A 57,671-nucleotide genomic window follows, 5' to 3' on the forward strand; every position below is an offset into this window, starting at 1 on the left:
CAGAAAGGGTTATGAAAGGCTTGAGCCGTATGCGGTGAAAGTCGCACGTACGGTTCTTAGAAGAGGGAGAGCGAGTAATCGCTCTTTCTTATTCGGCGTTATCCTGTCCATTTATTGGATGGGCTCATCCTGATCAGAGATAAAAAATCAGAATAATATTATTGCGCATAATTATTAATATAAAAGAAGTATAAGGGCTATTATGAATAATCAAAGTAGCTCAAATTTCTTTTCTGCTCCGGCTATCGGTTTGATAGTAGGCAATCTTGGAGGCGGAAAAGATAAAGAAAAAGGCGGCAGTGGACTTATTGCGCCATTTGGTATCGACCTGGCATTGATGCTTGGCTGGACTTTTGGCATCTTCAAGACTTTCGGATTTACTTTTACTCCCGGTATCGCAATTGGCAGGATGGGTTTTATAGTAGTCTCTGTAGGAATCCACTTTAACAGACGTATCGGGTTCGGAATTGTCATTCCGGTATTCCCTATCTGGGGTTAGACATGAGAAAAAGTGAAATTGTCATTATTGGAATTGTTTTACTATCTTTCGGGATCGGTATCTATGTTTACCCGGAGATGCCAGAAAAAATCGCATCCCACTGGAATGCTCAGGGAGAAGTTGATGGTTATATGTCAAAGTTCTGGGGAATTTTTTTGATGCCAATTATTTCAGTGGGACTGTTTTTGCTTTTCGTAATAATACCCGGGATAGATCCCTATAAGTCAAACATAGAAAAATTTAGAAAATATTATGATAATTTCATTATAGTTATAATTTTATTTTTATTTTATATTTATCTTCTAACTATATTTTGGAATATGGGTTTTAGATACAATATGATTACCCTCTTATCACCGGCTTTTGCAATTTTATTTTATTATTCTGGAGTTTTAATAGAAAATGCCAAAATGAACTGGTTCATTGGTATCAGAACTCCATGGACTTTAAGCAGTGAAAAAGTATGGGATAAAACTCATAAAATAGGTGGTAAGCTTTTTAAAATCGCCGGGATAATTGCCTTTGCAGGAATATTGTTCCAGAGCTATGCAATATTTTTTATCCTTGTTCCAATACTGTCAGCAGTTATTTATCTGGTCATATTTTCGTACATCGAATATCAAAAAGAAACAAAATAATATTTATTTATGCAGGCTTCAAATCATTAATAAATGAGAATCAGTTATCGCACAATATCCGGCTTCGTACAGACATCCAGTTTTTGACATATCTCGCAATCCGTCCTGCATGGCTCAACATGAATCAAAATAGAAAGGTTAGGAATTTTTTCCTTAATATCCTTTTCAAGATGATCGCAGAAATCATGTGCATCAATAACATGCTGGTTTTTAGGTACGACAAGATGCAGATCCACGAATCTTTCAGCACCCGACATTCGCGAGCGCAGGTCATGGTATTCCGCATACCGGGAATAATGCTCGTGGATTATTGATTTAATGATATCCTCCTCATTATCTGAAAGTTTAACATCCATGATCCCTGATACTGAGCGTTTTGTCAGGTCATAAGATGCTTTGAGAATAATGAGAGCCACAATTATGGCAAGTAATGGGTCAAAAATAGGGTTCTTTGTGATTTGAATTAGAACAAGACCTATGAAAACACCAATTGAAGTATAAACATCCGTAGTAAGATGATATGCATCTGCCTCAAGGGCAATTGATTCGGCTTTCTTGGCAACTTTCATGATCCTTGCTGAAACATAAAAATTCACAATTGCCGAGATACCCATGATCAAAATACCGATTCCGACCAGATCCGGATCAATTCCAATTTTTTCATTACCTATACCCATGATACCAAGGATTTTTCCACTTGATTCATAAAGTATGATGATTGCTGCTATGAAAATCAGAATCGCTTCTACCGTCCCGGATACATTTTCGAACTTGCCATGCCCGAACTTATGTTCATCATCAGCCGGTTGTCCTGCTTTCTTGACAGAATAATTGGCTATGACCGCAGCCAATAGGTCAATACCTGAATGGAGGGCTTCTGAGAGAATACTTATTGAACCTATAAAAATGCCAACTGCAAGCTTCATTATAAGCAATAGGGAATTGGAATAAATCGAAAGTCTTGCTACGGATCTTATCTGTTCATGGGCAGCAAAATATTTGTTGTTGTCTGGCATTTGCTTATTACTTATTTGAGATGAAAGTATAAAGGGATATTCCAGGAAAAAACAGGTAAAATTTCAACCAAACCTTTTAATATCGAATGAAACAAATCATAAATATCATAATACAATTGGAGGTTGAATTATGTGCAGCACATATACTGGATTCTCCATGATGCCTGATGATCTTGAAGAGATGAAGAGAGGAAGTTCCACGTTCTGGTGCATTTCATGCAAGAAGACCTTTATGAAAAAAGGAGCAGCAGAATGCCCGAACTGTGGCTCAAAGAATATCAAGGCTAGAGCGCCGTAGTTAAATAATAAAAATAAATATCTGGAATTATAACATAACCATAATGTATTTCATCCCGGTGACATATCCTTGAGTGTGTACCATATTAAAATAAATGATTTTAACCTCGATTATTCCCTTTCATGCGGCCAGGTATTCAGGTGGGAAAAAAAGGACTGGTGGAACGGGATAGTCAAGGGTACTATCGTCAGGGCTAAACAGGAAGACCGGGAACTGATAGTTGAATCATCTCTCGATAAGGACATGATTATCGATTATTTCAGGCTTGATGATGACCTCGAACAGATTTACGCTTCCATTAGCCGGGATGAAAAAATTAAATCATTGATCAATAAATACAGAGGCCTGCGCCTTATCAGGCAGGACCCCTGGGAATGTCTTGTATCGTATATGTGCTCAAGCAACAACACGATACGGAATATCACTAATTCCATCACGCGCATGAGTGAATGTTTCGGAAATGAGATCGAAAAAGGCTATTATTCCTTTCCCACACCTGATGCGCTTTCGGATGCCCGGCTTTGCGACATGTCGCAGTGCAAGCTTGGTTTTCGCGCTCCCCGGATATTGAAATTAGCAAATATTGTGGCAAATCGCGAATTTGACCTGTACGGGATAAAGGACTTATCCTACAGGAAAGGGCGGGAAGAACTTGTGAAAATAGAGGGCGTTGGAAATAAGATCGCGGATTGCGTGCTGCTTTTTGCATTCGGGAAGCTTGAATCTTTTCCGGTGGATACGCATATCGAACAGATAATGGAAAGATATTATGGATCAAATTTCAAAGGTCCGAAAAGCAAAAAGAGAGATGAAATAGCTGAATTTGCCAGGAGCTATTTCGGAAGATATTGCGGATACGCCCAGGAGTACCTATTTATGGAAGATATGGGTATACTTAAATTATAAGAAAATCAATTAAAGATTATGATACATATCCTTGAAAATATCGATAAGTGGAAGTGTGAATATAAAAAATGCGGTGCCAAATGCTGCTCTGAAGGTATCCAGCTTACATTAAAGGATATAAAAAGGATCAAAGGTCTGGGATATTCGCCTGAAGATTTCCTTGATTTTGATGAAAAGGAAAATATATTCAAGATAAGGGGAAAAGAAGGAAAGTGCTTTTTTAATGGTTCGAAACTTGAATGCACGATACGTGATAACGAGCCGCTTGTTTGCCGTTTGCTTCCATTCAGGATCACTGAGGTCTCATATTCGGATGAACCTTTAATGAAACTAAAACCCGTTGTGGATTGTCCGGGAGCAGGCAAGGGTAAGAAAATCGATAAGAAAAAAATCGAAGCTGATGCAACATCATTCCTGCGTGAGAACCAAGAACTCAAAAGGAACCTGAAGAAAAATGGACAGAAAGGTGTTATTGAAGGGCTGTAATAATATTTTTCTGCAACCAATCAGGTTATGTTATGGGATTAAACGCTTCGGAGCTTGTGCGAAACCTGCTTTCCCAGGTCCGTCAGGGCAAATTTGGCGCCTTCGCGTGATATGAGGTTTTTTCCGGTCAGTTCTTCTATTGTTTTTTCCGCTCCCACAATCCTCACAGTCTTTGCTATAGTTGCTCCATCCATTGCGCCTTTTGAATCCAGCACTGCAAGGATCTTGCTTGCTTTATGATTGCTTGCAACATAACCGATCAATTCTTCCATTAATATTTCATCTCCTTTTCTTCTGTATTGGACTTCTTTTGAGATAACTTTATTGCATTCAAGAAACATTACACCATCGGCGGGCTAGCCCGGGTAACTCGGCGTTACCTGTAACCCGAAACCGTCGATAGCGGGGGGCGAAGCCAAGGGAAGAAGTTTCGACTATTGCATGGCCCACAAATTCTACTGTGAAACCCCGTCCTATGGGGCTGGTGTTGGTACAGGGGCTTTCCTGAAGGAAGGTTTTTGTGCCTTGGTCGCGGAAAACGGTCTAGGCCCGGAAGGGAGCAAACCAGCCGTGAACAACTATCGCTCATGGGAGCGCGGGGCGGAGGCGAGTTTGTGGCCAACCATGTAGTAGAAGAGGCTGCGACCTGAGGCGTGCCCGCTACTTTATTAAATATAAAAATGAAGAAATGCATGACCAATTATCCTGTTTCAATATTTCTTCTGAATGCTTCACATTTCATGCAGTTGTGGATTTTCGCTTTTGTATCACCCTGCTTTACTCCTCCGCACCAGGTTCCTTCGATAAACCAGCAGCGAAGTTCTCTGGATTCGTATGCCGGGCATTTCTGTCTGATCTCGTTGCTGCAGTTCTTGATATCCCAGCAGCGCACGAAATTATCAACAGACCTTATCACAAACTGTGATGAAGCCATTTGCAGTTCCTCAGACAGTTCCGCAAGGTCCTGTGCAGTTGTCATGAGCTGCTCCATCGATGCTGAAAGTTCTTCAGTAGCGGCTGAAGCTTCCTGAGTACCTGCCGCAGATTCCTCACTGACTGATGAAACACTTTCTACCGAGGCTGTGACTTCTTCTACAGATGCTGACTGTTCCTGCGCTGAAGCCGCAATCTCCTGGATCATAGTGGCAACTTCATCTGCGCCAGTTACAATACTGTTAATAGCTGATGACGCAATTTCAATAGTAGCTGAACCTTCACTCACAGTTTTCGTTCCATTTTCCATGCTTTCAACCGCTTTCTTTGTTCCCAACTGGATCTCTTTTATCAGCTGGGTGATCTGGTTTGCTGCCATTCTTGACCCCTCAGCAAGTTTTCGGACTTCATCAGCCACAACCGCGAAACCTCTTCCATGATCCCCGGCCCGTGCCGCTTCAATAGCTGCATTAAGAGCAAGAAGGTTTGTCTGGTCTGCAATAGTAGTTATCACGCCGATGATTTCACCAATTTTCTGGGATTTACCTTCAAGCTCCTTTATTACAATAGCTGAACCATCGACAGTTGTTTTTATCTCGCCCATCTTCTGCGCGACATTTCCGGAAATCTTGCCCACTTCCTGTGCGGTTTTATTAGCTTCTCCTGCCCGCATCGATGCTTTCTGACAATTTGCCGCAATTTGTTGAACTGTTTGCGACATCTCTTGCATGGCTCTTGCCATCTGTGTCATATCTGTCGCTTGCTGGCTTACGCCTTTTGCGATATCCTGAGTTGTGCTGGCTACCTGCTCTGTGGACGCTTTAATTTCTTTGCTTGATTCTGAAAGCGTCTGGGATGCATTTGAGACTTTCATCGCAGATTTTTGTACATTTCCGATCACGGTCTTTAAATTACCTGCCATGTCCTGGATAGCCATGGAGAGCTGTCCTACTTCGTCCCTTTGGTCGCTTTGCACCTGCACAGTAAGGTCGCCTTTTGCGATCTTTTTTGATGCCTCAAGCATATTATCTACTGGCTTTGTAATTAAACGGGATATATAGATACTGGCGCCAACACCTGTTACAATTGCAATGAATGCAAGAATAATGACGGCCATTTTCGAAGAACTGTTTGAAGCAGTCATTGCAGCCATATTATTATTCAGGCTAGCCTGGGAATCATTTACTATGCCGGCAATAAGGACATCTATCTGCCGCGCGTTAACAGTGAGTTGCTCTTCTTTTTTATCCCTTTCAATGGAGATACTTACAAATTTATCAAAAGTGGCCGCATACAGGTCAAGTTTTGATATGGCCTGTTTTTTTTCAATATCAGATGCTTTTGAATTTGATATATTAATTTTTGCTATATCGATGGCACCATGCACCTTGGTCTGGTAGAGGACTTCCTTTCGGATCACATAGTTTTTCTCATGTCTTCTGGCTTCAAGTAACGACGCCAGAGCATCCGTGCTGCCGATCTTTTTAATATCCGCTTCTGCATCTCGTGCCTGGTTTATTAAATCTCCATTTAATCCTTCCATTTCCAGTAAACCAAGCTGTTTTTGCAGACCAACAAGTTCAAGAAATGTATTCTCACAACCGGTGATCAGAGACAAGATATTATTTGCATCATCCTTTTCTTTCTGTCCAACATCGAGTTTTGAGATATCGGCAACATCATTCTTGATGGCATTAACTGATGACTTGACTTTATCCACATACTGAAGATCATTACGCATCAAAAAATTTGTCTCATCACGTCGTACCTGGAGAAGATTAATGCTTATATTATCTGCTTTTTTTCCAAGGGTTATTTCATTATCAAATAAACTTTTTGTTGCTGTGTCTATTGAACTTAATTTTGCCACACTCAATGCGGCGACTATTATTAATAAGATAATTATAACCCCGAATCCGCCTATCAGTTTCTTGCTTAAGGATATATCTTTGAAATTGATCATTATCTGTTCCCTCAGTTTATCTCTAATTAAAAATTCATTTACTTCAATATAAACAGGGTTGTGAAAAAAGTGTGAAATAAATCTTTCTGATAAACAGATTATTGAGTTATCCCTGTCACCACGTCTTTTTTGAAATCAAATACTGTCGCGCATTTATCTTTATAACAAATATCAAGTTTTGATGTATCATTCACGACCCCGATATTCGCAACCGCATATCCTGCCTTTTCAAAAAGATCCATAACTTGTGCTTCATTCTCAGATAAAGCCGTAACTATAAAACCCGTTGCCGGATGAACCTTCAACCACTGTGTAAAATCAACGCCCTCTGGCGCGTGTATTTTCCCCAGGTCAACGCTTGCGCCTTTTTTGCTTGTTTCAAGGAGCATCCCGAGCGTTCCGATAAGCCCCGGATTGCTGATATCCTTTCCTGCGGTGACAAGCTTCTTCTCGCCTATTTCCTGCATCACCCTGTATTTCCTGCGCACTTCCTCAGGCTCTTTTGCAGTCGTTGTGTCAAAACTGTAAGGAGAATTTGGCCCGACTTTCCCGTCCATATCGTATGCGGCTATTACAACATCCCCTGCCTTCGCGGTTCCGCTTTTGATCTCGCATCCCTTTTTGACTGTGCCGATAATCGCCACAGATAATGAAGTATATGGAGTATCGGGATGAAGATGCCCGCCAACCATCGGGACCCCGAATTTCGCTATCCCGTCCCTGATGCCCCTGAGAAGTTCCTTGCAGGCGTTTTTATTATCCGAAGACAGGACATTGACCATCGCAACAGGTTTTCCGCCCATTGCGGCGATGTCGTTGACATTCACAAGCACGGAAGTATAGCCTGCCCACCACGGACTTGCATTTACGAGGCGACCCCAGATTCCGTCAGCAGCAAAAAGAATATAATCATCCCCGCCGATATCAATTACGGCAGCATCATCGCCAAAATCAACCACGGAACCGGAATATTCCGAGCGCACAGTCTGGAAAATATGTATGAGGTCTGCAATGGGTTTCTTGCGGGTTACGCCCTCGAATTCCCTGATTTCCTTTGCGATTTTCTGTATATCCATGCAGTTCTGAAAGAACTTTTTAGTATAAAAGGATGTTTTAATGAACAGGAAAGTATAGAAAAATGATTTTATTTTTGTTTCTTCGATCTTTTTCATATCAAGAATCAGGTTGAGCCATGAGAAGCTTTTCTAGCTCACTTAGAGGCGCACAGGAGCGTGACGTGATTTATAAGCAAATACGCCGTCAGGAATCTCTGCATACTAACCATTTAATTAGGTTAACCGAAATGTATATAGGTATATAATATTATTGAGTTAGGTATACCTAATAAAAACGGTGAGAACTATGTTGGCAAGCTTTTTAATAACATTCAGGGAAGCGCTTGAAGCAGCCCTGATAATCGGAATAATTGTAGCATATGTCGCAAAGCTGGGAAGAAAAGACCTCAACCGTTATATAAATATAGGGATCATAAGCGCCCTTATCGCAAGTCTGGCAGTGGCTTTTTTATTCAAAGTAGTTTACGGCGAACTCCAGGGCACAGCAGAGCAGCTTTTTGAGGGCGCAGCCTCTCTTACTGCGGCTATCGTACTTACATACATGATCTTCTGGATGGCGCAAAATTCAAAACAGATAAAAGGTGAAGTCCAGGAAAAAATAGACATGTCCATTTCAAAAGGGCAAATGCGGGGAATAGCAGTCCTGTCTTTTATCGCAGTATTCAGGGAGGGTGTCGAGACCGTATTATTCCTCGGAACACTTGCGATCCAGTCTCCGGCTGATACCATAATTGGTTTCATCACTGGTATGGCAGTTGTGACCTTCCTGTCATTTATAATGTTCAAAGGGATTTACAGTCTTGACGTGAGCAGGTTCTTCAGATATACAAGCATTCTGCTGATATTGTTCTCAGCGGGTCTTGTTGCCACATCGGTACATGAATTCAATGAAGCAGGCATAATACCGGAAATCGTAGAGCATGTATGGGATATAAACCCGCCGCTGAATCCTGATGGTTCGTATCCGCCACTTCATGAAAATGGGTTGATCGGAGGAAGCTTAAAATCCCTCGTAGGTTATAATGGAAATCCCTCACTTACAGAAGTTATGGCATACATTGGTTACTGGATAATAATAGGACTGTTTGTTTACAGAAGCTACCAAAAGAGGTAAAAAATGGAAGCAGACACACCAAGGATAGAAGAATATCTTGAATCGATATATAAATTGCAACTGGAACAGCATCCAGTAAGCACATCGCGCCTTGCAGAACACCTGAAATTATCTCCCCCATCCGTATCCGAGATGGTAAAAAAACTTGCGAATAAGGGTCTCATAAACCACACCGGAAAGGGCGTATGCCTTACAGAAGAAGGTGGAAGAATGGCCAAAAAAGTCGTTCGCAGACACCGCCTTTCCGAGCGGCTGCTTACCGATATCCTGGGCTTTAAATGGGACGAAGTGCATGATGAAGCATGCAGGCTTGAGCATGCAATAAGCCCTGAGATGGAAGACAGGATCGCCCAGAGCCTGGGAAATCCAAAAACCTGCCCTCACGGCCATCCCATCCCTGATAAGGACGGATCGTTCGTAAAAGAAAAGGTAAGGCCGCTTTCAGAATTAAAAGCCAATGAAAAAGCAATCATTGTTAATGTATTCGAAGAAGACCCGAAAATGCTCCAGTATCTTGCATCACTTGGATTGATCCCTGATATTTGCGTTCGTGTCGAGGAAGTGGCGCCGTTCGGAGGGCCATTGATTGTGTGTGTCTCAGGCTCACGGTACGCGCTGGGAAGAGAAGTAGCATCAAAAATAAAGGTAAAATAAGTTAGAACAGGATAAACAGGATAGGATAAAAATAATGGCTCTTTCATGTCATAGCGCCCTCAAGGAAATAAAGGGCAGCACTGATTTCACATTTGCACTTGCTGGAAATCCCAATGTGGGAAAATCAAGCATATTTAACCAACTGACCGGGATGGGTGTGGTCACTGCCAACTATCCCGGAAAAACCGTTGAACTCAATCTTGCAACCACGAATTTCAAAGACAAACGGATAGGTATAATCGACCTTCCCGGCAGCTACGCCCTTGGCGCGGTCTCTGAAGACCAGTGGGTAGCGCGAAGGGCGATCTTAGACTGTAAACCGGATGTGGCAATAATGATCCTTGATGCCACAAATCTTGCAAGGAATCTCTATATGCTGATCCAGTTCATCGATCTTGGCATACCGATAGTGGCTGCCCTGAACCTGATAGATGAGGCCGAAAAAAGGAATATCCTGATCGATTCCGGGGAATTGTCCCGGCTCCTTGGTATCCCTGTTGTGAAAACAATAGCCACGACAGGCAGCGGTCTTGATGAACTGATACAGCAGGCAGTGGATACTGCAAACGCTAAAAACAAAACCGGGATCAGTTATTCATTGCATTATGGCGATGATATTGAAACCAATATCAAAAAACTTGAAGAAATTCTCATGCCTTATAACTTCGGGATAAATCCAAGGGCTCTTTCGATCATGCTCCTTGAAAATGATCCTGAATTTATTGAACTTGTGGGGAAACATGAAAATGGCAAATCCATAATCGAAGAAGCAAACAGGATAAGCAGGGAGATAGAGGAATTACACAGAGAGAAAACCCCATTAAGGATCGCACGTGAGAGACATGGGCTTGCAGGTTCGATAGCATCCCAGGTACAGGGGGATGTAAAACCCATACCATCGGATAAAATATGGGCTTATACCACTTCACCGCTTACAGGCATACCCCTGCTTATCGGGGTCCTTGCCATAATTTTTTCCTTCCTCTTTTACGGCGGTAACTGGCTTTCCACTCTTTTCAGTAACCAATGGGCAGCATATGTTTCGCCTGTTATTGAGGATACTGTTAATTATATTTTTGGAAGCGGGATTATCGGTAAAATTTTATTGTGGGGTTTTGACGATGGTATCCTTGCAGCTCTTGCTGTGGGTATCCCGTATGTGCTTACATTCTATTTCATGCTCGCTTTCCTTGAAGATTCAGGATACCTGAACTCTGTGGCATTCCTTACAGACAGGCTGATGCATAAGTTCGGGCTTCACGGGCGTGCGATCATCCCGCTTGTTGCAGGTGCGGGCTGCAATGTTCCTGCAATAATCGGCACACGCGTTTTAACCACGATGCGGGAGCGAACGATTGCAAGTACCCTTATCACTCTCATCCCGTGCAGTGCGCGGACAGCCGTTATTCTTGGCGCCGTATCCCTGTTCGTGGGATGGAAACCGGCCGTTGCAATTTATCTTATAATATTTGCTCTTGTATTCCTGGTAGGAGCAGGACTTAACAAAATAATGCCTGGAAAATCAACAGGGCTTGTCATGGAAATGTTCCCATTCAGGATGCCGATGATTTCAAACATATTGAAAAAGACCTGGTCAAGGTTCAAAGGCTTTGTATTCGTGGCTTTTCCGATAGTGCTTGTAGGGTCTATAGTACTTGGAGGGCTTTACGAAACCGGATATCTCTGGAAACTTGCCTCACCGCTTTCTCCTGTAGTTGAGGGATGGCTGGGTCTTCCTGCTGTTGCCGGTCTTACTTTGATCTTTGCCGTGCTTAGAAAAGAACTTGCGCTCCAGTTGCTTGTTACTCTTGCAATAGTCATGTACGGAAGAAACGCAAATAATCTCCTGCTGTTCATGACGCCAGCGCAATTATTCGTTTATGCGCTTGTGAATACGATCTATATACCATGCGTTGCAACTATCGCCGTACTTGGGCGGGAGCTTGGCTGGAAAAGAGCATTTGGAATCATGGCATTCACCATTACACTTGCAATACTTATCGGCGGGATAGCTTCCAGGATCATAGGATATTACCACCTGCTATGAAAAAACTTTATGAAGACACATTGTCCTCTTTGCGGAGCCAGGTTTGATGATAAGGATAACCGGGGATGCAGGGCATGTCCGCGTTTCATGAAATGCAGCCTTGTATTGTGCCCTAATTGCGGTCATGAATTCCCGAAAGTATATCAGGGATAATTCTTAAAAGCGCTACATTTTTTCCACTATCCCGATTATCTCTTTGATATCCTTTATTACGATATCCGCTTCTTCGCAAAGAAGAGGGGGACACTCCCCTGTCTGCTGTATTGAGAGTACGCTTAAATCAGCAGCGCGAAATGCAAGGATATCATTGATACCATCACCCACCATTGCTACTTTATCATATTGTTCTTTCAATCTTTTCACGATCCCCTCTTTTTTCTTTGGGGTTGATATCTCATACACACATTCAAGAGGTACACAGACGTTTTTTGCAAGAGGCTGGAGGTTTCGCATACTGTCACCTGATGCGATATATACGGCTATGCCCCTGTCTGTAAGGGTCTGTATCACAGAACAGCTGTTGGAATAGATTTTTCCGCCTGTGCAGATGACATACTGGATGCTCCTTGTTTCCACATCGATAATAAGACCAACGCCCATATAAAAAATATTCTTGCATCTTTGTTTGACAGCAGCCATCACATCCTGGAGATCAGACATTGTTGCCTTCATATCGTTTTTCACAACCGATAGGGCCGTATTGTTATCCACCTGGGCCCTTGAACAGCCAACATCAATGCCTATGTTGTATTTATCTATGAAATCGGAAACCAGCATATCCGGAGGGCATTTTGTGAGCTTATTTGAATCTATCTGCATTACAAGAAGCGCACAATAAGGCTTTTTACCAACAAGTTCTGTTGAAACGACCTCATTTAGAATATCTCCGGTATTTACGTTCTTTGCCACGCGGTGCATGCGAAGCAGTGTTCCAGCACTGTCAAAGACTACAGCAATTTTCATAGCATACACATGTTTTTATGAATTATTATCTTTTCTAAGAAAATAAAGTATTTAAAAATTCTCTTCAAAAAGAATGTCAGATAGTTTTGCCAGTTCCTCAGGAGAAATGGTTTCAGCCCTCCTGTCAATCATATCAGGTGGCAGTTTTTCCAGCGCTTTATCGCTGATCCCAAGAAATGCTGCATTATTTAATATGGCGTTCTTAATTTTCTTTCTTCTCTGTGAAAAAGCTGCTGTTATAAATTTCATGAAAAAATCCACGTCATTTACTTCATAAGGCGGCAATCGCGGTATAAGCCTGACTATCGCTGAATCGACCTGCGGAGGAGCACTGAAAGCCAGCCGTGGCACGATTTCCATGATATCAACGTTTGCCCGGTACTGGACTGCTATCGAAAGCCGGCCATAATCCTTACTGCCTGGTATAGCAACCATTCTTTTTGCAAATTCATGCTGGTACATAAGAATACCCATATCGAATTTATTTTCCAGCAGTTTGAAGGTCACAGGTGATGAGATAGAATAAGGCAAATTAGAGATCACTTTATTAAAATGGGGAAAATCCTGTTTCATCGCATCCCCTATGATAACTTCAACATTATCAAACCTGTTCAGGGAAGATGCGAGTTCCGGATCAACTTCAATGGCGATGACTTTTCCTGCCCTGCGTGCAAGTTTTTCTGTCAGGTTACCAGGGCCTGCGCCTATTTCAAGAACAATATCCAGACTATTTAAATGTCCGTACTCGATGATCCTGCCAAGAACCTGTTCATCAATTAAGAAATGCTGGTCCTTTTTATACCATTTCATCTTTTAGGGGGCATAGGGGTTGTAAAAACACGATATTTTATATTATCGTCCTTCAATTCATCCAGAACCCTGTGAGCAATAAGTTTTTCAGGAGCATGAAGGCCTTTTACCCTTTCAATAAGATTCTTGAAATTTTCAAATTTACCCTTCTTTTTCTCTTCTATTATTCCCCACATGAGCTTCTTTCCGATTCCTGGTAACAGCTCAAGCATATGAAGACGCGTTGTTATCGGATATGCATCATTAAAGAAAGCCAAAAACCGCGTTTCATTTGCAAGAACTATTTTTTCAATAACAGCAGGAAGCTCCAGCTGTGCTCCATGGGTAAGTTCATTATAAGCTATGCGTCTCTTGACATGATCGATAACAGGACGATCTCCATCCCCGATATAAACCTTATCATGGACATTGGGGACTACATTCTCTTTAGGTATAAGCTCCATCAAAACAAAATGTTTTTCCCCGATTGCCTGAATAAGGGGCTTTTTTTGATACATCGGGCGGGAATCATCAGAACGCCCATAATGCAGATAATCCAGAATGTAAGCTGTGTCTTCTTTTTCTTGCCTTTTACCTAGGGTTATCATCAAATACCACTCGCTTTGGAATTTTTCTAATTCAAACTACTAATATTTAGAAAGATACTTATATAGTTTTATTATTGGTTTCAGGTATATTTCATCACTAGCTCAAGAATATCCTTCAGTTCCTTTTCACTGAGAGTATATCGTTCTTTCGCGTAAATCGACCTGACCTCATCATTAGTCAGAGGAAGGATATCGACTATCCTTACAGCTATCTCCGGTTTCATTTTTTCAAGTTTTAATAACTCGTTCATTAATTCCCGGGATTTCCCTGGTTCCAGCCTGGCAAACATTTCAGCATGAGAGATCGCCTTACGTAACTCGTATCCGAGTTCTTTGTCTTCCTTTGCCCTCTCATCCCTGACCTCTTCAAGCAGGCTCCTTACCTCGCCAAGAGTCAAAATCTCTTCACTGATTATCTGCTTCACTAACATTGTTTCACCAGTTATTTCTGGGGTGTCAAATGCTCCGGAAGAATGATAACTTCTTTCATCAGTCCGCCATCCCTGACTTCAACAATATAGGCCCGGCCACGCTGGGTCATGACTCTTCCGGTCCTGCCCTGGAATTTGGGATGAGGCATTCCATTCTGGATGCTTGGGTCAAGGTCGATGTTCACAATGTCTCCCTCCTGGAACTCCTGGATTGCCCTGCTGATCGGTGATAATCCTTTTTCCCGGACTGTTTTCTTTAATTTATATCGTGATTTTCTTCTTGTTCCGTGGGTTTTTGCCATAATATTTCTCCGAACTGTGATTATTATTTTATCCTACTTTAATTACTTCAAGTTCAATAACCTTTGCCTCATTTCCTGTCAGTGAAGCTACGCTGGGTATTGTACGTCCGCCATCGCCAGAAACCAGCTCCTTGACATAGAGTCCGCCTTCACAATTAATGACGAGGACAGCAGTATTTTCATTATACGATTCAAGTTCGACCGAGTGTACCTTTCGTACTCGTTCAAGGTCCGCGCGCCTGTGAAGTACTCTGGTGGGTGTTTTCTGTTTGATGAGAGTCTGGCTTATTACGTTAATGGATGATTTAAGTTTTTCCTCTGTTGTATTGTGTGTGATCTTGAGGCGGTATACTTTATCCACTTTCATTGATTTTAGCTGTTCAACAGTTTCACTCTCTACGAATTTTAATCCAAGCACTTCGATCTTACCCTGTGCACCGCGGTTTATTTCAGCTTCCAGGGCTTCCAGGTCAAGACTCCTGATATGGGGTCTTTTTGCCTCAACAACAAATGGCCGCCCATCACCAAGCATGAGGGCATCGATATCCTCGCGCCCTGCGCCATGAAAAGCAGTATCTGCACACCGCGCTGCTGACATTAGATGCGGCTTTATCAATTCATCTACTGATTCCCGGTACATCTTTCCGGTATTGTCGCACCGTTCACATCCCCTGCCGCCGCATTCCCGGCATGGCCACCTGGTCTGGGGTATTCCACGGATAAGTTTCCTATACCTTCCGTAGATATAAAGTGAATTTATTTCTACATCGACCCTATCATTTTCGAGGTCAAGAAGCGCCACAACCTGTGGTTTTTTAAGGTTCGCCCTCTTTCCTGTAATCTTTTCTATCCTTTTTCCGACCTCCCTGTTCAATTCTGTCTTCAAAGGCTCGGCAAACGTGGTCCCGCTTTCTGCCCACAGGATCTCTTCATTCTCAGCAAGAAGTCCGGTAACCTTTGTTCCTACCAGGAAATTATTATATTCGTAATCCGAAAGAATCTCAACAGACTTTGTTACCCACGAATCTATTTCCAAAAAAAGATTATTGCATACCCAGCATTTTATTTCACCCCTGCTTCTGGCAAGCTCATCCTGCAGTTCTTTATCTTTTTCTGCTCCTGCATGCATAGCAAGCACAAGTTTCAGGGCATTCCCGCGCATGTCATTGGAAAGTCCCGTGGAAAGCTTTGCGAACTGCCTGCCCAGGCAGTGGTCGCATATAGGACCTTCATGGATTATCTTACGGGCTGTATCAAGGATTGTCATCTGGCTCACATTATGCGCAGTGTTCTAAATATGTTTCCATTACCAGGCTTTATAATCCCCGAAATGCTTATCATCAAACTCAAAAACAGGTCTTGCAATTAATTTATCTTTCTTCTCTACGAACTCAGTCGCTGATTGCAACTCATCAAAACCAGCATTCATTAATGCTGTAGTTGTCAAAAAGGTCTTGTTGTAAGCCTTATATTCAGTCCATCCATCCCTGTATTGCCCCATATATCCAAGAACAGCTTTAGAAGGGATAGCTTTCTTTATAAAACTTGAGTTTTCCTTAACAGATATCTCCCCGCTTTGCATTATACTTGTGACTGTAACCATCCAGCCATCACAGTCATCCTTCATCCCATGTGTCAGGTAATATTCGGGCATGACCCATGTATCTTCATCCGGAGGGTAATGGAACTGGTCATTATCTGAAACATAAGTATTGATAAATGGCTCATCCGTCCACTGGAGGACATTGCCTTTCGTATCAACTCTCAGAGGAACAGGTTTATTCTTATATCGCAACCTTCCGTCATAATCAATGTATAATTTTGAAGCATAGTACTTTACCCATTCATTATCCGGATTAATGTATGAAGCAGGGTCACTTGCATGCCAGATATCGTGGTCTTTATTGATCCGGTATGGTCTCATAACCGGTATGGATGTTGGTTCAGGATATATTATTTCCACAGGTTCGGGGGGTAAAGCGATCGCAGTCTGTGTTTGTAATCGAACATCAGCAGCCTGCGCGGATATTTCAGGCTCTGGCAATACAATATTTGCTCCTTCCCGGGACTGAGCGACCACAAATACGATCTGAAGCGCAAGTATTGCGGAAAGGGTTAATACCGACGCGGTCAATAGTTTCATTGCTCTCTCCAAAGGGGGCCTGGGCAGTGCCACGTTTGGCGACAGGACACTGCTCAATCTTTTTTATTCGGGTTTTATCTCATGAAAAATGTAAACTACCTTTTCTTCAGACTGATTACACTATCATAAGCATTATAATAACCAACAATATAATGTTAATATATTTTAAAACTTTCCATCAAAAAATTACGGGACTATTTCCTGTCCATTTCGTTGTGCAATAATACGATGCATTGGTCTGCATGCAAAGAGAGCGGCCCTATGCTGATTATTTCAGGATTATATCCCATAACTATTCTCTCCTCGTCCTCTGTCAGACCCAGATGGTCTCCAAGTAAAAATAAAGGATTTAGAGTTTCACTGAAATTCTTTTTTCGGATATCTTCACCATCTTCCCGCAAATATATGATTTTCTTATCCAGTTCCCTTAAAAGAATATCCAGGCCACCTTTCCTGACACTAACTCCTGGCGTGGATTCAGTCCAGAAATCCTGTGCGTTCTTTTCAAGCGCCTTTTTTATCAATGATGCGGCGCTTCGCTCGTCAGGGCTCAGGTACCTGACTGCGCTGCCATCAAAACATATCAGTTTTTGGGGGAATGGTTCACCTTTCAGTACAAGAAAAACGCGGACATCCCTTCTCAGATCATGGGAAAGAAATAACGCGGCATTAACGAATCTACACAGGATGTCCATGCGCCCGCCAGCTCCGGGAAGGTCGTTAAGGGAAAAAGTTCCGGTGACTGCTTTATGTCCGATGATTATAAAATCCTTCATGTAAGGGAGAAATGCCTGAAGCATATTAAATGTATATTAAGGTTATTTGTGAGCTACGAAAATTTAATTTTGATCATCAGAAAAACTTATAACTTCGATTTTCCATTAAGATAAGGTGATATTTTCTGCCCAAGAAAGCTTTAATTAGCGTTTCTGATAAAAATGGTATAATTGATTTTGCCTCCGGGCTCGCCAGGTTCGGATTTGAGATTATTTCGACAGGCGGGACTTACTCGGTATTAAAGAAAGCCGGAATAAATGTAAGAGATGTTTCCGAAATTACGGGATTCCCTGAGATGATGGATGGCAGGGTAAAAACACTTCACCCGAAAATCCATGGTGCTATTCTTGCATTACAGGATAAACCATCACACATAAAGGATGCCAGGGAACATGGTATTGAATTTATTGATATCGTGGCTGTTAACCTTTACCCGTTTGAAAAAACAGTTGAAGGTAAAGCAAACCTTGAAGATGCTATTGAGAACATAGATATCGGAGGACCGGCTCTTGTAAGGGCTGCAGCAAAAAATTATACTCATGTAGCTGTAATAACCGACTCGTCTGATTATCCTTTGATCCTGGAAGAACTTAAAAAAGGTACTATAAGCCCTGAAACCAGGAAAAAGCTTGCAGTCAAGGCTTTTAGAAGAATTGCAGATTATGATTGCGCGATTGATACGTACTTAAGCCGCGCCCTCCTGAATGAAGATATCCTTCGCATGAAATTCGTTGAGGGAACAACGCTAAGGTATGGTGAGAACTGGCATCAGAGTGCAAAATTTTATAAAGAGCCAGGTGTTACCGAACCCACGGTTGCAAATGCAAAACAACTGCACGGAAAAGCGCTTTCCTACAACAATTATGTAGATGCGGAAAGCGCCCTGAATGTAGTTCTTGGATGCAAGAAGAAAATAGCAGTCTCTGTAGTAAAACATAGCAACCCATGCGGGCTTGCAACAGGCAATACACTGAAAGAAGCGCTGTCAAGGGCGTGGGACGGGGACCCTGTTTCATCGTTTGGCAGTATAATCTGCATGACCCGCAAACCCGATCTTCCTGCGCTTGAATTTTTAAAAGGCAGGTTCGTGGAACTTATTATCGCTCCGGGGTATGATGAAGAAGGGCTTTCTTACCTCAAAAACAAGAGTAAAGACCTTCGTATCCTTGAATTGCCAATGGATGATGGAAAACCACTTGAGAATACATACCGTTATATCGTGGGAGGAATGCTTGTCCAGTCAAGGAACAGGGGATTATATGAAAAATGGGATGTTGTGACACAACATCAATTCCCCGAAGAGAAAAAGGGACTCTCTGAATTTGCATTGAATGCCTGCAAATATACAAAATCAAACGCCGTGGTTATTGCCAGGGAGTATGAAAAAGGATGTTACCAGATACTTGCGATCGGGGCCGGACAGCCAAACAGGGTAGATTCGATAAAGAAACTGGCTGCCACAAAAGCAAGAGAGAACCTCAGGATCCTTTATGAAAGGGAAAAACCCGATGTAAGCGAGGATGAATTCGTTAAAAACATAATGAGTGAGTGCGTCATGGCATCAGATGCATTCTTCCCGTTCGATGACAGCATCATTCATTCAGCCGAGAATCACATCAGGTACATTGTGTCTCCGGGAGGCTCGATAAGGGATAATGAAGTTATTGCAGCGGCCAACAGGCTGGGCGTGTCGCTTGTGTTTACGGGCATGAGGCATTTTTACCATTAGTCTCAATGTTTGCAGGTTCAGGGATGACTGGTGGGCTTAACCGATGACCAATGGAGGGTACTTACATAGTTTTCTTTCATGATACTATATTTATACCTCAATAAAATAAATAAGAAACCGTGCTATTCGAACACCTGATCTACTCTACAGCCATCGCAATCATTGCCGGGATGCTCTATAGTATAGTTCTTAAATTCTTGTAATATATAAAGCAATCAAAGAGGTCGAGTCAAATGAATAACAAAACAATGTTTTATGTCGGAATAGATGTTTCAAAAGACAAATCCGATATCTGCGTAAAAGACGAGAATGGGAACGATTTGATCCATAAGTTTAAAATCGCAAATAAGAAAGCAGATTTGGAAATGTTGTATGAAATAATTGAAAGAATAAAATCAAAAGCACCAGGAAATAGCGATGTTGTATTTGGAATGGAAGCAACAGGGGTATACTCTTTGCCTCTGTATTCAGCCTTGAAAAGAGACGGATATAAAGTCAGGCTTTACAATCCCATCCAGACAAACGGATATCGGAAAATAAATATCCGAAAGACAAAAACAGATCCCATAGATTCTGCAATCATAGCAGATATGCTTCGTCATTCTGAGCCACCACAGGTTAGTGAAATCCAGGATATGCACCTGTTTCAATTGAGAGAATAAATGTTATCTTTTACGACCTCAGCTAATTTCATTCTGAGCCATTCAGATCTGGGAACATGGAGCATGTGTGAAAGCGCATCTATCTCTTGAAGGAGATGTTCATCAAGCCGTATGTTTATCTGGGTAGTCATAGTATATCAATTACTTTCATGGTGGTAGCGAATGCTATATGATTTTCTATGGTACAGGGATGGTACAAGGATAATCGAGGCTATAACCCCAATCCGAAGGTAATATGTACAATAATTTACCTCATGTAACCAATGAAACTGACTCTTCCTGATTCCCAGGCATTCCTGATGATGAGTGAAAGCGAACACAATGCTGATATGTATTATGCAAGCTCTTTCCTGGCTTATGATTCATTCATTTATCTGAATTCTGGGGACGATTTAATCCTTGTATCGGATATGGAACTGGGAAGGGCAAAGAAAGAATCTAAAGTCAAAGAGGTGATCCCGACATCCAGATATAACATCATGGATAAGATCAGGAATAACAGGGATGTGAATGCCGCATATTGTGAAATGATACAGGAACTCCTTCATTCCAGGAATTTAGATCGTATTGCAGTGCCGTATAATTTTCCGGTTCAGCTTGCTGATTGTCTCAGGAAGGCAAATTTTGAGATAATCCCTATAAAAAGCCCATTGCGTGAAATGCGCGAAATAAAAAATGAAAAAGAAATAAGTGCGATCGAGTATGCCCAGAAAGCAGGCGAAAAAGCGCTTTCTGAGGGCATCAATGCGATAAGAAATGCTTCGGTCAGGGACGGCGTTCTTATGCGTGAGAATTTGCCTTTAAGAACAGAAGACGTGCGGGCGATAATCGATAAATCACTGCTAACTTTTAATTGTGAAGCGCCCGATATCATTATTGCATGCGGGAAAGGCAGCAGCGACCCGCACTGGAAAGGAGAAGGAGAACTGCTTGCTGATGAGCCAGTAGTTATTGACATGGTGCCGCGATCCAGGAAAGAAAGGTATTATTCTGATATGACAAGAACTGTCGTGCATGGAACCCCCACCGATGAGCTTAAAAGTATGTATTCGGCTGTTCTTGATTCACAGGAAGCTGCATTAAATAAAATAAAAGCAGGTGTAACAGGCGCCGAAGTTCATAACATCGTATGCGACGTACTGGAAGAAAGAGGATACGAGACCGCAAGAGGAAAAAGCACTGAGTTCACGGAAGGTTTTATTCATTCGACGGGGCATGGCGTAGGTCTTGATATCCATGAGGGACCAAGCCTGGGAGAAAATGGCAAAGAGTTAAAAGCAGGATGTGTTGTTACAGTGGAACCCGGTCTTTATTATAAGAAGATCGGCGGTGTGCGCCTTGAGGATGTTGTGGTTGTTACCCACAGCGGATGCAAGAATTTAACTAGGTTTGAAAAGAATCTGGTGCTATAATGACAGAAACTGATGAAATAATCGAGAAATACCGAAGAGCAGGAAGGATCCTGTCCGAAGTCCGCAAACTTACGGCAGAAAAAGTAACGCAAGGTGCAAGCCTTCTTATGGTCGCTGAATTTGCTGAGAACCTTATACGTGAAAAGGGCGGGGAGCCTGCGTTCCCTGTAAACATTTCGCGAAATGACGAGGCTGCTCATTCCACTCCATGCCTGAATGATAAATCCGTATTTGGAAAAGATATTGTAAAACTGGATATCGGGGTCCATATCGATGGATATATTGCAGATACTGCAACAACTGTTGATCTTTCCGGTAACCCGGAGCTTGTCAGGGCTGCTGAATCAGCACTTGCTGAGGCAATAGGGATCGTCAAAGCAGGAGTAAATACTTCGGATATCGGGGGAGTTATCGAAGATACCATAACTTCCTTTGGCTATAAACCCATAATCAACCTGACAGGGCATGGGCTTGCACAGTACATCCAGCACGCTCCGCCTGCGATCCCGAATAAGAGAATGCCTGGAGGTGTAATTCTCCAGGAGGGAGATATCGTTGCAATCGAACCTTTCGCTACAAACGGGGCGGGAAAAATCCATGATGCCGGAAGTGCCGAGATTTTCCATATTGTTTCCGAAAAACCCATCAGGCACCCGTCAGCGAGGAAATTATTGCAGGAGATAGAAAAATATAAGACGCTCCCATTTGCAAAAAGATGGCTTGGCGAGCGAGTGGATTTTGCAATGCTCGCTCTTTCCAGGGCAAATATTATCCGGCCTTATCCGATACTTAAGGAAATCCAGGGCGGCCTTATTTCCCAGGCCGAACATACGATCATAGTAACAGCGGATGGATGTGAGGTAATCACCAGATGAAAACATTGCGGTTATTTTTATCCATCTTTCTTCTTTTTGCCTTAATAGATATGGCTGCGGCTGAAATCCAATGGATAAATAATATAACCGTACGCGAATATAATATTACATGGGGTTACACTGAGATTTACACTGGCATGGATTCCATAGGATATAAGATCAGTATAGATACAGGGATCGGGAATAATGATAGTTTTGTTAATGCATGGGAAGTCCTGAAAGCTGATAAGGAAGAGCGTAAAAGATTTAAAACCGCTATAGAAAATGAACTTGATATCAGGATAAATAATGAGACTTATGGCATAGAAATGACAGAGGTTGATTCTTCACTATCACAGGCAATTATCGGAAATACCAATATTCCGGATGCGATTGAGAACAGGTATAATGTAAATTACAGGTTAAAGCAAAGCATTTATAACGCAAACAGTATCTGGTTCCTTGGTGAACCAGAATCCCCTGTAACAATAATTTTGCCTCAGGGCATCGATGTTAAGGGTATTTCAGGCATGGATAACGAAACAGAGACTATCGATTCGCATATAGAGGTTACAGGTTTTTTTTCTAACTTATCTGATAAGAGGGGAGAGATTACCATCAATATCACAAAGAATGAATCATACAATGTAACTGCTCCTGAGACCAATATAACAGAAATGAACAATACCACAGAATCGAATAATATAACAGAAATCCCTTCTGCCGGAACAAATGAAAATGTTACAAAAGATGAAAATATTACAAAACCCGCATCTGAAATTTCTAACAAAATAAGAAACTGGGGTATTTTCGGGATCGGGATTATTTTTATTATGATAATATATTTTTTTAAAGTAAGAAAGAACTTGTAGATTTTTTAATTATGTCTTCCTGTTTCTTTCGCTCAATTATATCATAAAAAACCAGGACTACGCCAATAATATCGTTTTTCTCATCCGTTATTGGAGTACCGATCAAATCAATAGGTACTTCCAGATTATTCTTTGTAACCAGTATGGTCTGATCTGAAAGCCCATAAAAACTGCCTTCACGTATCACTTTAGCCACAGGATCTTCCACAATTTTGTTCTTTCCAGAACCTGCAACATTGAAGACAGATGAAAGATATTTGCCTGAAGCTTCTTCCTGTTTCCACCCTGTTAAGGCTTCAGCATAGGGATTCATGATTTTTATTACCCCCTTTAAATCTGTGGCAATAACCCCATCAGCTATGCTTCTAATTGCAGCACTGAGCCATCGTTCACTCTCTTTAAGTCTCTTCTCGCTCTCTTTTAGTTTTTTCTCCATTTTATGCTTGTAGAGGGCCATCTCTATTGTGATCAATAATTCTCTTTCTTTGAAAGGTTTCAGGAGATACCCGAATGGTTCTGTTATTTTAGCTCGTTCCAGGGTTTTTTGATCGGCATAAGCTGTCAAATATATAACTGGAATATCTGAAAAAGAATGTATTTTTTCTACAGTTTCAATTCCATCAATTTCTCCATGAATAATAATATCCATAAGAATCAGATCAGGATTATTCTCTTTTACCTTCTTGATAGCATCTTCTCCTGAAGACACCACAGCAGGAGCAGAATATCCCATCTTCTTCAATTTTTTTTGTATATCCTCTGCAATAATAATTTCATCTTCAACAACCAATATCTGTGACGTCATGATTTCACACTTTTGAATTCAATTATAAATTCTGTTCCTTTATTGCTATTCATATCTATTTTGCCATGAAGTTGATTTTCTGTTAGTATGGTAACAAGATGTAAGCCCAGAGATCTGGTTTTCCTGAAATCCAGGTCTTTCGGAAAACCAATGCCGTTATCACCGACCACAAGTTGAAGTATTTCCCCCTTTGATCTGAATATTATAGTAATCTCACCTTTAATATCCTTGGGAAATGCATATTTTAATGAATTTGTGATTAACTCATTTATAATTAATCCGGTCGGGATTGCGTGATCGATATCAAGATATATATTATTGACATTAATATTTAATTTTATGTTTTCCGGATGAATATTATAGGACTGAAATAGACTGGCTCCCAGATCATTGATGTATTCTCCGAAATCAATATTCCTCAAATCTCTTGAATGATAGAGTTTTTCATGCACAAGAGACATGGATATTATCCTGTTCTGGCTATCTATAAATATTTCAGTGATATTTTTATCTGTGATATTATCCATCTGATGTGACAGAAGGCTGGAAATGATTTGCATGTTATTTTTAACACGATGATGGATTTCCCGCAGCAATACTTCTTTTTCCTTGAGAGATGACTTGATTTGTTCATCTGCAAACTTTCGTTCGGTTATGTCGCGTTGAATAGCCAGAAAACCGACGATATTGCCTTCATTGTTCAGGATCGGATTGGCAGAGCCATCAACGTTAATGAAGCGACCATTTTTAGTCTTATTGATCAATTCCCCGCTCATAACTTTTTTTGATAGAAGTGTCTCCCAGAATAATTTATAAGCTTCAGGTGGAATCAATCCTGATTTCAAAATATTAGGCTTTTTTCCTAGCGATTCTTCCCTGCTGTACCCGTAAGTTTTTTCGAAGGCAGGATTAACATACGTTATCTGTCCATCAATATTGGTCATGAAGATAGCCTCATTGGATCGCTCAATTCCGAGTTTAAACTTTAATAACTCCTTTTCTGCTTCCTTGCGCTCGGAGATATCCTGTACTACTCCAAACATCGAAATAGGTCTCCCATTCATATCCCTGATAACTTCCCCTATAGTGTGAGTGTATCTTATAGAACCATCCGGACGTATTAGGGAATATTCTCCTTCAAACGGAGCATTATTATTGAGTGCATCATTAATGGCTTTATTAAACCACTCCCTGGTTCCATCGCTCAGAGTATTGACAACGATTTCGTAGGTGGGGATAACTTTTTGGGGATCAAGCCCATAGAGCTTGAAAACCTCATCCGACCATATAAGTTTGTTTGTTGCGATATCCCATTCCCAATATCCGAAGTGTCCGATCTTTTCTGCTTTGGAAAAGCTCTCTTCACTTTTTCTCAATGTATTTTCTATATGTTTTCGCTCACTTATATCCTGTGCTACACATATTATATCCCGGGTATTCCCATATTTACTTTCTATGATAGAAGCTGAAAAAATAATAGGTATTTTTTGCAGTCCTTTTGAGATAAAAGTTGACTCTGTATTGTGGACAAGGTTATTTTTAGAATTATAATTTTTATCTACTGATGAAGTATCCAGTAATGTTTCCCCATCTACAAGCACTTTGTTTATTGGCTGGCCGATGAGCTCTGTTTCCTTATAATCAAGAAGTGAACAGGCAGCGTGGTTTATTGTCTGAATAATACCATCTTTTGATACAATGATGAGGCTATTGTCCATTGAAGTTATAACGTTGTCTATGTATTTTTTGGATGAAATCAGTTCATCATTTGAATTCTGCAAATCCTGTGCCATCCTATTGAATTCATTCGATAGTTCACCGATTTCATCATTTGAACTAATATCGATTTTTGTATCAAGATTACCTTTTCTGATATTGATAGCCGCATTTTTAAGTTTATAAATGGGGTTTGAGATACTTCTATCTATTACCACCCCGATGACCATTGAACTGATAAGGGCAATTCCACTGAGTATGAAAATAAGATTATATAATGAAGCTGCTTCCTGTTGTGCATTCTTGTTGAGTTCCTCCTCCAGTCCCAGTTCTATATTTACCAGATCAAGACCATTTTGACGAATGGCAGAGGAAACACTATCCAGATTTCGTATTAACGTTTCATGATTTCTAATATCAAATGATCCGTTTTCCATTTCAGAATCATGAGTTTTAATCAAAGATTCTATAATTGATTGCATCTCATTTGTTTTGGCCTTTGTATCGTTTAATATCTTAATAGCCTCAGGATTTTGTATTTTGCCTTCCATTATTGCTATTTGTTCCCTTAGAGAAGCGACCCTTTCTATTGCTTTCTTCTTGTCGGTTCCGTTATTTAATGTCAAATACAGCATTGTGTGACCCTGTGCTCTTTTTGAATAACTGCTCACTTCGTTTGAGGCCTGCAGTATACTCCCGAAATGTACTTCTCCTTTTTCGAAAGAAGTTACAACATGGTTGTTAGCATAAAGACCGATATATCCAACCAGACCTACCAGCAATGAGACTATAAAGAACCCTGAAATCAATTTCGATTTTATTCTCATCCTGGCACCAGTTTATTCTTGAAATATAACAATTATTTATAACACTAATCTAATTTAAGATTTTGATTTAGTAGTACATAAATGGATTTGTGAAAAAAGTGTGATTATCATTTAAAATCAAGATATGTACACATTTATTTAAAATCAAGACCTGTACAAATAAAATCTTGCTTTTTGATAATTCACGAGAGAATATTCTTTAAAATATTTTATCAGGTCTGCTTTTTCATTCCCGAACGGCCGTATGATAAGATCAGCTTCAACTTCCCTTGCAATTGCAGCGATCGCATCCTGCAGATCAATGGGAGGTCTGATAGCATAAATAAGGGATGCATTCCTGTATATTCCCATATCAGGTTTGAAGATATCATCCCTGCAAAATCTTACTCCTGCATATTTCTGTTCATTGATATCCGTAACTACTACATCCAATTTATCCTTGAGAAGAAGAGCAACCTGGGGAAGGCTTCCAATGCCTACTTCTACCACTTTATTCCTGTAATTATTAATAATATATTCTGCAATATCTTTATAATCAGGGATCATTGGTATGATTAACAATCTATTGATTTAAGAACCTATCTTATATAACGATCAAATATTCCAATCAAACTCCTTGATCTAACAAACTCTTTGACCAAACAAACTATTAATATATATCCAAACAATAGCTATAGATAGTATTCTTGTGAATGGGAAATCCATGAAATTTAAGATCAAGAGATTCGATGGGGAGAACTCTAAATATGAGATATTTGAAGTAAAACCAAATACTCAGATGTCCGTGCTGGAGGCGCTTTTCCAGATACAGGATGAGACTGACAGCACCCTGGCATTCAGGTATTCATGCCGCGGAGCAGTATGCGGTTCATGTGCTATGCTGATAAACAAAAAGCAACGGCTTGCATGCCGTACCCAGGTATCTGAAATTGCTGATGAGAAAGTGCTAACGATCTCACCATACGGCCCTCTTGCAAAACCGGAATTTAAGTCAGGGGATGAGATCCTGATAGAACCCTTACCGAACCTTCCTGTTATCAAAGATCTGGTAGTTGATATGAAGCCTTTTTTCAAACATTATGAATCAGTTGAACCCTGGTTCGGTGCTGAGAATACAACCCGGCAAGAGAACCTGATGTCGCAGAAGGACACAAAAAAAGTTGATAGATACGCCTCCTGTATCCTTTGTGGTCTTTGTTACGGCGCATGTCCTGTTTCTACCAGAGATAGAGACTACCTGGGGCCTGCCGCACTTGCAAAAGCATGGCGGTTCTATATAGACCCACGATTTCCGGATCGCCAAAAAATGCTACCAGGAGTAAACTTTACAAACGGCGTCTGGGAATGTGAACGCGTTTACAGGTGTGTGGAAGTCTGTCCTAAACAGGTGCCCCCCACAATTGCTATTACAGGATTTATAAGAAAAATAATCATGTGGAGAATTAAGAATATATTGAGGTAAATATGGATAAAGAAAGAGCTTATGGCACAGGTATGTGGGCATGGCTGCTCCAGCGCGTTACGGGATTATTGCTTGTAATTTACCTGTTCATCCATATCTGGTGGGTTCATTTTTCCGGCGTGAAAACGCCCTTTGATTTCTTGATAAACACGCTTTTTTTACCAGGCCGGACAGCTTTATTGATCCTTTTAGTACTTGTGATCCCTCATGCGCTTAATGGTTTTCGGGTATTTGCAATCGATTTTGGAATATCGGAGAAAGCACAGAAAATATTGTTCTGGGTTCTTACTGTTTTTGGGATTTTCTTAATAATATGGGCATATTTAAGCAGGTTCTCACAATAAGAAGATTTCAACCAAACTATATATAATAGACATATACATAATATTGATTGTGGAGGTTAATTTATGCAACAAGAAGAAGCAAAAGAAATAAAAGATATACAAAATATGCTCAGTGAAATGACCGCTAAATTTGAAGACAGATATAATGAACTATCTGAATCAATAAAGAAAACGGTCATGGAGAAAAAAGAATCTGCTGAAGCGAAGGTGAATAAAAACCCTCTTGCTTATGTGGTAGGAGCATTCGTGGGCGGGGTATTTGTGGGTTGCCTGCTCGGAAGGGGAAAAAGTTAGTGCGGCAAAGTATAACAGATTTTCTTTCCGGTCTAAGAAAAAAGTTATTTATTTCCGGGGTTGCGATTTCACTCGTAGCCACAGGTTTTTTCCTGACACTCTGGGGAATTGCATCAGCAATTGATGCGATATTCACTATGCAAGGTATTGGATTTATATTGATAGGTTTAATCGGGGTGTTGGCAGGAGCGCTAATATATAAAAAATAGAATGTAAAAAAATACCGTGCTGTTTTTGAATCGCAGGGTTTTTTATTAACCCATATTTGTACTGCTGCCGATAAAACTATATTGTGTTCAGACCATTTGCTGCAAAAGGTGATGGTAATATAGCGCATCAGAAAAGGGAAAATATGATTAAAACAGTTTGTGTCTTCAGTTCATCAAGTTCAGCAGTAAATTCTGTATACCGCGATACAGCCATAGACCTGGGAAAAAGGCTCGGTCAGGAAGGTTTTGATTTAACTTTCGGTGGAGCCGATGTAGGGTTAATGGGAATTATCGCAAGATGTGCGCAAAACCACGGAGCAAAAGTTACTGGCGTAATCCCCAGGTCACTGGTAGAGAAGGGCATTGCGTATCAAACTGCCGATGAGCTAATAACATCAAATAATTTGCGTGACAGGAAGGAGATCATTGAATCAAAGTCTGATGCGTTTATCGCATTGCCTGGTGGTTTTGGGACGATGGAAGAAATTATGGAGATACTTACTCTAAAGCAGCTCCAGCTTCATAATAAACCGATTGTTTTCATAAATACGAACGGCTACTATGATAATCTGATAGCTCAGTTTGAAATTGGTTACCAGGAGAATTTTGCGAAAAAGGATTTTAAAGAACTATACTATGTTTCAAAATCCGCCCAGGATGCGATAGATTATATAAAACGATATGCTCCGAAGCAATTGCCAGGCAAGTGGTTTTGAAAGTTATAACCAGCCCTTATGAATCCTATTTCTTACCCACTCCTACAACCCAATGTTTTACCGGATAGACTTTCACATTACCAAGACCAGCATCAGCAAAAAGAGTTCCTAATTCATCAACGCTTAGCGGTCCATGAGCCTCCCTATTATGGGCTGCGCCTGTCCGCTTGCCGATCCTCGTATTCCTGAAGTCTGTGACAATTAACCAACCACCTGGTTTCAGAACCCTGATCATTTCTTTTAAACACGACCCCGGCTCAGAAAGCTCATGGAAGACACCGTTAGATACGACTAAATCTACAAAACCATCGCTGAGTTTAATAGAAGACGCTTCTCCTTTGAGTATTTGAATCCTGTCACCGAGCCACTTTTTGTCTGCAACACTTACAAGTCGATGCAACATTTCTTCCGATAAATCAAGGCAAATTACCTTACCGCTTGTCAGCCTCCCTGCAATCGCAAGGCTAAAATATCCTGACCCTGCCCCAACATCTAATACAACTTCATCACCCATGATTATACGAGAAACTTCGTTTAAGAAGGCAGATTTAAGATCGCCTAAAAACATGATTTCAGACAGCCTTCTTAAAGGGCTGTTGAGGTACCAGGCTCCGATTCTTCCCCTCACGCCTATCCATTCGCTGCTGGTTTGCACATTGATTTCAGGAGGTCCTGTATTTATTTGCTGATGCATTTTACTTATTCTCCTTTGTATTCTTTTTATTATTAGTATTAAAAGTAAACTATTTAGATTAGTAAGGGTATTGCAGTATAGTAATAGAACTTATGGTAAGCAAGTATAAGATTCCAAAGAACGAGAAAATCGAAAAAGCAGTTCACTGCCTCAGTGAAAAAGGTTCCATAGAAATTTTGCACTGCCTGGAAGAGGGCGGAACCCTTCGATTCAATGAGATTAAACAGAGACTTGCTGGCATCAGCCCCAGAACACTGGCTAAGAGATTAAAGCAGCTTGAGGGTATTAAACTTATTAATCGCAGGGCATATGCAGAAATTCCTCCCAGGGTGGAATACTCCTTGACAGAGCGAGGAGGAAAATTGGCGTCTATTCTAAATGAGATCTGGAAAATGCTCGAAGAATGGTATCTTTAATGCAAGAATCCAAGCATGAAGAGATATTATTTTTTGAATTTTCATAGATTTTCTATTTTTCCATTCAGGATAGTCTGCCCATTTTCGAGGTTTAATCTCCTGAAAAGTTCAATGATCTCCTTTGAAGACCTGGTATCCATATTGCCCGTGGGCTCGTCAGCCAGGAGAATACCGGGATTGTTAGCAAGCGCCTGGGCAATAGTGACACGCTGTTGCTGGCCGCCTGAAAGTTCAGATGGAAGGTGATTGATCCTGTTACCAAGACCTACAATCTCAAGTTGTTCCCTTGCACGCTGTTTATAACCTGTCTGCTTATTCAGCATCATCGGGAACATTACATTCTCAAGGGCTGTAAGCTCGTTAAAAAGGTTGAAAAACTGGAATATAAAGCCTAAATGCTTCAACCTGTACTCTGCCCTTTTATCCCTGCTCATATTTGTAACATCTTTTCCATCAAGAAATATCTCTCCGGATGTAGGAACATCCAGCCCAGGGCAATACCTGGCTGCGGTCTCATTTCTTGATAAAGACATGGCAAATAATCTTAAAAAAGAATTCCATGCCTTATGGAAAAAGGCAAAGCCACTGGATCAGAGCAGGTTTATAACGGCGTTCAAAGAATCGGCAGGGAAAAGGTAGTGAAAGATGATTTTACCATCCCGTCTGCACTCCTGATTCAATTTCCTGAAATAAACAGGTTAAAAAACTAGGAAATGAAGCATATATATTTTAACCTGTATTCTGCCCTCATTAAAAGAATTGTGGTTTTCAATGGAGCTACCTGTTGATGAGCTGTTTCCTTCCACGTTCTAAGGCCTTCGATGTTCTGGAGTTGCTCCCGACTATGATATTGACCTTGTGGGGGTATGCAGCGATTTGGGGACAGGTAAATGCTGAATTCGGGAGACCATGTACCATACATGAACGACCATTGTATGTTCTACCGAAAAGGCACCGATACAGAGAAATCTTTTTTCCATGTTATTCAGGCATAACTTTATCAGAAAGCTCTTCAAGGATTTCATCCATAGTCATTTCTTTCGATTTGTGCACGCCACTTTTATCATGTACATGATATGGAAAAGTAGATAATTCCCTGTGATGAGGTGCATTATCCCATCTGATTATGAATTCATCTCCTTTTTGCAGGTGATAGGAATATTTTTCACGCAAGAAAATTTTCAAGCATGAACTATTTTTTCGATCTCCATTAAACGTTCCATCAGCTTATTATATGTGTCTTTATAAGCAAACCATTTTATGTATCCCCTGTCATCGCCCATTTTTCCTTCATTAAATTTTTCATAAAAAGTATCGGAACTCATCTTATAGTAGCTTTCAAATTCAGAGAGTTTACTTTCAATCTTTTTTATTTCATGTTTCACCATTGAAAGCTCTACTTTGAATATTTTATTTATAGTTGAATCTATGTACTTTTTCTCAAATTCGAGACCATGAGACAACTGGTAATCCAAAACTTTAACAATCTCGGCACTCATAAATTAATTATTAATAGGCTTTCATATTTATAAAGTTTCCTTAATTAAATTTAACATGCGTACTAAAAATGATTAATGTAGAATTATAAGGCCTTCGGTGTTCCGGAGTTGCCCCCGCTGTGATATTGACCTTGTGGGACATGCAGCGGTCGGGGGCCGGGTTGATGTGGAATTCAGGAGACCAGGCACCATAGCGTAAACAAAGATATACATATTATTAAACCAATATCCACATGGATGATTTAAATGACTGACTTAATTCAATGTCTGCCTGAAAGATTATCAAAAAGAATGAAATTTTTCATCTCTATAGGTGAGTATTCGGATGAGATTGAATTCATGACCGATGCAGTCCGCAGGCTTATTGAAACAAAAGAAAAAGCTACTGACCAGTGGACAATAAATTTTGAAGAATTGATTACGGATACCCAAAAGACAGATAAATCTGACCAGGAAATTCTCTTGCAGGCAGAAAAAGTCAGAAAAGATATCTGGAGAAAAAAATATGCAGGTAGTGCTGGACAGTAATGAGTTCCTGTTCGCGTTTCTTGCAAAAAAGAAAGAATGCATCCTTGTTTTACGTGCCTGTAAAAATATGCATGCTGTAATACCTTCTATTGTTCTTGAAGAGGTTTCTGAAAATATTAAGATGGAATCCGGTAAAGACCAGGCCGGAAAGGTCAGGAAATTCATTTCGGAATCGGGATGGTTCGAAGTAGTTGAAGATGCTGAAATACCGAATGTATTGCTTGAAAAATACATAACAAAAGGTCTCAAAAAAGAAGATTCAGTGATCGGCGCGTTCACAGAATGGATTGGCGCAAAATACCTGATCTCGGAGAACCGACACTTTTTAAAATTGAATGCAAAGGAATTCAAGGTACTCAGCGCAAAGCAGTTTTTATCCAGGTTTAGATTGACTGAATAAAATTTTTCGATTATTTGGATTATTCCGGCCTGCTTCCGTGATGCGCTGTTCTATGCAATCAATATCGCAAAAATGCAAAGCTGCAAAGCACTATTTTATAATAAAACAACGATTAATTTCCGGCGCGTCAACTTCCCCATGCAACCATCTTTTTGCTGAAAAGCGGGATAGGAAATAGTTTTCAATTCGATAGTATCATTTTCGCATGGAAAGGCCTTCGGTGTTCCGGAGTTGTCCCCGCTGTGATATTGACCATGTGGGATATGCAGCGATCGGGGGCCAGGTTGATGCGGAATTCAGGAGACCAGGCACCAAAAGCTAAACGACCATTGTAAGTTCCTGTTTTACCGAAAGGGCACCGATGCTGAGAATATAGATAAACAGGATATTTAGTTGAATAACAGCTTGAATAAATAAATCAAGTTACTTATTAAGCCCATGCAAATAATGGGGATTTAGTTATCGATTCCCTGCTCTGGAACTGCATGTATGAATATAAACTGCAATCGTACAGTATCGCATCTCTTTGTTTCTCTTTTTCAAAATCCCCACATTTCTTTTTTCGGAGCCACAGATGGTGAAGGCGGGATATAAGACAAAAAAATATTTATCTATACAAACTTCTAAATTTATATTGTAAGATATTCTATTTCATTTTCTTCAAACCAACTTTGTGATATAACATATTCTTTTACCTTACTGGGCGCATTTGTATATGCAACAATAGCCAAGCTTTTTTCTGCTCTACTACATGTCACATAAAAAAGCCTTCTTGTTCTATCAATGCTGGTTTCTTTTCCTTCTTGTTCATTTTTTAAATCTGTTGAAGATTGTGATTTTGCACCAAATAATTTTTCATAACTAAATAAAAAACCTTTAGATTCTTCATCGTCAAGAATTACCATTACACGGGGAAACTCAAGACCTTTTACACCTTGGTGTGTGCCAAACCTTGATCTATCTGAAATATATTCATCATATGCTTCAATTTGACTAAATGGACTCGAAAGTGCATTATCCCAAGCATCAATTAAATTATCTCTGTCTTCTTCACTACCAACTTGTTCTGAATCATCTTCAACAATTTTTTGTTCATCTTTTGTTCTGTTTGCTATCGGAAGCAGACTTTCAGGTATGTTGAATAAACCAGATGATGCAATAGTATAAAGAATATCAACTAACCGTGGATTCTCATCATTCTTCCAAAGGGAAAATAATAAATTTACATTATTACTTGCTTGTTTTATTTGGTTAAGTTGATCTTCTTTCTCTTTTAAACTATTTTTACTAACTAAAGGTGAAAATTGTCTAACAATTCGAGCAAGGGTAAAATCATCTCCACTTTTTTTGGCTTTAATCAAAGGAAGGACCAGTTTAGTAAAAAAACGAAGTCCAGGAAGAGAGCCATCCAATAAACCGGTTCTTAGTTGATCTACCTTGTAAAGGGGCCCAAATAATTCTATAAATCCCATTCTGCGGGCTGCCATGTGATGTTCTAAGGTAAGAATTTTAACTTCAGGATTAGTCCCTGACCACAACTCATCACCAGTGATACATGACATTATTTCAGAAATCTTATTCTCCACTTTAATCTTATCAGTAACATCAGAGGAAACAATAAATAATCTGACATGCCCATCTTCCTTTTCTGGTCTTGGCTCTTGTTGATGATCATCAACATAATTGCGTATTTTGTTTATTAATTTGATTATTCGTTTTGAGCTTCGATGATTCATTATCTTTGCTGGTTTTATCCAATCGTCAGGTAAATTTTGCCCAAGATCTACTTTACCGTCGTTATAAATACGTTGCATTGTATCGCCAAATAAGCCCAATGAAAAATGTTTTCGGTTATTTAATTGTACTTTAAAAAAAGCCTCAATAAGTTCCTTTTTAGTATCTTGGCTTTCATCTATCAATAAAATTGGATATTTTTTTGTTAGAATGTTCTGCATTAAAGATTTATTTATCAAAAAATTTGCACCGATATTAATTACCTCACTATGATTAAGGGAATCTCGACTTCTGTTATCCCCATTTGGATTATAAGTAAAGAGTTTTATATTATTGAGGCCTTCTAATCTCTTTGTCATCGTTTCTATTTTGTATTCTCTATCTATTGCTGTTTTAGTACCTGGTCTCCCTTTTGCTCTTTCTTTTTCTAATTCTGCAATTTCGTTCTCTAAATTTATCTTAATCCACTTTTTTATATCTAATTGATAACTTTTTACTAATTCCCAGACAAAACTATGTATTGTTGATATAGAAAAAAGAGGATCATACTCTAAACGATGTTTAATTTCATCACATGCTGCATTAGTATATGTAATAACAGCAATCTGTTGACCGTTCAGTCTTAAGCGTTGTCTATTATTTTCTCGTATTTTAGATAAAACATTCACTAATGATCTCGTTTTTCCTGAACCGGCACCTGCAAAAAGAAAAAAACTCAATGGATTATCTAAGTCTAGACAACTATAAATCTTTTCATCAATATCGTTATCATTAATACTAAGAGCCATCGATTTTTTTCCTCACTTCAGTTTATTATCTACTTCTAAAAAGTCTTTTTGTTCTAATTTTAATTTCTCCGTTAACCAAGATAAGCCTTCATTTATATAAGTCGGAGGATTCAGTTTCTCCGATTTTTCCAAAAAAAGTAAATCCAGAGCAAACTCTGCTTTTTTCACATTATTACCCTTTATTACATCAAACATAGCAGCACCCAATCCCTCTGCATTTTTATTTTGTTCTATGGCATTTTTAAACTTTTTAATGAGTCCATTCCCGGTTAAATCCCTAAACATTTGAATATTTTCAAATACTAAAGAATCTTCAAATGTGTAAGAAATAGCCTCTTCTTCATTATCATATATTTTAATCTTTTTAGGGATTTGATATGCGACTCGAGTTATAGAAGAATTGCTTATTTTTTTATCATCTTTTACTTCTATTAATTCGTCTATATTGTCTAATTTAGGAATCCATTTTTTAAGTGTAGTATTTCCAGTTACGTATTCTTTACCTCTTGCTGGATGAACAGAAGAATTATTCTTTTTAGGATCAACAGAATCTATATCTGTAATAATTAAAGAAATGAGCCCCAAATCTTCAATCAAAGGTTTCAGAAGGTGAGCATGGCTACCTCCAATTTCTAACAAAGAAATATAACTACTTGTAAGTCCTTGAAAATAATTTCGAATAAAATGAGGAACAAGCATCCGTTCTGCTGATCCTTCTACGAGGATGGCAGCATCAGCAAAGAAGAGATCACAATGAGTTGTCTTTAGATACCGAATTGCAAATCTTATTGCATCATCATTTTCTTTTCCGAAAGTTTTTGAAAGATTAACAACTGTTGCTATGGGAACCTCGCCACATTTTTCTGCAGGTTTTCTACGAAAGTAACGCAGACTGGTAAAATCTATCTCATGAGCTATATGACTTGAATGTGTGCTGACAACTAGCTGAGTAGAGAATTGTTTTCCTTCTTTTAAATATTCATGATTACGAAGTACACTAAAAGCTTTATTAATAAAAACTTGTTGAACCTGTGCATGTAAATGAGCTTCAGGTTCTTCAACCAAAACTAAGTGTAATGGTTCAATAGTATGTATTCCATCGGATTTAGAATTTGTCTTTCCTATTTTACCTACCCGCATCCATTCATCACGAAACCGAATTAAATTAAAGACTATAGAGATAAGATTTTGATAACCTAATCCATTGTATTTTTCTGGAAGACGAAAGGGAAATGGTGATCCAGATTCTTCATTTTTTATAACATCAAATTGAACTGCTGATGCGTGATTTAAACTATCAATGGGTTCTAATTTACTAGATAAAGTAATTCGTGGATTGTTAAATCCGGGATACCCTAGTTTTTCAAGCTCGCTCAGTGGAAAACGAAAACTTTCTCTTAATTTATTATCGAAAGTGGACTGCGCTTCCTCAATCGCCTGTAATGCCTCAACATCTTCAGGGTCGGGTAAATCAGAAGGATTGAGGTGATTCGAAAAATATTCTCTGAATTGAGCTGTAAGATTCCCCGAAAACTTTTGTGTTCCTCTATTTTCTGGTGTATTTGAATCAGAGAATCCGCGCTGAGCTTTTATTAGATCTATCTTGATCAAACCTTTAAAAGGATCTTCATTGAGACTTTGGTTATCAATTGGTATATTTTGAGGGGTAGCGATTCCTTCGTTAGGTTCTTTACATTCTTTAGGGTTGAGAATATACGCACGAATAGTGAAGCGAGAAAGTAATTGTTTGTCTAAATAATCCCTCATTGAATGGGGCCAAAGCTTCAGTTTGATTTTATCCCCTTTACTTTCTTTTGCTTTTTCAGTTGTTTTTTTGGCAGCATTATATGAATTCTTAAAATCGTTATATAATTCTTCTACAGTTTTAGGTTCGAATCTTAAACGAACTCCTAGTAAACCGCCTTCCCAATCCAATGTAGGTATCAAGTTACTTACATAATGTACTTCTTTTTCTTCAACCTGTATCCAAACATCTAAGAATGGCAAATATTGTTCCCATTTTTTTATTGAAATATCTGGCAAATCACCTTTTTTTTCTTCAGTCCAGGATTTGCCTATTTCATTTATTCCAATCCAATTTGAAATAGTAAAATCTGTTGGAGATAGCTTCTTTTCCTTCAGGAAGATAATCAATGCGTCCATAGCTGATGTCTTACCGCTATTATTTGCTCCAACAAAAACGGTTTCTTTTTCAGAAAAATCAATTCGACAAGACTTAAGTTTTCTAAAATTCTGTATTTCTACAAACTTAATTCTCATGCTTCACCACCTTTTTATCCTCATTCAAAAACTCTTCTTCTCTTGCTTCTGACACAGGCGCCGGGCGATCTTGGGGCGCGAGTTATGCCATATTCTTCCAAATCTCCTAAGTCAGGAAGCACATTTTAATCAATATATTTCTCAAAATATTCCAAATTATCTTATCTATAACCTCCAAAAATCCCCTATAGCTTGTTCTCATCCGCAAACCTGACCAGCGCCTCGCCCAGCACCCGCACATACTTCGGATTGATATTGAACCTTCCTCTCTTCTGGCCGCTTCTTTCCTTGGCAATCTCACAATATTCCTTTTCTTCCTCGAATTTATCGCTTTTTTGCATCGAGATAGTCATGAACCAGCCTGAATTCATCTTTATTTCGGTATAGCCTTTATCTTCTTCAGTCATAAAATTTCAACACTTCCTAATATCGCATCAACTAAAACCTTATCGCCATTTTTTATTAAACTAACAGGATTTTCTTCCAGATTATCAACAAGCGGGATATCCGAGATTATTGCACCCACTGCCACGATCGGCTCAGTCCTTATATTTATCATAGCCGTTGGCGCAGCGCCATTCTTTTTGAGCTGGTAAATCGAATAAGAGCCAACAGTTGAGCCTTTCCCGCCAGGGAATACAAGCACTTTATCCTTGATGCTCGAACCAAAAAGCTCATGCCCCTTCTCCACAACAATACCTGTTTTTACATCAACGCTTCCCAGGAAAGAAATGGGTTGCGTGCTCACAAGTGCATCGCCCTCTGCTTTCCCCCGCGAGACAATATGCGCTTTGAGTTTTGTGGTCATTGTCATTATATTATTATCAAACTTCCAGCATCCTTATGATCTTTTCATGAAGTTCGCTGTTTTTTGTTCCTGCAATCGATAAACCCGTTACCTGGACATTATTTGTCAGATTGTTACCTTTAAGGTCTGTAAGAGTTCCACCGGATTCCTTCAATACCAGAGCAGATGCCATGATGTCATAACCGCTTACAAGTCCCCGCGTGTCGATAAGCCCGTCAAGTGTCCCGTCTGCAACAAAACACATATCAAGCGCAATACTTCCAAGCGCCCTGACAATTATGGATTTTTCAAACTCGATCAGACCCTCAGGTACATGAGGGACGCCATAAGAATAAACCGATACGACTGGTTTTAGCCTCGTTCCCCGCTTTTTCCCTCTCATCTGTTTTTCATTTAAAAATGCGCCTTTTCCTCTTTCTGCACAATATGTATTCCCCTGGATATCGCATATCACTGCCATGCTGATATCATCAAAAGTGGCGATTTCGGTTTTATCGGTATAAGCAAGGGACGTGCAGAAAAATGGTATTCCGCATGTTGCATTCGTTGAACCGTCAATAGGATCGACAACAAGCATGAAATCAGGATGCTTTCCAACAATGCGGTCGCCAAGCTCCTCGGAAATTATCCTTGCAGAAAGTCCTCTTGCCAGAAGAGCGGCATCAAGCGCATTTTCAGCAGCCATGTCCATCTTGCGCGTGATATCCTTTGGGCGCTGCACAAGCATTTCGCCATAATCCTCGTTTTCTTCGATAAATGAGCTAATAACATCACGCATCTCAACGCCGATCTCAACTAAAGTCTCAACTTCCATTTAACATGTCCCCGAAATAGTTAATAATAGCATCAGCTGCGATATTTGCACTGGTATCCGGCCTTGTTTTATCGCTATCGATTATGATAATCGGATCAATGGGTTCCTCATAAGCAACGTTTACACCGGGAACATTGGCACCAACCTTTGCTGATTTTTCATAAATCCCTCTTGGTGAAAAAATAGCTTTCCTGTGGGCTTCACGTTCCATGCATACTTCAAGAGGGCAGCGGATATATATTTCACCGAATTGCGGGATCAGGTTTCGTGCCGCATCACGATATTTCCTTTTGTTCGCTGTCGCATCGATAAAAACATTCATATCGCACTCTGTCACGAGTTTTGCCATATAGGCAAGGGACGCATATACGATATCCCGCTCCTCATCCGTATATTTCGGGTCCGGGGTAAGAACTTTTCTAATCTCATCTAACTGGAGAATCTTTACATCAATGCCTTCGTTTATAAGAATAGCAGCGGTCCTGGAGGCGATCACTGTTTTACCGCTTCCCGGAAGACCCGTAAACCATACTGCAAAAGCCATTTTAATCCCTATAAATAAGAATTCACATTCTTATAATCAAACTCTTCGCTATCAAGGATATTATTTATAAAATTAAATATCTTTGTCCTCACAGCCGGATCAAGATTGGGATACCATACAGGGCTTGCAACCACAACCGACCTGAAAACATAAAACGGCTGGATGACTTTCAATAACTCCATATCGCCTGTTTTTTCAAGGTAATTATCAAAGAACATCTCAAACATTTCCTTAAATGGCCCTTTAAGTTCCCCGTATTTCTGGAGAGAATAGAACAGGTAGTTCATTGTTATTGAGGAAACATCATCTGCCGCCTCGCCCCATTCACCCCGGCTCCTGTCAAGCACCGTGAAATCCGTACCTTGGCGAAACATTATGTTCCAGGGATGGAAATCGCCATGCGTCATGCACAAACGCTGTGTATTACCTTTAATTTTATAGCGCCAGTCCACGCATTTCCTCTCAATAGCACAGAGGTCATCCTGGCTCACAAAATCAAGATTATCAGGATAGCTGTCCAGCAATCCCATAATGCATTCGCCATGCCCCACAAGATCCCTGATTTTCCGGAGATACAATTCACGGTCGTCATGTTTATTTGCATGTATCCTGGCAAGATAAGATGACAGCGCAAGTGTCCTGTCCCTGTCAAGAGATGTGAGTTTTCCGTCCTTTTTTATTCTTTCAAGATCAATAAAATACTCTTTCCCTTCTATCTTTTCCATTAAAATAAAATACTCTTCGGCTTTGCCGGATGAATAAAGCTCCCCGTCATGCGTGAAGTAGCCCACATCAAGCGATTTTACGTGACCTGGCAGGTTGTTGAATACCGAGTTCTGCCATATGAGGATCTGTGCCCTGTCGGAAAAATGGTCATGGCCAAAACCTTTCTGGACGCGCATGGAAGAAAGAACTACCGAATGCTCTTTCCCGCCTGCTTCAAATTCGATCAGGTACGGCTTGCCATACCCGAAACCTTTTATTCCTTCCTCGACCTCAACCGGAATGCCGCCAAGCTCACCGATCTTTGTGACCTTTGAGCTTCCGTATAGCCCTTCCAGGTAATTCTCAACCGCTTTGACCTGCAACTGCATCATGTTCCCATAGTCCATGAATGGAGATATTTATCCTGCTCTTCTGTCAGTGTTTCTATTTCAATACCCATTGAATCAAGCTTTAATTTTGCAACCATGCTGTCAACTTCAGGAGGAACCTTATAAACCTGGTTCTCAAGTGTATCTCCTTTCTCCGAAATCAATTTTACAGCAAGAGCCTGGTTCGCAAAGCTCATATCCATGACTTCAGGAGGATGCCCGAACGCGCTTGCAAGGTTCACAAGCCTTCCTTCTGCAAGGATATAGATCCTTCGTCCGTCTTTCATTGCATATTCCTGGACATCATTCTTTATCTGGCTGACGTTCTTTGCCAGTCTGGCAAGGTCAGGGATATCTATTTCAACATTGAAATGGCCTGAATTGCATACGACTGCCTGGTCTTTCATGACCTGGAAATGCTCTTTTCGAAGCACCGAGATATCTCCTGTGACAGTAATGAACAGATCCCCGATTTTTGCCGCTTCCTTCATCGGCATGACCCTGTAGCCATCCATAACAGCTTCGAGGGCTTTTCTTGGCTCGACTTCCACGACAACCACATTGCCGCCAAGCCCGCGCGCCCGTGAGGCAACACCGCGCCCGCACCAGCCATATCCTGCGACAACGATGGTTTTTCCTGCGAACAGGATGTTCGTGGCATTCATTATCCCGTGTAATGTGCTCTGTCCTGTTCCATAGCGGTTGTCAAACATCATCTTTGTCTCTGCATCATTTACAGCTATGACAGGATATTTAAGAGCGCCATCAGCCGCCATTGCACGAAGCCTGATAACACCTGTTGTGGTCTCTTCGCATCCGCCTTTTATGTTCTTGATAAGATCCTGGTGTTTGGAATGCACAAGCGCAATAGTATCTGCGCCATCATCAAGCGTCACATGCGGCTTGATCTTGAGCGCTTCTTCAAGGCATTCGTAATATTGCTTTTCGTTCATGCCTTTTATAGCAAAGGTTTTAATTCCTTCCGAGGCAAGCGCAGCCGCCACATCATCCTGTGTGCTGAGAGGATTTGAGGCAGTAAGAGCTATATTTGCGCCTCCTGCTTTCAGGGTGTAAATAAGATTGGCAGTTTCAACAGTCACATGGAGACATGCCACCACATTAATTCCTTCAAGAGGCTTTTCTTTCTCGAATTGCTCTTTTATTTTCTGGAGGACGGGCATGTGTCTTCGTGCCCATTCTATTCTCTGTTTACCTTCATCTGCAAGGTTTATGTCTTTTAAAATATAATCTTTCATCGTAATCCCTTTATTTAATTCTTAAAACGGATGTTAAATGCTTTAGATGGATATTAAAGTTGTGGGGTTTTACAGGCATATAAACTAAAGCTGAAAAACACTGATCTTCCACTATAACTTATATATTTTCTGTAATTTCTGGTCAAAAAATTCATTATCAGATGTAAAAAGAATACCGTTACACAATCTCATCAGCATGGCTTCAACAGAATCCAGCATTTCCCAGCAATCATCTGTGATCTCATCTTGATTTATTTGCAGCGTATATACGGCATTTGTTGAGTTAACGAGTCCTGAAATCATTTCTTTCTTTTTGCTTTCTTTCGATATATCCAAAACAAATTTTATCTCTTCAATTTCTTTTTTGCTTTCTTTATCATCAGGACGCGTTGAGATAATCACCGGTTCCCTTTCTCTGTCATAAACGATTTTAATCTCCCAGTTTAAATCATTTTCTTTTTGTAATGTTATCTGCGGGTTCTGTTCAAAAAAGAATCCATCTTTGATGAATCCAATAACCTCTTCTGGAGAAACAGGAGTGCTTTTCTGGCAAAATACCCTTAAATAATATTTCATTTCTTTCCACTTTTAAAGTTTACACTTAAATTATTTTCTATTCTTTTCCCGGCTCAAATGTCCTTGATGTCGGATTTTCCGGTGTGCTTCCTTTCTGATAGGTTACGCGTTTTGACACATCAGTCTTGTCCACAAAAGTAACCGTATCTTTTGGTCCCATAGCTTTGATCTCATCTGCTATTTTTACCCGTTCTCTCGCTTCCGGGATTCCACTATCCAGCATTTTACCTACCTCGAAATATCCCTTTCCTCCAAGTGAATTTGGTCTGGTGTCAACACCATCGGGATATCTTCCTCCAAGTTCGACATTTTCGACTATTCTTATACCTTCTGCCGCCAGTTCTTTTTTAGCTGCCACCTGTTCCGGACCGCCCGGTCTTCCGGGTCTTCCTCCTTCTGCTGTCGGATCAAAGTACCTTTGCATCCATTCATCCGGAGGAAGGATATCCTTCTTTGCAGCTCCTTCCTTGAATTTTTCATAAACATACCTCTGGTATCTCCATTCGGCGGCATCAGGGGCAGTAATAGGGGGCTTATCTCCTCTGGGCGGAGTCGGCGGCCATTTTACTTCTCCTGGTGCGCGTACTCCTCCTTCCTTCGCAAGCTTAATGTCTGCAAGTTCCTGTTCCAGTTGCCTGATCTGTGCATCTCTTACCGATTTCTGCTCAGGAGGCAAATCTGAATAGCCTTCTTCAAGAGCTTTAATACGATCATTGAATTTTGGATTTTCTTTTATTTGTGCCTCATATTTCAATCGGATTTCCTCGCACGGTGACGCACAAATCCATATCTTGCCTTTTTCCGTAACTTTTATTGACCTTTGCCCGTCTCTTGATGCAATCTCTCCTTCAAGCTTGGGGGTCTCTCCTGCTTTGGATGCCTTACCTTCTTCAGGCGCAGCCTTTCCTTCGCTTTTGGGTAAGCCTTTCCCTTCCGCAGGTGCCGTTTCAACACGGAAGACTTTGCCTTTTACAAAACTATAGATGCCTTTTATTACATTAGCAATAAAATGGAGAATAAGCATAACCACAATAATTACTGCTGTCATTGCCAGGGCAATAAAACTGTCTGCGATACGATTGTAAGCCTCTTCTTTCTGGGCTTTTGTCGTGACTCCTGTTTTCAGAAGTAATAATTTATGTCCGACATTTATAAGTTCAGCCTGTACAAACGAACCCAACAAACTATAACCAACAGCGGCAGCGATTCCTTTAACCAGCGGATGAGGAATGAATGAGGCTACGATCAGAGGTAACATCAGTGATCGCATCAGGATACTAACTACTGTATTATAAATGAGAATCGGGATATCCAGCAATTGCAAAAAACTCGTCCACAGTTCTTCAAGAGAACCTGCGCTTAAAGGCCCGGTTACTATTTTCCAGATGTCTTTAAACAGTTGGATAACATCCTTGGCATTTCCGACAATTGGCAAAAACATATCCCACAGCAAGCCTGTCACAACAGACCAGGGATTGGATTTGAACTCATTCCATTTCTTGCCCATCATCTCCAGTACACCGCTGCCGATTTCACTCCAGCCTGCTGAATTTTTTACTTCGGCAGCATTGCCTGTATCCTGTTGTCTCTGGATTGTCCCGGTTATGGCTGTTGTGGCCCCGGTTTTTTTACTGTTCCCGAAATATTTACTGACTATCCCGGAGAACCTTCCTTCCACACCTTCAAGTGCCTCTACGCCTTTAGCTGCAAGTATGCCGAGGTATTTTTTTGGATTTGCAAATAGATCCTTAAGAAATAATACAAGTTCCCCGAATTGCCTGATTCCCTCAATTATAGTATTTATCCCAAAGGATAGAACACGAAGGACGAATTTGGAGATTGTATCAAGGGCGCTGTCAATCCAGGTTTTAATCTTATTAAATATTGTTTCCCATCCGTCATTAATGGTCTTCCACAGGCTTTTGACCTTATCAATCAGGGCATATGCAATTTTCTGCAAAGCATCGGGCAGCTTTTTAAATAAGAAATTTTGAGTACGGGCATAGACCCTGTCCAATAATGAGGTAGCAAACCCGCTTATCCCTTCCCAGATACTATTGACCTGATCAAGCAAATTATCAGTCAATACCTTAAAACCTTTCCAGATCCCGGCAACAATTCCCGTAAACTTTTTCCAGGCCGCAGCCAGTGATTCTGCATCAAAGCTCATTATAGCATTTTCTATAAAGCTTAGCGGGCTTTGGACAAAACCAATGATATCATTGAAAGAATTTTTTAATGACTCAAATCCTGATAATGCAAATTCCTTAATAGAATTCCACTTCTCATTCAACCAGTCTATTCCTGAAGAAATCAGCGCTTTGATCTCATCAACAATCCATTCAAAACCTTCAACTGCTGTATCTATAGCAATATTTGCCGCATTTTTGACTCCCTCAATACTCGGGTCAAACTGGTAATCTGTAAAAGGAATGTCGAAATTATACCAGGCGGCCTGGACATCCGGTACACCGGTTAAATATCCGCCTTCCACCCCTGCAGTCTGTTTTTTGGTACGAAGGGCGCTCCCCTGTTGCACCGTATGCGTCAACTCATGCGCCAGCAAACGCTTACCTGAAATCGACGCAGGATCATACTTCCCTTCATTGAAATAAATATCCGAACCATGTGTAAATGCCTGGGCACCCAGTTCCTTATTCATTTCTGCGGCATCGGTTCCTGTATGGATATTCACATTACTGAAATCCGCCCCAATGGCAGATTCGAATGAAGAGCGCGTATCCTCAGGTAAGGTTCTTCCGCCTCCTTTTGAGCTATTTAACTTCTGTTGCAGATCAGAGTTTGCCTGGACTCCAGGGGTCGTGCCGGAAGCTTCTTTTTTCAGGAGTTTTTCATCTTCCTCTTCCTTTGCGGTCTTTGTTCCTTTGTTACACCCCGGACACTTGCGCTGGATGGGATGGCCATGACCTGAAACCTCTGTCCCTCTTGACCCCTGCACTTGCATATGGGGCATCCTCATGACCCGCTCTGCCACCCTGTCAGCCTCCTGCTCATAGATATCCCCTGGCTGGCCAACATTGAGTTTAGCCTGTAAAACTCCTGACCTTATAAGCCCGCCAACTGCCTGGTTCCCGATGGTTCTCTGGAGGAACAATATCTGTTCGACCGGGGAATTCATCGATTGGACAAAATCGGGTTTTTGCGTCGATGGGACTTTATTTTCTTTATTTGCTACAGATGCCTTTGCCGACACCTGTGTTGCTTCTACCATTTGTTTTCTCCAGCAGATTTAATTTTTTCAATAATAGGTGATGAGTATGAATCGCCCGTGGACACACATTACTCCTGCTCAGGGTCGTCGCTGCGCACAGGGGGAGGGCTGATGGTTACCCCGAAGTCGGCTGAGAAACTCCAGCCCGGGTTTTCGGTCTTTAACTTCGCGATTTCTGCATAGACCGCTGCGCGGATGGCCGGGGAGTCCATATCTATGAGGAAGCGCAGCTGCCGAAAGCCCCGAATCTGTGCGATCGTCGGTACCTTGCCCGTCCCAGTCGTCCCCGCAGCGCTCGCCAGCGCCGAGATCCGCACCTTCGTCTTTTTGTATATCTGCTTTAAAGCCCAATCCTTAGGGCTCTGCTGCGGCAATCCGGTGCGCGGGTTCGGCTTATCGAGGCCAGCTGCCGATTTGTTCTCCAGGAACTCCCCTTTATTCATATCGATGCCATCGAACTCACCCAGGGGAGATTTATTACCGTCAACCAGTGTGACGTTGCGGACTATGCCCTTGATGGTGTCGAGCGGGCTCTTGATCGGGCCCTCCCCGGACCGATATGTGCGGACGCGTTCGTTGAGCCAATCACCAAAGGCGCTGTTGTTGAAAGCTTTGCCGCGCGGGCTTGCCCTGAGGACGCCCAGACCTCTTTTCATTCCGACCGAGGCGACATAGGCCACGATAGCCTCCAGAAGCACGGCCACCAATATCCCGATCGCCTCTGCAAACTGGCGGGCTGCGGAATCGAGCGCCTTCTTGTCCCCGCGCGCATCCCATACCATTCCGAGGAAACTTCCAAACGCTGCACCCACATCGATTAAGGCGCTAACGACCCAGACCACAAGCATACCGAGGCCGAGCCAGTTTATCAACGCCAGCCCCACTTCAAAGCCAGCCGCTGCTCCGGGTGCTGCGCCCACCCCTCCAGCCAGCGCCCCGATGGCTGCGCCGATCGCGGTTGAGATCGCCAGGATCGCGGCAGCCGCGACAACCAGTAGCATCAGGGATATAAGTATGTCCACGACCGCAGCGGCGGCGTAACGTGCGACAGCCTCAGGGATGTATGATAGCGAGAGCTTGATTGCACTCTTAAAGTCGCTCCAGAGCTCACCGGTGCGATCGAGGAAGTCCGCAACGCCGATGCTTTCGGCGATGTCGTGCGAGATGGAGCCGGAGCCGACCGTGCCCCTGAGGCTGCGTGCGAACGTCGGGCTGGGAACCCAGATCAGGTCCATGGCGTCAAACGCGACAGATTTCCAGCCATCCGTGGTATTCGGTACTGGCTTCTTGTTTGCCCAGGCCAGCACATTAACATAGAAACGCAGGTCCTGTCCCCAGTCATCGGCATATTCCTTGTAGTAGCGCTCGGCTATTGAGATGGCAAAGCCAGGCGTTCCAGCCTCGACCCGGTGAATCCCGGCGTTCGGTTCAGGCAGGTTTGTCTTGATGTATTCGCTGGCAGCATACCCCAGCTCACCGTGTTCAGTACTCACAAGACTCCAGCCACCCGGAAACACCTTGATAACCTGGACGTGCGTACTGAATGGAAGGCTGGTGATGACATTGTCCACGGTCGTATCGGGTGATGAGCGCAGCCGCAGCACAGGACTCCTATCCCAGGCGACAATGCCCGTGAGGTCACGAGTCTCGCCACCGGCCGGAATCCTGTCAAGGCTCGCGTGGGGGTCGATGGCAGTGACCGTCTCTTCTTCCAGAAACTGAACCTGCGGCATCCTCATGACCTGCCCGGCCACCCTGTCAGCTTCCTGCTCGCAGGTATCTCCTGGTTGGCCGGCTTTAAGTTTTGCCTGCAAGGCTCCTGATTTAAGAAGCCTCCCGACTGCCTGGTTACCGATGGTTCTCTGGAGTAACAGCATCTGTTCAAAAGGCGAACCTGCAACGTGAGAAACTTCCATCATTTTAGGGGAAGCCCTGTTCTCTCTATCCTTATTTGTCACAGGCTTTTTAGCTTCTGCCTTTACTGCTTCACCCAAGTTCCAATCTCCATTTCACCTTATGCAATTAATTTTTGAGTTTCAATTTTCCCGCTTGACAGTATTCTATTTCTGGTTTCCTCAGCCACCCAGCAGCTATGACTTGATCCAAACATATCCCCGTTCGAATAATTCTCAGCTTTACATCCCCCGTGACATACAGGAAGCCATTTGCAGTCACGACATAATCCTTTGATATCATTCAGGCGGATGCTCCTGAAATAATTTAAAACCGGAGAGTTCTCCCATATCCACTGGAATGAATGGTCGCGCAGGTTATCACCGTTTATTCCCCAGAAGTATGTACATGGAACTACATTGCCGTCCGAGGTTATGGAACAGACAGAACAGGCTGCGCTGCATACACCTGGATCACATAAATTAACCGGACCCGCAGGAGGTGGTTTGAGTGTGACATTGTAACTTGAAACCTGTATATTCCTTTTTTCAAGGTACTCTACAAGTTCCTTCATCCTGCCCGGCGTAAGCCTTAAATCCGCGTTCTTTTTCCCGCGTCCCATGGGCACCGCACCCTGCACCCTGTAGTTTTTCACACCCAGGTCCCCCATAAGCCGGATAATGCCGGGTATCCGTTCTACGTTCAATTTCGTGGCTGTTGTGCATACAGAAGTATTAACGCCTTCTTCCAGGAGAATCCGGATGCTATGGATCGCGCTTTCAAATGCGCCTTTTACTCCGCGCATCATGTCATGGGTATCCGGATCATCGCCATCTATGCTGATCTGTACATTTAGTTTCGGTATCGTAAGATTTCTCACGATATCCCTGTCCAGTAGTATCCCGTTGGTGGAAACACCAACAGTATCAAATCCAAGACCGGCAGCGTGCCGGATTATCTCGAGCATATCCTTTCGCGCGAAAGGTTCCCCGCCGCTGAAGGAGATGTTTTTTACACCGAAACCTGACATCTCTTCAAGCGAACGTTTGACTTCCGGAGTTGAAAGTTCATTCTCATGCTGCTTTCCCTCAAAATTGTAGCAATGAACGCACCTGAGGTTACATTCCCCGGTTATATCCCAGAATACGGTAGATGGGGCGCCCCAGTTCCTGTAAGATTCATATTTTTCCTGTCTCCATGCTATCATTCCAAGCCTGTACATCTCATCGAGAAATACATTGATATAATCCACAGCATCGGATTTAGCAAGGGCAAAATCCCTTATGAGACGGTCTGCGATTTCTTCAGGCTCCAGTGACCCATCACAATGTTCCAGTATCCTGTATCCGATATAATTCAGCTCATATTCCGTATTATCTACAGGATTAAATACCTGGTAACTGTTCCCTTTCCCGGGTTTCAGGAAAAAGAAAGGCTTCACTTTATATATCCTCCTTTATCGCGGCTGTGGTCTTCTTATAGGTGCGATCGTCGGTCGCCCGGCCGGACATGTTGTTGTAGCATCAGAGGTATCTGATATGGATCTTGGGACAGGTGTTACCGTATCCGACCTATCTACAACCGTTCTGTCAACGACTGTTCTATCAACAACCGGCCTATCAACAACCGGTCTATCTACAACCGGTCTATCAACAACCGGCCTATCTACAACCGGCCTATCAACGACTGGCCTATCTACAACCGGTCTTGCGGATGTGCATGGGGTAACAATAGTATTATCCGGCTTCCCCGCCAGGCATGTTATAGTATTATCCGGCTTCCCTGCCAGGCATGTTATAGTATTATCCGGTTTCCCTGCCAGGCATGTTATAGTATTATCCGGTTTCCCTGCCAGGCATGTTATAGTATTATCCGGTTTCCCTGCCAGGCAGGCTATAAGAGGCGTTCCCGCTGTGCAAATGACTTTTGGTTTTCCTGCAAGACATGGCACATCAGGCTGTCCAGCTGCACAAATGACCCTGTTTAACTGGAAATTCAGTATTGTTGTCTGGTTCTCATTCACCAGAGGCTTTTGTGTCGCTGTACTATATCCCGTAGCGCTTGCGATCACCGTATAGCTTCCGGTAGGAATATCAGGAATTGAATAATTGCCAGAATCATCAGTAACTGCTGATAGTGATGTACCTGTTACGGAGACTGTAGCGCCTTTTATACCTGTTACGCTTATAGATCCCGGTCCTCCTGAAATACATATAGCTGCCGCTTCGCTTATCCCGGGTCTTGCGCCGGTGCAGGTGTCAGTTCTGGCAGTTGTTACGCGTCCTGAGATCGTTCCTTTTGAAACCGCAACAGTAAGCCTGAAGTTTGCAGTTACGGTTCCGCCGGCAGGCACGTTTACAGTACTTTTTCCTGTGACATATCCTGCCGCATTTGCAACAACATCCTGGGAACCTTCAGGAATATTCCTGATAATATAATTCCCCAGGCTGTCAGTAATGGCTGACAGGCCAGCTACTGATACAGTTGCCCCCTGTATCCCGATTTCCTCCATATTGCCATCAGGCACTCCTGAAAGGCATGGAATATCAGTCGGTTTTCCTGCGATGCACAGGATTGCAGCTGCACTTGTTGCTGTATCCAGTGATCTTGCCACCGTAGTGTCCGGCGATCTGATAGTAGTGCCTGCGGGTCTCACTGCAGGAATATCTACAGTAGCACGGCTTATTAGAGGTGTTGCCCCTGTGCATACAGGTTCTATTCGTTTCCTGAAAGTTGTAACTCTTCCTGAAACAGTTCCCGTAGTTACCAGCGCCAAAAGCTGGAAGTTAAGGGTTAATGTCGTATTTGCTTCCACAATCACTGAGGAGGTTCCTGCGTTATAATCCGGGGCACTTGCAGTTACAGTATGCGTACCAAGCGGAACATTATAAATAACATAATTTCCGGATTCATCAGTCAGTACAGATAGCGATGTGCCAACAACAGATACTGTTGCGCCCATGATACCTCTTGATACGGGCCGGGGCATTAGTTCAACGGGCAATATCCTTCCCGGAATAGCTGATATTTCTCCGGTAACAGGACCTCTTTCCACGGATAAATCAACAGATATTCCTGATATTTCAGTGACCCTGCCTTTTATTGTTCCTGTAGCACGTTCCAGCGTGAAGTTTATACCTGAAGTTGTGTGGTCATCTGTCACAATAACAGAGCCCCTGCTCCGGGTCTGGTATTTATCCGCAGAGGCAGTCACAGTATATGTGCCGGTTGGCACATTTGAGAGGGTATAATTTCCTGTCTCATCCGCTGTGGTTGAAATTCCTCCGGCCATCACCTTAACAATTTTTTGTATTACATTTCCATCTATATCCAGGACTCTTCCTGTTATTGTTCCTTCGGTAGATATCGGAGTAAGCGGGATATCCATTTTATTTATCTGGTCCGGCTTCACATTTACCAGATCCGATGCTTTTTCATATCCTGAGGCAAATGCCCATAATACCTGGTTCCCATGAGGAACATTTTGAAGCAGATAATGACCTTCATTATCAGTCACAGTTGTGATCGTACCAACTGAAACAGTTGCTTCCTTGATTTTTTTGGTGTCGTCTGTTGTATCTTTTACAAAGCCCTCTATGCTTCCTGTAGTGGGTTTAAATGTGACTTGGGTTACGGCTGCTCCTGACCCTGTTGTGGCCATAACGGCGGCAATTCCGGGAATTGTGCCGCACTTTAGAGTTGCTGTTACTTTTCCATCCTGGCCTGTTGTAACATGATCCGGAATATTTCCAAGCGTGCTTATGAGAATTACATCGATACCAGGCAATCCCACACCGGCATCATTCCGGACAGTTATCGTAATTTCAGAGCTTGCAGTATCATTAGCATATATTTCCTCCGGATCTGCGCTCAATAATATTTTGCTGGGAGCTATTTTATTTTTAAGGTATATGGATTGGTCTTCAAGCTCACTGGCCTGCGTTTTGAGACATTCGAGCATCCGGGTAATATGTTTATTGTTATTTACCAGTGTTCGTTTTGTATTATCAACCACCAGTTTTGGATTTCCCGAACCATCTGTCCCAAGGCTTAATTCCGCGATTTTTACTCTCGTATCTTCATTACTATTAAAACATGGTTTTGTCCTGAACTCAACTAAATTTTTCTGAAGACTTTCAGAGATTTCACGCGGACTTTTCACTTCGATTATGGATGTTGTTTCATCGTATTCCACACCATTGATATTTGTTTTTATGGCAAAATTTCCTGCCTGGCCTGGTTCGGCCCTTACAAGATACCATATATTTATTGTATCCCGGGATTGGATAGAGATAGTTTCCGGATCTTTAATCCCATCGATCAGTGCCCATCCTGCTGGCAGGTTTTCGGATAATGAGACTGAAACTGAAGATTCCGAAATATTATTGATCGAAAGATGTACTTCAAAAATATCTCCAGGTGTGATATAATTTTTCACTTTCCTGCTGATCCTTATTTGTCCATCTCCGGACCGGTAGTCAAATATTTTTGTTGAGAGGTTGTTCCAGATATCGCATATCTTTTCATCGGATATTTCCACCCCGTTATTCTGGATATTTTCTATTTCACATGTATAGGATTCTTCTGTCCTGTTATTTGCGCATACTTCTTCACATGTTGAAGCAGTCTGTGCCCTGACCCTCTCTTTAGGACATTCATTATATTTTAAATATATTGCTTTTTTGTTCTGTGAAGAAGGCCTGTCAGTATCAGAAAGGGTTAAAATCACATCTTCAGGGACAACTATCTCGCGGCCGCACCTGTCAATAGCTAATCCGGATCTGATAATTACATTCATCCCCTGCGATTCAACACGCAGCCCGCAAACAGTTCCGCTTCCGAACATCAGCCTGTTTACCAGCCATCTTTTATCGTTGAGATACTGCTGCTCCAGCTCGAAATCTCTTACCGTCATCAATTTACCATAATAATAATTATTTCTCTGGTATGCTCGAAGTTTACAACTCTCCGTATTCTCTTGACTGTCTGACATATTTTAATCCTCCTTCTGTTATTTTTATTACTTTTATTGTTTTTATTGTTTCACCGATTTTTATATTTTTAAGTTAATTTAGTATCTACGCCTATTCGTGAATGTACTCTTACCTGTCCTGATTGCTCTGCATCATACAGGACCGTATCCCTGCCTAAAACCGATGTCCTGTCCATAATCAATGCCGGGTAAGTCAGTCTTGTATTTATGTCCAGGTATGTATGCATATCAAGGTAGAACCACGGTTCAAGCATTTTAAGACAATAACATGTATGCGCCGGTTTCTGCTCTTCGATTATCCTTTTTACTGTATTTATCGTGTCTTCATCCAGGTTCGCATCCGGCAGTAAGACAAAGAACGAGAAAAGATCGTTTCCAAAAAGAATATCCGTTATTGTTTTTGCATCAAACGGCGGGAAATACAGGTCTTTTACTTCCCTGCATGGCACGCATTTCTTATCTTCAGGGACCCGCCTGGCGTTGAAATTCTCAACTATGTATGGCTTCTCCTGCCTGAAATTTGCAATAATATCTTCAAGGCTTTCCTCCGGGTGTTTTTTTGTATATAAAAATAGGGCGATAGCCTCTTCCAATCCTTCTTTTGTACCCCTTTTCTTATATAGCAGGATGGCTCTTCGGATATACAACCTCCTCATTTTTTCAGAAAAATTCTCATCCCATGTTATGGAAAGCCAGTACCCCAGCCATGATAAGAACTCAGGAGGCGCACCCAGGGCATCGAAAAACCGTCCCAGGTGTTCTACTTTGAAATCTATCTCATAAAAAATGCTTTCAAATATTGAAAGAAAACGCTCAAGAAATTCCCGGCTTACAACATCTTCCTGGTAGATCGCAGGAAGATTATCAAGATATGAAAACCTTGGGAAGAATAACTGGATCGAATTTAAAACCGGTGACAGTGTTTCATTTCCGGTAAGTGAAATTTTAAACCAGAGGTATTGTCCCTCATTATCTTTCAGGAAGAGAGCATCCCTCCGGTATGTTCCCTGGATCGATGAAGATCCGGGCAGGCCTTTATGCCATTCGTTCTCATCTATATCTCCTATATTAGTATTGATATTATCTGAAATATAGTATGAGAAATCCACCTGTGTGCCTTCTTCGAACCTGCCTTCCAGGAGGAACCTGTGCCATCGTGTTTTTAAACTTCCGCTATTTATCGGTTTTGATATGTAATGACCTGAAAAAAGACCGCTCTTATCAGGATTATTGATTTTATTATACTTTAAATATACCAGTTTTTTTCCTGTACCATCAATAATATACAGGTTGCTTTTAGAATCAGTGATCAATCTTCCCGAAGCTCCCCTGTATGACCACATGGGAGAAATATCCTTTTGATCTATGATCTTATATATTGTCTGATCCTTTGAAATATCACCAGCAGCTTCCCCGACAAAAACCTGCTTTCGCGAATCAACTGCAAGTCCTTTTGGTGAAAATGGAATATCTATCGTTTCAGGTGTGTCTTCAATACAATATACATTAAGGTTACAATCCTCTTCATTTACCTGTAAGTAATGAACTCCACCATCACTGGTAGTGATCAAAGCCATACCCTTATTTTCTTCAAGGGAGATTTTGACGTATTTTCCAGCAACGGATACAAGGATGGTTTTTTCATCAGGGCCGGATATTGCTGCACCCATTAACCAGCCAATGTTGAGTTGATCCCTCAGGAAAGCCAGGAGTTTATCATTATCGATCCCCGGAACATTACGCCATTTGAACAGGAATTTTTTCCTGAATATCCCCACGCTGTTCTTATCAGTAAGGGTGTTCCGGCCAAGAACATAGATATCCCCGTCCTTATCTACAGCGATATCTGTCGGATCTGAATTTTTTCCAGGACTTATTGGCGGGAAATTTATATTTCCGGCCCTGTTGATCATCAGGATTCTTTTTTCTATTCCGCTATCTTCATCACTTCCCCCGTAATTTTCATTGCACTTTTCAAGGGCATAAATAACATCATCAGCTACTGTAATATCTATAATTTCATTAATCGGTGATCCGTTATGATCGGATACTATCCAGCGTATCTGGAGATTGCTTCTTGCAAGCGCAATTAACCTTCCCCTGTCTGCTATATATATCGAATCCTTATCTATAGCGATCCCTGAGGGGGATTCCAGTGTTAAAGGCAGCGCTCCCATATCACTGATAACCCCGCTGTCTATCTCATAATTAAGTATGGACTTTGAATTTTTATCTGTTATGAAAATCCTGTTGCATCCGCCAACAGCGATATCACTCATGTCAAGACTATCATTATTTATGAGTTCATCCCCGGATTCGTATATGTAAGTTGAGCTTAACCTGAGTTCTCCTCCTTCAATTGTGAGATTTTTAATATCCTCAGTATTACTCTCCCAGAGTTTTTGTGTATTGATGCATTTGAATCTTATCTCATCCATTCACACCATCGCTCCTGCATTTATTTAGATCTTTGTTGATTATCACGGATATGCTGCCAGGATAAACTGTTGATATTTCTGAGGGCAACTTCAGGTTCCCGTTCGCATCAGGGCTTGAACCATTATCCCCTGAAATTGAAATCTTCAGGATACATTTGATCCCCTCGATTTTCCGGATATGTTCGAAAATCTCAGACCTGGATACCAGCCTGCCTATAGGCCAGCCTTTTTTATCGAACCATCCTTTTACCGGATGCAGGAAAAGAGCGAGTTCTTTTTTTACGGTACCGGTCAATTCTTTTTCAGAATAACCTTTTACCGGGTCTATTGTCATACTCACATTGACACGGATAAATTGCGGGGACTCGATATGGATTTGCGTTCCAAGAAGCCTGTGTTTATCCACATGGCGGCATATTGCATCAATAAATCCGGGCGGGGGTGAAGGCGGAGCAATAAATGTCTCGATGGGTGTATATGGCAGTACGGCTATAGTGACTGAAGCCTTACTGTTTTCCCCATCTTTCTTATAATCCGGTATGGCTTTTGCTTTTGCCACCCTTAATCCGGGTGTGTTCATGGCGATATATTCAAAATCCCTGGAAGTGACGGCAGTATAAGGGATTTTCATGTCACGGAGACATCTTTCGATCGCATCGTCAAGGATTTCGGCATCTTTTCCTCCGGTTGATGGTTTATGGTTAACAATTTCCAGGGTGTGACCAATGGTTTTTTTCTCATTTTCAACTTTCCAGTAATATCCGGCTTTGAAATTTCCTTCACTCCCGCCGCCTACCCTGTATCTGACCGCTGTTATCTTGGATGATTCAGGCGGGATCCTGCCATTTAAACCATCCCCGAATTTTATTTCCCCCGGTTCTTTATTAAGAATGTAATGATTATCATCGGGTCCCGAACCATCAAAGTCATCAACTTCTGTCCATAGCCCGCTGTACATTTTTAATTCATGATCCTGTATTTTGACAGTAAAATCACAAACACCTCTCTCATCCATTACCATGCTTACTTTTGTTTTCAACGCATTAAGAAAAAGAAGAATTTTGTTCCTGTCATCGGATATTTCAATAATATCACCTGTCGCGTTCTTTTCGATATCTGCATGCTTTATCCAGTCAAAATAAAGCTTGTTTGCCAGGTATTTTAAAAGCCTTTGACTATCCCTGCCGGGTATCTCATTCCAGGCTGCAAAATATTCGTTATATTCACCGGAAACCGAAACCAGGAGTGTCCTGTCAAGAATGGGTTTGCAGGGTGATGTAAAGACCTGTGAAGGCATGCCATTACTGATATTGCTATTTTCGCTGGTATTACTGCTGGAAAATTCTCCGGTCCTTTTCCAGGTATTATCTGCATTAATTGTCTTCCCATGTATCGCAGGAACTGTATTGATACTTATTGTTTCAATTCGCACAGGGTACTGGAAACCGGATTTTCTCAGGATGCATCTCAGCCAGGAATAAGATATATTATTTGTATCCTTCCATATTATATTCTGTGACGTAACCCAGCCTTTAAGATCATTAAAAATTATCCGTCCGCTTTTGTTAAAGCCCTCTGTCTCATCAATAATCGTTCCAGGATCGATAGTTTGCCATTTGCTCCCATCAGGAAGGATCGACATTTCCCAGGTAAATTCGGAAATGACAGGGGTTGATCCTTTTTCATCACCATGTTTCCCGGCATCTACCTCCAAGTCCTTTTCATAAAGATAGACCATAAAGCTGAGTTCTTCTGCTTCCTTATCAAATCCAAGATAAAGAGTATTATTTTCATGATCCTTCATGCCAAATGGAGCATAAAAAAGGTCTTCCTGTTCATTTGCTCCTGTCCTGTCAAAGATTCCTCCTGTTTTTTCATCAACAATTACTTTTTCAAGATTTAAAGGAACAATACTGATTTTTTCGAGCAACTCAAAATACATAGTTTTGCCCGATATTTCTGTTCTTATAACCTCACCTTCTGGCAATGGCAATTGTCTGCCAGACCTGAATGAAAGATCTACGATTGCAGGTTGAGGTGGAAGCGGCGTGAATCCCAGTAGTTTCAGGTATTTGATTTTATGACTATCCCGTATCAGGTTTATCCGGAATAATGTGGTCTCGGTTAACCAGGCAAAAA

The 57,671-nt window shown here is 41.4% G+C and carries 55 protein-coding genes and 1 other RNA gene (1 of these 56 running past the window's edge); 22 read left to right on the top strand and 34 right to left on the bottom strand.

Annotation, left to right across the window (positions count from 1 at the left end; translation table 11 throughout):
* Positions 1 to 202 precede the first annotated feature (202 nt).
* Both FIB07_03545 and FIB07_03550 read left to right on the top strand, forming a co-directional pair.
* A complete protein-coding gene (locus tag FIB07_03545) occupies positions 203 to 499 on the top strand; it encodes a hypothetical protein (GenBank protein ID NJD51921.1) in 297 nt (98 codons plus the stop codon).
* Between the two features lie 2 nt (positions 500 to 501).
* Positions 502 to 1,137: an SdpI family protein gene (locus FIB07_03550; GenBank protein NJD51922.1), complete on the top strand. Its 636-nt coding sequence runs from the start codon at positions 502 to 504 to the stop codon at positions 1,135 to 1,137.
* A 44-nt stretch (positions 1,138 to 1,181) separates the two neighbouring features.
* Here the strand turns inward: FIB07_03550 and FIB07_03555 are convergent, their stop codons facing one another.
* A complete protein-coding gene (locus FIB07_03555) occupies positions 1,182 to 2,153 on the bottom strand; it encodes a cation transporter (GenBank protein ID NJD51923.1) in 972 nt (323 codons plus the stop codon).
* 130 nt (positions 2,154 to 2,283) lie between these two features.
* Between FIB07_03555 and FIB07_03560 the strand changes: the two genes are divergently transcribed.
* From FIB07_03560 to FIB07_03570, 3 genes are all read left to right on the top strand, one after another.
* The gene (locus FIB07_03560) at positions 2,284 to 2,451 is read left to right on the top strand and encodes a hydrogenase maturation nickel metallochaperone HypA (GenBank protein ID NJD51924.1); all 168 of its coding nucleotides are present in this window, start codon (positions 2,284 to 2,286) and stop codon (positions 2,449 to 2,451) included.
* 75 nt (positions 2,452 to 2,526) lie between these two features.
* Positions 2,527 to 3,357, top strand: a complete 831-nt coding sequence (locus FIB07_03565; GenBank protein ID NJD51925.1) for a DNA-3-methyladenine glycosylase 2 family protein — start codon at positions 2,527 to 2,529, stop codon at positions 3,355 to 3,357.
* A gap of 18 nt (positions 3,358 to 3,375) precedes the next feature.
* Positions 3,376 to 3,843 (top strand): YkgJ family cysteine cluster protein, encoded by a 468-nt coding sequence (locus FIB07_03570; protein NJD51926.1) that lies wholly within the window; start codon positions 3,376 to 3,378, stop codon positions 3,841 to 3,843.
* A gap of 38 nt (positions 3,844 to 3,881) precedes the next feature.
* On the opposite strand, the gene FIB07_03575 is transcribed toward FIB07_03570, so the two are convergent.
* Positions 3,882 to 4,184 (bottom strand): transcriptional regulator, encoded by a 303-nt coding sequence (locus FIB07_03575; protein NJD51927.1) that lies wholly within the window; start codon positions 4,182 to 4,184, stop codon positions 3,882 to 3,884.
* A gap of 8 nt (positions 4,185 to 4,192) precedes the next feature.
* Between FIB07_03575 and ffs the strand changes: the two genes are divergently transcribed.
* Positions 4,193 to 4,506: signal recognition particle sRNA (gene ffs, locus FIB07_03580), an RNA gene on the top strand.
* 37 nt (positions 4,507 to 4,543) lie between these two features.
* Here ffs and FIB07_03585 read toward each other — a convergent pair.
* On the bottom strand, positions 4,544 to 6,739 hold the full coding sequence (locus FIB07_03585; protein ID NJD51928.1) for a methyl-accepting chemotaxis protein: 2,196 nt from the start codon (positions 6,737 to 6,739) through the stop codon (positions 4,544 to 4,546).
* A 98-nt stretch (positions 6,740 to 6,837) separates the two neighbouring features.
* Positions 6,838 to 7,815, bottom strand: coding sequence for a methanogenesis marker 2 protein (locus tag FIB07_03590; GenBank protein ID NJD51929.1), 978 nt, complete (start codon positions 7,813 to 7,815; stop codon positions 6,838 to 6,840).
* A 286-nt stretch (positions 7,816 to 8,101) separates the two neighbouring features.
* Here FIB07_03590 and FIB07_03595 point away from each other — a divergent pair, with 286 nt between their 5' ends.
* Genes FIB07_03595 through feoB form a run of 3 tightly spaced genes read left to right on the top strand, consistent with a single transcriptional unit; the run spans position 8,102 to position 11,630 of the window.
* Positions 8,102 to 8,929 carry a high-affinity iron transporter gene (locus FIB07_03595; GenBank protein ID NJD51930.1) on the top strand — a complete coding sequence of 276 codons (828 nt, stop codon included), beginning with the start codon at positions 8,102 to 8,104 and terminating at the stop codon, positions 8,927 to 8,929.
* 3 nt (positions 8,930 to 8,932) lie between these two features.
* On the top strand, positions 8,933 to 9,583 hold the full coding sequence (locus tag FIB07_03600) for a metal-dependent transcriptional regulator (GenBank protein ID NJD51931.1): 651 nt from the start codon (positions 8,933 to 8,935) through the stop codon (positions 9,581 to 9,583).
* A 34-nt stretch (positions 9,584 to 9,617) separates the two neighbouring features.
* Positions 9,618 to 11,630: a ferrous iron transport protein B gene (gene feoB / locus FIB07_03605; protein NJD51932.1), complete on the top strand. Its 2,013-nt coding sequence runs from the start codon at positions 9,618 to 9,620 to the stop codon at positions 11,628 to 11,630.
* Positions 11,631 to 11,795: 165 nt separating this feature from the next.
* On the opposite strand, the gene FIB07_03610 is transcribed toward feoB, so the two are convergent.
* From FIB07_03610 to trmY, 8 genes are all read right to left on the bottom strand, one after another.
* The gene (locus FIB07_03610; GenBank protein ID NJD51933.1) at positions 11,796 to 12,593 is read right to left on the bottom strand and encodes an HAD family hydrolase; all 798 of its coding nucleotides are present in this window, start codon (positions 12,591 to 12,593) and stop codon (positions 11,796 to 11,798) included.
* 51 nt (positions 12,594 to 12,644) lie between these two features.
* Positions 12,645 to 13,403, bottom strand: coding sequence for a 16S ribosomal RNA methyltransferase A (locus FIB07_03615; GenBank protein NJD51934.1), 759 nt, complete (start codon positions 13,401 to 13,403; stop codon positions 12,645 to 12,647).
* Positions 13,400 to 13,990 (bottom strand): DUF655 domain-containing protein, encoded by a 591-nt coding sequence (locus FIB07_03620; GenBank protein NJD51935.1) that lies wholly within the window; start codon positions 13,988 to 13,990, stop codon positions 13,400 to 13,402. The genes FIB07_03615 and FIB07_03620 overlap by 4 nt, the downstream gene beginning before the upstream one ends.
* A gap of 80 nt (positions 13,991 to 14,070) precedes the next feature.
* Positions 14,071 to 14,421 carry an RNA polymerase Rpb4 family protein gene (locus FIB07_03625; protein ID NJD51936.1) on the bottom strand — a complete coding sequence of 117 codons (351 nt, stop codon included), beginning with the start codon at positions 14,419 to 14,421 and terminating at the stop codon, positions 14,071 to 14,073.
* Positions 14,422 to 14,432: 11 nt separating this feature from the next.
* A complete protein-coding gene (locus tag FIB07_03630; GenBank protein ID NJD51937.1) occupies positions 14,433 to 14,723 on the bottom strand; it encodes a 50S ribosomal protein L21e in 291 nt (96 codons plus the stop codon).
* Positions 14,724 to 14,751: 28 nt separating this feature from the next.
* The gene (locus tag FIB07_03635) at positions 14,752 to 15,990 is read right to left on the bottom strand and encodes a tRNA pseudouridine(54/55) synthase Pus10 (GenBank protein ID NJD51938.1); all 1,239 of its coding nucleotides are present in this window, start codon (positions 15,988 to 15,990) and stop codon (positions 14,752 to 14,754) included.
* Positions 15,991 to 16,029: 39 nt separating this feature from the next.
* Positions 16,030 to 16,866 carry a hypothetical protein gene (locus FIB07_03640; protein ID NJD51939.1) on the bottom strand — a complete coding sequence of 279 codons (837 nt, stop codon included), beginning with the start codon at positions 16,864 to 16,866 and terminating at the stop codon, positions 16,030 to 16,032.
* A gap of 194 nt (positions 16,867 to 17,060) precedes the next feature.
* On the bottom strand, positions 17,061 to 17,642 hold the full coding sequence (gene trmY, locus FIB07_03645) for a tRNA (pseudouridine(54)-N(1))-methyltransferase TrmY (GenBank protein ID NJD51940.1): 582 nt from the start codon (positions 17,640 to 17,642) through the stop codon (positions 17,061 to 17,063).
* A 125-nt stretch (positions 17,643 to 17,767) separates the two neighbouring features.
* On the opposite strand from trmY, the gene purH reads away from it, so the two are divergent.
* The 5 genes from purH (at position 17,768) to FIB07_03670 (ending at position 23,172) form a co-directional block, all read left to right on the top strand.
* Entirely contained in the window at positions 17,768 to 19,372 is a 1,605-nt protein-coding gene (gene purH, locus FIB07_03650; protein NJD51941.1) for a bifunctional phosphoribosylaminoimidazolecarboxamide formyltransferase/IMP cyclohydrolase, read from the top strand.
* A 233-nt stretch (positions 19,373 to 19,605) separates the two neighbouring features.
* Positions 19,606 to 20,034 carry an IS110 family transposase gene (locus FIB07_03655; GenBank protein NJD51942.1) on the top strand — a complete coding sequence of 143 codons (429 nt, stop codon included), beginning with the start codon at positions 19,606 to 19,608 and terminating at the stop codon, positions 20,032 to 20,034.
* Positions 20,035 to 20,297: 263 nt separating this feature from the next.
* Positions 20,298 to 21,446 carry an aminopeptidase P family protein gene (locus tag FIB07_03660; GenBank protein NJD51943.1) on the top strand — a complete coding sequence of 383 codons (1,149 nt, stop codon included), beginning with the start codon at positions 20,298 to 20,300 and terminating at the stop codon, positions 21,444 to 21,446.
* A complete protein-coding gene (locus tag FIB07_03665; protein NJD51944.1) occupies positions 21,446 to 22,321 on the top strand; it encodes a type II methionyl aminopeptidase in 876 nt (291 codons plus the stop codon). Before FIB07_03660 ends, FIB07_03665 begins: the two co-directional genes overlap by 1 nt.
* Positions 22,318 to 23,172: a hypothetical protein gene (locus FIB07_03670; GenBank protein ID NJD51945.1), complete on the top strand. Its 855-nt coding sequence runs from the start codon at positions 22,318 to 22,320 to the stop codon at positions 23,170 to 23,172. The genes FIB07_03665 and FIB07_03670 overlap by 4 nt, the downstream gene beginning before the upstream one ends.
* Here the strand turns inward: FIB07_03670 and FIB07_03675 are convergent.
* The 3 genes from FIB07_03675 to FIB07_03685 form a co-directional block, all read right to left on the bottom strand.
* Positions 23,150 to 23,980, bottom strand: coding sequence for a response regulator (locus FIB07_03675; GenBank protein NJD51946.1), 831 nt, complete (start codon positions 23,978 to 23,980; stop codon positions 23,150 to 23,152). The genes FIB07_03670 and FIB07_03675 overlap by 23 nt on opposite strands.
* Complete coding sequence (locus FIB07_03680; protein ID NJD51947.1) at positions 23,974 to 26,520, bottom strand: PAS domain S-box protein; 2,547 nt, start codon at positions 26,518 to 26,520, stop codon at positions 23,974 to 23,976. The genes FIB07_03675 and FIB07_03680 overlap by 7 nt, the downstream gene beginning before the upstream one ends.
* A gap of 144 nt (positions 26,521 to 26,664) precedes the next feature.
* Positions 26,665 to 27,066: a hypothetical protein gene (locus FIB07_03685; GenBank protein NJD51948.1), complete on the bottom strand. Its 402-nt coding sequence runs from the start codon at positions 27,064 to 27,066 to the stop codon at positions 26,665 to 26,667.
* Between the two features lie 157 nt (positions 27,067 to 27,223).
* Here FIB07_03685 and FIB07_03690 point away from each other — a divergent pair, with 157 nt between their 5' ends.
* The 5 genes from FIB07_03690 to FIB07_03710 all read left to right on the top strand — a co-directional run bounded on the left by FIB07_03690 (position 27,224) and on the right by FIB07_03710 (position 29,545).
* The gene (locus FIB07_03690; protein ID NJD51949.1) at positions 27,224 to 27,982 is read left to right on the top strand and encodes a succinate dehydrogenase/fumarate reductase iron-sulfur subunit; all 759 of its coding nucleotides are present in this window, start codon (positions 27,224 to 27,226) and stop codon (positions 27,980 to 27,982) included.
* 2 nt (positions 27,983 to 27,984) lie between these two features.
* Positions 27,985 to 28,326, top strand: coding sequence for a succinate dehydrogenase, cytochrome b556 subunit (locus FIB07_03695; GenBank protein NJD51950.1), 342 nt, complete (start codon positions 27,985 to 27,987; stop codon positions 28,324 to 28,326).
* 63 nt (positions 28,327 to 28,389) lie between these two features.
* Positions 28,390 to 28,620, top strand: a complete 231-nt coding sequence (locus tag FIB07_03700) for a hypothetical protein (protein NJD51951.1) — start codon at positions 28,390 to 28,392, stop codon at positions 28,618 to 28,620.
* The gene (locus FIB07_03705) at positions 28,620 to 28,829 is read left to right on the top strand and encodes a hypothetical protein (GenBank protein NJD51952.1); all 210 of its coding nucleotides are present in this window, start codon (positions 28,620 to 28,622) and stop codon (positions 28,827 to 28,829) included. The genes FIB07_03700 and FIB07_03705 overlap by 1 nt, the downstream gene beginning before the upstream one ends.
* Positions 28,830 to 28,912: 83 nt before the next feature.
* Complete coding sequence (locus FIB07_03710; GenBank protein ID NJD51953.1) at positions 28,913 to 29,545, top strand: TIGR00730 family Rossman fold protein; 633 nt, start codon at positions 28,913 to 28,915, stop codon at positions 29,543 to 29,545.
* Between the two features lie 25 nt (positions 29,546 to 29,570).
* Here the strand turns inward: FIB07_03710 and FIB07_03715 are convergent, their stop codons facing one another.
* Complete coding sequence (locus FIB07_03715; protein ID NJD51954.1) at positions 29,571 to 30,239, bottom strand: class I SAM-dependent methyltransferase; 669 nt, start codon at positions 30,237 to 30,239, stop codon at positions 29,571 to 29,573.
* Between the two features lie 92 nt (positions 30,240 to 30,331).
* Here FIB07_03715 and FIB07_03720 point away from each other — a divergent pair, with 92 nt between their 5' ends.
* Positions 30,332 to 30,655 (top strand): helix-turn-helix transcriptional regulator, encoded by a 324-nt coding sequence (locus FIB07_03720; protein NJD51955.1) that lies wholly within the window; start codon positions 30,332 to 30,334, stop codon positions 30,653 to 30,655.
* Positions 30,656 to 30,696: 41 nt separating this feature from the next.
* Here the strand turns inward: FIB07_03720 and FIB07_03725 are convergent, their stop codons facing one another.
* The 3 genes from FIB07_03725 to FIB07_03735 form a co-directional block, all read right to left on the bottom strand.
* Positions 30,697 to 31,188 (bottom strand): ATP-binding cassette domain-containing protein, encoded by a 492-nt coding sequence (locus FIB07_03725; GenBank protein ID NJD51956.1) that lies wholly within the window; start codon positions 31,186 to 31,188, stop codon positions 30,697 to 30,699.
* 448 nt (positions 31,189 to 31,636) lie between these two features.
* Positions 31,637 to 31,840 (bottom strand): hypothetical protein, encoded by a 204-nt coding sequence (locus FIB07_03730; protein ID NJD51957.1) that lies wholly within the window; start codon positions 31,838 to 31,840, stop codon positions 31,637 to 31,639.
* Positions 31,837 to 32,154: a hypothetical protein gene (locus FIB07_03735; protein ID NJD51958.1), complete on the bottom strand. Its 318-nt coding sequence runs from the start codon at positions 32,152 to 32,154 to the stop codon at positions 31,837 to 31,839. The genes FIB07_03730 and FIB07_03735 overlap by 4 nt, the downstream gene beginning before the upstream one ends.
* A gap of 246 nt (positions 32,155 to 32,400) precedes the next feature.
* Between FIB07_03735 and FIB07_03740 the strand changes: the two genes are divergently transcribed.
* Positions 32,401 to 32,682, top strand: a complete 282-nt coding sequence (locus tag FIB07_03740; GenBank protein ID NJD51959.1) for a hypothetical protein — start codon at positions 32,401 to 32,403, stop codon at positions 32,680 to 32,682.
* The gene (locus FIB07_03745) at positions 32,660 to 33,082 is read left to right on the top strand and encodes a type II toxin-antitoxin system VapC family toxin (protein ID NJD51960.1); all 423 of its coding nucleotides are present in this window, start codon (positions 32,660 to 32,662) and stop codon (positions 33,080 to 33,082) included. Before FIB07_03740 ends, FIB07_03745 begins: the two co-directional genes overlap by 23 nt.
* A 629-nt stretch (positions 33,083 to 33,711) precedes the next feature.
* Here the strand turns inward: FIB07_03745 and FIB07_03750 are convergent.
* From FIB07_03750 to FIB07_03820, 15 genes are all read right to left on the bottom strand, one after another.
* On the bottom strand, positions 33,712 to 35,604 hold the full coding sequence (locus FIB07_03750) for an ATP-dependent helicase (protein ID NJD51961.1): 1,893 nt from the start codon (positions 35,602 to 35,604) through the stop codon (positions 33,712 to 33,714).
* A 12-nt stretch (positions 35,605 to 35,616) separates the two neighbouring features.
* Positions 35,617 to 37,884, bottom strand: a complete 2,268-nt coding sequence (locus FIB07_03755) for an ATP-dependent endonuclease (protein NJD51962.1) — start codon at positions 37,882 to 37,884, stop codon at positions 35,617 to 35,619.
* 185 nt (positions 37,885 to 38,069) lie between these two features.
* Positions 38,070 to 38,291 carry a hypothetical protein gene (locus tag FIB07_03760; GenBank protein ID NJD51963.1) on the bottom strand — a complete coding sequence of 74 codons (222 nt, stop codon included), beginning with the start codon at positions 38,289 to 38,291 and terminating at the stop codon, positions 38,070 to 38,072.
* A complete protein-coding gene (locus tag FIB07_03765) occupies positions 38,288 to 38,692 on the bottom strand; it encodes a DUF126 domain-containing protein (GenBank protein ID NJD51964.1) in 405 nt (134 codons plus the stop codon). Before FIB07_03765 ends, FIB07_03760 begins: the two co-directional genes overlap by 4 nt.
* A 16-nt stretch (positions 38,693 to 38,708) precedes the next feature.
* Positions 38,709 to 39,506 (bottom strand): inositol-1-monophosphatase, encoded by a 798-nt coding sequence (locus FIB07_03770; protein NJD51965.1) that lies wholly within the window; start codon positions 39,504 to 39,506, stop codon positions 38,709 to 38,711.
* On the bottom strand, positions 39,496 to 40,050 hold the full coding sequence (locus tag FIB07_03775; GenBank protein NJD51966.1) for an adenylyl-sulfate kinase: 555 nt from the start codon (positions 40,048 to 40,050) through the stop codon (positions 39,496 to 39,498). Before FIB07_03775 ends, FIB07_03770 begins: the two co-directional genes overlap by 11 nt.
* Positions 40,051 to 40,058: 8 nt before the next feature.
* A complete protein-coding gene (locus FIB07_03780) occupies positions 40,059 to 41,144 on the bottom strand; it encodes an aminoglycoside phosphotransferase family protein (protein ID NJD51967.1) in 1,086 nt (361 codons plus the stop codon).
* Positions 41,144 to 42,400, bottom strand: a complete 1,257-nt coding sequence (locus FIB07_03785; protein NJD51968.1) for an adenosylhomocysteinase — start codon at positions 42,398 to 42,400, stop codon at positions 41,144 to 41,146. The genes FIB07_03780 and FIB07_03785 overlap by 1 nt, the downstream gene beginning before the upstream one ends.
* 111 nt (positions 42,401 to 42,511) lie before the next feature.
* Positions 42,512 to 42,976 carry a hypothetical protein gene (locus tag FIB07_03790; protein NJD51969.1) on the bottom strand — a complete coding sequence of 155 codons (465 nt, stop codon included), beginning with the start codon at positions 42,974 to 42,976 and terminating at the stop codon, positions 42,512 to 42,514.
* Between the two features lie 37 nt (positions 42,977 to 43,013).
* Positions 43,014 to 46,208, bottom strand: a complete 3,195-nt coding sequence (locus FIB07_03795; protein ID NJD51970.1) for a DUF4157 domain-containing protein — start codon at positions 46,206 to 46,208, stop codon at positions 43,014 to 43,016.
* A 68-nt stretch (positions 46,209 to 46,276) separates the two neighbouring features.
* Complete coding sequence (locus tag FIB07_03800; GenBank protein NJD51971.1) at positions 46,277 to 48,202, bottom strand: SH3 domain-containing protein; 1,926 nt, start codon at positions 48,200 to 48,202, stop codon at positions 46,277 to 46,279.
* A gap of 20 nt (positions 48,203 to 48,222) precedes the next feature.
* The gene (locus tag FIB07_03805) at positions 48,223 to 49,542 is read right to left on the bottom strand and encodes a radical SAM protein (protein NJD51972.1); all 1,320 of its coding nucleotides are present in this window, start codon (positions 49,540 to 49,542) and stop codon (positions 48,223 to 48,225) included.
* Positions 49,543 to 49,557: 15 nt separating this feature from the next.
* Positions 49,558 to 53,094 (bottom strand): hypothetical protein, encoded by a 3,537-nt coding sequence (locus FIB07_03810; GenBank protein ID NJD51973.1) that lies wholly within the window; start codon positions 53,092 to 53,094, stop codon positions 49,558 to 49,560.
* A 68-nt stretch (positions 53,095 to 53,162) separates the two neighbouring features.
* Complete coding sequence (locus FIB07_03815; GenBank protein NJD51974.1) at positions 53,163 to 55,532, bottom strand: hypothetical protein; 2,370 nt, start codon at positions 55,530 to 55,532, stop codon at positions 53,163 to 53,165.
* On the bottom strand, positions 55,525 to 57,671 hold the 3' portion of the coding sequence (locus FIB07_03820; protein NJD51975.1) for a putative baseplate assembly protein. 163 nt of this gene lie beyond the right edge of the window; 2,147 of the gene's 2,310 nt are visible here — the last part of the coding sequence; the start codon falls outside the window, past its right edge — the gene reads right to left on this strand; its stop codon occupies positions 55,525 to 55,527. Before FIB07_03820 ends, FIB07_03815 begins: the two co-directional genes overlap by 8 nt.

This window comes from Candidatus Methanoperedens sp., from assembly GCA_012026795.1.
In the GTDB taxonomy this organism is placed as follows: domain Archaea; phylum Halobacteriota; class Methanosarcinia; order Methanosarcinales; family Methanoperedenaceae; genus Methanoperedens.

Excerpts from the sequence above, each read along its gene's own strand:
- FIB07_03545 (NJD51921.1), top strand. The coding sequence starts at position 203 with ATGAATAATCAAAGTAGCTCAAATTTCTTTTCTGCTCCGGCTATCGGT.
- FIB07_03550 (NJD51922.1), top strand. The coding sequence starts at position 502 with ATGAGAAAAAGTGAAATTGTCATTATTGGAATTGTTTTACTATCTTTC.
- FIB07_03555 (NJD51923.1), bottom strand. The coding sequence starts at position 2,153 with ATGCCAGACAACAACAAATATTTTGCTGCCCATGAACAGATAAGATCC.
- FIB07_03560 (NJD51924.1), top strand. The coding sequence starts at position 2,284 with ATGTGCAGCACATATACTGGATTCTCCATGATGCCTGATGATCTTGAA.
- FIB07_03570 (NJD51926.1), top strand. The coding sequence starts at position 3,376 with ATGATACATATCCTTGAAAATATCGATAAGTGGAAGTGTGAATATAAA.
- FIB07_03575 (NJD51927.1), bottom strand. The coding sequence starts at position 4,184 with ATGTTTCTTGAATGCAATAAAGTTATCTCAAAAGAAGTCCAATACAGA.
- FIB07_03585 (NJD51928.1), bottom strand. The coding sequence starts at position 6,739 with ATGATCAATTTCAAAGATATATCCTTAAGCAAGAAACTGATAGGCGGA.
- FIB07_03590 (NJD51929.1), bottom strand. The coding sequence starts at position 7,815 with ATGGATATACAGAAAATCGCAAAGGAAATCAGGGAATTCGAGGGCGTA.
- FIB07_03595 (NJD51930.1), top strand. The coding sequence starts at position 8,102 with ATGTTGGCAAGCTTTTTAATAACATTCAGGGAAGCGCTTGAAGCAGCC.
- FIB07_03600 (NJD51931.1), top strand. The coding sequence starts at position 8,933 with ATGGAAGCAGACACACCAAGGATAGAAGAATATCTTGAATCGATATAT.
- feoB (NJD51932.1), top strand. The coding sequence starts at position 9,618 with ATGGCTCTTTCATGTCATAGCGCCCTCAAGGAAATAAAGGGCAGCACT.
- FIB07_03610 (NJD51933.1), bottom strand. The coding sequence starts at position 12,593 with ATGAAAATTGCTGTAGTCTTTGACAGTGCTGGAACACTGCTTCGCATG.
- FIB07_03615 (NJD51934.1), bottom strand. The coding sequence starts at position 13,403 with ATGAAATGGTATAAAAAGGACCAGCATTTCTTAATTGATGAACAGGTT.
- FIB07_03620 (NJD51935.1), bottom strand. The coding sequence starts at position 13,990 with ATGATAACCCTAGGTAAAAGGCAAGAAAAAGAAGACACAGCTTACATT.
- FIB07_03625 (NJD51936.1), bottom strand. The coding sequence starts at position 14,421 with ATGTTAGTGAAGCAGATAATCAGTGAAGAGATTTTGACTCTTGGCGAG.
- FIB07_03630 (NJD51937.1), bottom strand. The coding sequence starts at position 14,723 with ATGGCAAAAACCCACGGAACAAGAAGAAAATCACGATATAAATTAAAG.
- FIB07_03635 (NJD51938.1), bottom strand. The coding sequence starts at position 15,990 with ATGACAATCCTTGATACAGCCCGTAAGATAATCCATGAAGGTCCTATA.
- FIB07_03640 (NJD51939.1), bottom strand. The coding sequence starts at position 16,866 with ATGAAACTATTGACCGCGTCGGTATTAACCCTTTCCGCAATACTTGCG.
- trmY (NJD51940.1), bottom strand. The coding sequence starts at position 17,642 with ATGAAGGATTTTATAATCATCGGACATAAAGCAGTCACCGGAACTTTT.
- FIB07_03655 (NJD51942.1), top strand. The coding sequence starts at position 19,606 with ATGAATAACAAAACAATGTTTTATGTCGGAATAGATGTTTCAAAAGAC.
- FIB07_03660 (NJD51943.1), top strand. The coding sequence starts at position 20,298 with ATGAAACTGACTCTTCCTGATTCCCAGGCATTCCTGATGATGAGTGAA.
- FIB07_03665 (NJD51944.1), top strand. The coding sequence starts at position 21,446 with ATGACAGAAACTGATGAAATAATCGAGAAATACCGAAGAGCAGGAAGG.
- FIB07_03670 (NJD51945.1), top strand. The coding sequence starts at position 22,318 with ATGAAAACATTGCGGTTATTTTTATCCATCTTTCTTCTTTTTGCCTTA.
- FIB07_03680 (NJD51947.1), bottom strand. The coding sequence starts at position 26,520 with ATGAGAATAAAATCGAAATTGATTTCAGGGTTCTTTATAGTCTCATTG.
- FIB07_03685 (NJD51948.1), bottom strand. The coding sequence starts at position 27,066 with ATGATCCCTGATTATAAAGATATTGCAGAATATATTATTAATAATTAC.
- FIB07_03690 (NJD51949.1), top strand. The coding sequence starts at position 27,224 with ATGAAATTTAAGATCAAGAGATTCGATGGGGAGAACTCTAAATATGAG.
- FIB07_03695 (NJD51950.1), top strand. The coding sequence starts at position 27,985 with ATGGATAAAGAAAGAGCTTATGGCACAGGTATGTGGGCATGGCTGCTC.
- FIB07_03700 (NJD51951.1), top strand. The coding sequence starts at position 28,390 with ATGCAACAAGAAGAAGCAAAAGAAATAAAAGATATACAAAATATGCTC.
- FIB07_03715 (NJD51954.1), bottom strand. The coding sequence starts at position 30,239 with ATGCATCAGCAAATAAATACAGGACCTCCTGAAATCAATGTGCAAACC.
- FIB07_03720 (NJD51955.1), top strand. The coding sequence starts at position 30,332 with ATGGTAAGCAAGTATAAGATTCCAAAGAACGAGAAAATCGAAAAAGCA.
- FIB07_03725 (NJD51956.1), bottom strand. The coding sequence starts at position 31,188 with ATGTCTTTATCAAGAAATGAGACCGCAGCCAGGTATTGCCCTGGGCTG.
- FIB07_03735 (NJD51958.1), bottom strand. The coding sequence starts at position 32,154 with ATGAGTGCCGAGATTGTTAAAGTTTTGGATTACCAGTTGTCTCATGGT.
- FIB07_03740 (NJD51959.1), top strand. The coding sequence starts at position 32,401 with ATGACTGACTTAATTCAATGTCTGCCTGAAAGATTATCAAAAAGAATG.
- FIB07_03745 (NJD51960.1), top strand. The coding sequence starts at position 32,660 with ATGCAGGTAGTGCTGGACAGTAATGAGTTCCTGTTCGCGTTTCTTGCA.
- FIB07_03750 (NJD51961.1), bottom strand. The coding sequence starts at position 35,604 with ATGGCTCTTAGTATTAATGATAACGATATTGATGAAAAGATTTATAGT.
- FIB07_03755 (NJD51962.1), bottom strand. The coding sequence starts at position 37,884 with ATGAGAATTAAGTTTGTAGAAATACAGAATTTTAGAAAACTTAAGTCT.
- FIB07_03760 (NJD51963.1), bottom strand. The coding sequence starts at position 38,291 with ATGACTGAAGAAGATAAAGGCTATACCGAAATAAAGATGAATTCAGGC.
- FIB07_03765 (NJD51964.1), bottom strand. The coding sequence starts at position 38,692 with ATGACCACAAAACTCAAAGCGCATATTGTCTCGCGGGGGAAAGCAGAG.
- FIB07_03770 (NJD51965.1), bottom strand. The coding sequence starts at position 39,506 with ATGGAAGTTGAGACTTTAGTTGAGATCGGCGTTGAGATGCGTGATGTT.
- FIB07_03775 (NJD51966.1), bottom strand. The coding sequence starts at position 40,050 with ATGGCTTTTGCAGTATGGTTTACGGGTCTTCCGGGAAGCGGTAAAACA.
- FIB07_03780 (NJD51967.1), bottom strand. The coding sequence starts at position 41,144 with ATGCAGTTGCAGGTCAAAGCGGTTGAGAATTACCTGGAAGGGCTATAC.
- FIB07_03785 (NJD51968.1), bottom strand. The coding sequence starts at position 42,400 with ATGAAAGATTATATTTTAAAAGACATAAACCTTGCAGATGAAGGTAAA.
- FIB07_03790 (NJD51969.1), bottom strand. The coding sequence starts at position 42,976 with ATGAAATATTATTTAAGGGTATTTTGCCAGAAAAGCACTCCTGTTTCT.
- FIB07_03795 (NJD51970.1), bottom strand. The coding sequence starts at position 46,208 with ATGGTAGAAGCAACACAGGTGTCGGCAAAGGCATCTGTAGCAAATAAA.
- FIB07_03810 (NJD51973.1), bottom strand. The coding sequence starts at position 53,094 with ATGTCAGACAGTCAAGAGAATACGGAGAGTTGTAAACTTCGAGCATAC.
- FIB07_03815 (NJD51974.1), bottom strand. The coding sequence starts at position 55,532 with ATGGATGAGATAAGATTCAAATGCATCAATACACAAAAACTCTGGGAG.